Annotated in this window: 56 protein-coding genes and 1 pseudogene; 50 read left to right on the top strand and 7 right to left on the bottom strand. The window is 60.3% G+C overall.

Annotated elements, in window-relative coordinates; genetic code table 11:
- Positions 1-251, bottom strand: a pseudogene (locus PQG80_RS03715) (hypothetical protein); the annotation flags it as partial.
- Positions 252-372: 121 nt separating this feature from the next.
- On the opposite strand from PQG80_RS03715, the gene msrA reads away from it, so the two are divergent.
- From msrA to PQG80_RS03740, 5 genes are all read left to right on the top strand, one after another.
- On the top strand, positions 373-1,344 hold the full coding sequence (gene msrA / locus PQG80_RS03720) for a peptide-methionine (S)-S-oxide reductase MsrA (RefSeq protein WP_271749775.1): 972 nt from the start codon (positions 373-375) through the stop codon (positions 1,342-1,344).
- Positions 1,345-1,436: 92 nt separating this feature from the next.
- Complete coding sequence (locus tag PQG80_RS03725; protein ID WP_271749776.1) at positions 1,437-2,222, top strand: helix-turn-helix domain-containing protein; 786 nt, start codon at positions 1,437-1,439, stop codon at positions 2,220-2,222.
- Positions 2,223-2,442: 220 nt separating this feature from the next.
- Positions 2,443-3,168 carry a glycosyltransferase gene (locus PQG80_RS03730; protein WP_271749777.1) on the top strand — a complete coding sequence of 242 codons (726 nt, stop codon included), beginning with the start codon at positions 2,443-2,445 and terminating at the stop codon, positions 3,166-3,168.
- Complete coding sequence (locus tag PQG80_RS03735; protein ID WP_271749778.1) at positions 3,165-4,409, top strand: glycosyltransferase family 4 protein; 1,245 nt, start codon at positions 3,165-3,167, stop codon at positions 4,407-4,409. Before PQG80_RS03730 ends, PQG80_RS03735 begins: the two co-directional genes overlap by 4 nt.
- Positions 4,406-4,594: a hypothetical protein gene (locus PQG80_RS03740; protein WP_271749779.1), complete on the top strand. Its 189-nt coding sequence runs from the start codon at positions 4,406-4,408 to the stop codon at positions 4,592-4,594. The genes PQG80_RS03735 and PQG80_RS03740 overlap by 4 nt, the downstream gene beginning before the upstream one ends.
- Before the next feature lie 87 nt (positions 4,595-4,681).
- Here the strand turns inward: PQG80_RS03740 and PQG80_RS03745 are convergent, their stop codons facing one another.
- Positions 4,682-5,320, bottom strand: coding sequence for a DUF1796 family putative cysteine peptidase (locus PQG80_RS03745; RefSeq protein WP_271749780.1), 639 nt, complete (start codon positions 5,318-5,320; stop codon positions 4,682-4,684).
- A gap of 178 nt (positions 5,321-5,498) precedes the next feature.
- On the opposite strand from PQG80_RS03745, the gene PQG80_RS03750 reads away from it, so the two are divergent.
- Genes PQG80_RS03750 through PQG80_RS03760 form a run of 3 tightly spaced genes read left to right on the top strand, consistent with a single transcriptional unit; the run spans position 5,499 to position 7,344 of the window.
- A complete protein-coding gene (locus tag PQG80_RS03750) occupies positions 5,499-5,837 on the top strand; it encodes a hypothetical protein (RefSeq protein WP_271749781.1) in 339 nt (112 codons plus the stop codon).
- A gap of 23 nt (positions 5,838-5,860) precedes the next feature.
- Positions 5,861-6,928, top strand: a complete 1,068-nt coding sequence (locus PQG80_RS03755) for a glycosyltransferase family 4 protein (protein ID WP_271749782.1) — start codon at positions 5,861-5,863, stop codon at positions 6,926-6,928.
- 32 nt (positions 6,929-6,960) lie between these two features.
- Positions 6,961-7,344, top strand: a complete 384-nt coding sequence (locus PQG80_RS03760; protein WP_271749783.1) for a hypothetical protein — start codon at positions 6,961-6,963, stop codon at positions 7,342-7,344.
- On the opposite strand, the gene PQG80_RS03765 is transcribed toward PQG80_RS03760, so the two are convergent.
- Complete coding sequence (locus PQG80_RS03765; protein ID WP_271749784.1) at positions 7,311-8,234, bottom strand: NAD-dependent epimerase/dehydratase family protein; 924 nt, start codon at positions 8,232-8,234, stop codon at positions 7,311-7,313. The genes PQG80_RS03760 and PQG80_RS03765 overlap by 34 nt on opposite strands.
- Positions 8,235-8,384: 150 nt before the next feature.
- Between PQG80_RS03765 and PQG80_RS03770 the strand changes: the two genes are divergently transcribed.
- The 11 genes from PQG80_RS03770 (at position 8,385) to PQG80_RS03820 (ending at position 19,034) form a co-directional block, all read left to right on the top strand.
- Positions 8,385-9,080 (top strand): response regulator transcription factor, encoded by a 696-nt coding sequence (locus PQG80_RS03770; protein ID WP_271749785.1) that lies wholly within the window; start codon positions 8,385-8,387, stop codon positions 9,078-9,080.
- Positions 9,081-9,159: 79 nt separating this feature from the next.
- A complete protein-coding gene (locus tag PQG80_RS03775; protein ID WP_271749786.1) occupies positions 9,160-10,083 on the top strand; it encodes an ATP-binding cassette domain-containing protein in 924 nt (307 codons plus the stop codon).
- Complete coding sequence (locus PQG80_RS03780) at positions 10,076-10,843, top strand: ABC transporter permease (protein WP_271749787.1); 768 nt, start codon at positions 10,076-10,078, stop codon at positions 10,841-10,843. The genes PQG80_RS03775 and PQG80_RS03780 overlap by 8 nt, the downstream gene beginning before the upstream one ends.
- Before the next feature lie 16 nt (positions 10,844-10,859).
- Complete coding sequence (locus PQG80_RS03785; protein ID WP_271749788.1) at positions 10,860-11,771, top strand: sensor histidine kinase; 912 nt, start codon at positions 10,860-10,862, stop codon at positions 11,769-11,771.
- 125 nt (positions 11,772-11,896) lie between these two features.
- On the top strand, positions 11,897-13,120 hold the full coding sequence (locus PQG80_RS03790; protein ID WP_271749789.1) for an MFS transporter: 1,224 nt from the start codon (positions 11,897-11,899) through the stop codon (positions 13,118-13,120).
- A 134-nt stretch (positions 13,121-13,254) separates the two neighbouring features.
- The gene (locus PQG80_RS03795; RefSeq protein WP_271749790.1) at positions 13,255-14,835 is read left to right on the top strand and encodes a hypothetical protein; all 1,581 of its coding nucleotides are present in this window, start codon (positions 13,255-13,257) and stop codon (positions 14,833-14,835) included.
- Between the two features lie 159 nt (positions 14,836-14,994).
- On the top strand, positions 14,995-15,714 hold the full coding sequence (locus tag PQG80_RS03800; RefSeq protein ID WP_271749791.1) for a YebC/PmpR family DNA-binding transcriptional regulator: 720 nt from the start codon (positions 14,995-14,997) through the stop codon (positions 15,712-15,714).
- Positions 15,715-15,863: 149 nt separating this feature from the next.
- A complete protein-coding gene (locus PQG80_RS03805) occupies positions 15,864-16,289 on the top strand; it encodes a DMT family transporter (RefSeq protein ID WP_271749792.1) in 426 nt (141 codons plus the stop codon).
- Between the two features lie 38 nt (positions 16,290-16,327).
- Complete coding sequence (locus tag PQG80_RS03810; protein WP_271749793.1) at positions 16,328-16,816, top strand: DMT family transporter; 489 nt, start codon at positions 16,328-16,330, stop codon at positions 16,814-16,816.
- A 95-nt stretch (positions 16,817-16,911) separates the two neighbouring features.
- Positions 16,912-18,363 (top strand): ArnT family glycosyltransferase, encoded by a 1,452-nt coding sequence (locus PQG80_RS03815; RefSeq protein WP_271749794.1) that lies wholly within the window; start codon positions 16,912-16,914, stop codon positions 18,361-18,363.
- A 77-nt stretch (positions 18,364-18,440) separates the two neighbouring features.
- The gene (locus PQG80_RS03820; protein ID WP_271749795.1) at positions 18,441-19,034 is read left to right on the top strand and encodes a cupin domain-containing protein; all 594 of its coding nucleotides are present in this window, start codon (positions 18,441-18,443) and stop codon (positions 19,032-19,034) included.
- Here the strand turns inward: PQG80_RS03820 and PQG80_RS03825 are convergent.
- Positions 19,016-19,654, bottom strand: a complete 639-nt coding sequence (locus tag PQG80_RS03825; RefSeq protein WP_271749796.1) for a DUF1796 family putative cysteine peptidase — start codon at positions 19,652-19,654, stop codon at positions 19,016-19,018. The two genes, PQG80_RS03820 and PQG80_RS03825, sit on opposite strands and share 19 nt — an antisense overlap.
- A 191-nt stretch (positions 19,655-19,845) precedes the next feature.
- Here PQG80_RS03825 and PQG80_RS03830 point away from each other — a divergent pair, with 191 nt between their 5' ends.
- Together PQG80_RS03830 and PQG80_RS03835 are read left to right on the top strand one after the other, a co-directional pair.
- Positions 19,846-20,229, top strand: a complete 384-nt coding sequence (locus PQG80_RS03830; protein WP_271749797.1) for a hypothetical protein — start codon at positions 19,846-19,848, stop codon at positions 20,227-20,229.
- A 230-nt stretch (positions 20,230-20,459) separates the two neighbouring features.
- Positions 20,460-21,083, top strand: coding sequence for an FMN-dependent NADH-azoreductase (locus PQG80_RS03835; RefSeq protein ID WP_271749798.1), 624 nt, complete (start codon positions 20,460-20,462; stop codon positions 21,081-21,083).
- A gap of 118 nt (positions 21,084-21,201) precedes the next feature.
- Here PQG80_RS03835 and PQG80_RS03840 read toward each other — a convergent pair whose 3' ends face one another.
- Complete coding sequence (locus tag PQG80_RS03840; protein ID WP_432432711.1) at positions 21,202-22,653, bottom strand: MFS transporter; 1,452 nt, start codon at positions 22,651-22,653, stop codon at positions 21,202-21,204.
- Between the two features lie 143 nt (positions 22,654-22,796).
- Between PQG80_RS03840 and PQG80_RS03845 the strand changes: the two genes are divergently transcribed.
- From PQG80_RS03845 to PQG80_RS03870, 6 genes are all read left to right on the top strand, one after another.
- Positions 22,797-23,219, top strand: coding sequence for a MarR family winged helix-turn-helix transcriptional regulator (locus tag PQG80_RS03845; RefSeq protein WP_271749800.1), 423 nt, complete (start codon positions 22,797-22,799; stop codon positions 23,217-23,219).
- An 88-nt stretch (positions 23,220-23,307) separates the two neighbouring features.
- Complete coding sequence (gene rnz / locus PQG80_RS03850; RefSeq protein WP_271749801.1) at positions 23,308-24,225, top strand: ribonuclease Z; 918 nt, start codon at positions 23,308-23,310, stop codon at positions 24,223-24,225.
- Positions 24,226-24,301: 76 nt separating this feature from the next.
- The gene (gene selD, locus PQG80_RS03855) at positions 24,302-25,348 is read left to right on the top strand and encodes a selenide, water dikinase SelD (RefSeq protein ID WP_271749802.1); all 1,047 of its coding nucleotides are present in this window, start codon (positions 24,302-24,304) and stop codon (positions 25,346-25,348) included.
- A gap of 16 nt (positions 25,349-25,364) precedes the next feature.
- Entirely contained in the window at positions 25,365-26,411 is a 1,047-nt protein-coding gene (mnmH, locus tag PQG80_RS03860; protein ID WP_271749803.1) for a tRNA 2-selenouridine(34) synthase MnmH, read from the top strand.
- Positions 26,412-26,474: 63 nt separating this feature from the next.
- On the top strand, positions 26,475-27,293 hold the full coding sequence (locus tag PQG80_RS03865) for an AraC family transcriptional regulator (RefSeq protein WP_271749804.1): 819 nt from the start codon (positions 26,475-26,477) through the stop codon (positions 27,291-27,293).
- 72 nt (positions 27,294-27,365) lie between these two features.
- Positions 27,366-28,334, top strand: a complete 969-nt coding sequence (locus PQG80_RS03870) for a proline dehydrogenase family protein (RefSeq protein ID WP_271749805.1) — start codon at positions 27,366-27,368, stop codon at positions 28,332-28,334.
- Positions 28,335-28,431: 97 nt separating this feature from the next.
- Here the strand turns inward: PQG80_RS03870 and PQG80_RS03875 are convergent, their stop codons facing one another.
- Complete coding sequence (locus PQG80_RS03875; protein ID WP_271749806.1) at positions 28,432-29,193, bottom strand: glucose 1-dehydrogenase; 762 nt, start codon at positions 29,191-29,193, stop codon at positions 28,432-28,434.
- Between the two features lie 161 nt (positions 29,194-29,354).
- Between PQG80_RS03875 and PQG80_RS03880 the strand changes: the two genes are divergently transcribed.
- The 16 genes from PQG80_RS03880 to PQG80_RS03955 all read left to right on the top strand — a co-directional run bounded on the left by PQG80_RS03880 (position 29,355) and on the right by PQG80_RS03955 (position 50,859).
- Positions 29,355-29,960: a TetR/AcrR family transcriptional regulator gene (locus PQG80_RS03880; protein WP_271749807.1), complete on the top strand. Its 606-nt coding sequence runs from the start codon at positions 29,355-29,357 to the stop codon at positions 29,958-29,960.
- Between the two features lie 319 nt (positions 29,961-30,279).
- Complete coding sequence (locus PQG80_RS03885) at positions 30,280-34,101, top strand: discoidin domain-containing protein (RefSeq protein ID WP_271749808.1); 3,822 nt, start codon at positions 30,280-30,282, stop codon at positions 34,099-34,101.
- Between the two features lie 142 nt (positions 34,102-34,243).
- Positions 34,244-35,038 carry a Nif3-like dinuclear metal center hexameric protein gene (locus PQG80_RS03890; RefSeq protein WP_271749809.1) on the top strand — a complete coding sequence of 265 codons (795 nt, stop codon included), beginning with the start codon at positions 34,244-34,246 and terminating at the stop codon, positions 35,036-35,038.
- Positions 35,039-35,113: 75 nt separating this feature from the next.
- Positions 35,114-36,664, top strand: coding sequence for a tetratricopeptide repeat protein (locus PQG80_RS03895; protein ID WP_271749811.1), 1,551 nt, complete (start codon positions 35,114-35,116; stop codon positions 36,662-36,664).
- Between the two features lie 116 nt (positions 36,665-36,780).
- Positions 36,781-37,764, top strand: coding sequence for a diaminopimelate dehydrogenase (locus PQG80_RS03900; protein WP_271749812.1), 984 nt, complete (start codon positions 36,781-36,783; stop codon positions 37,762-37,764).
- A gap of 30 nt (positions 37,765-37,794) precedes the next feature.
- The gene (locus PQG80_RS03905; protein WP_271749813.1) at positions 37,795-37,998 is read left to right on the top strand and encodes a hypothetical protein; all 204 of its coding nucleotides are present in this window, start codon (positions 37,795-37,797) and stop codon (positions 37,996-37,998) included.
- A 173-nt stretch (positions 37,999-38,171) separates the two neighbouring features.
- Positions 38,172-39,356: a type III polyketide synthase gene (locus tag PQG80_RS03910; RefSeq protein WP_271749814.1), complete on the top strand. Its 1,185-nt coding sequence runs from the start codon at positions 38,172-38,174 to the stop codon at positions 39,354-39,356.
- Complete coding sequence (locus PQG80_RS03915; RefSeq protein ID WP_334219802.1) at positions 39,328-40,266, top strand: methyltransferase domain-containing protein; 939 nt, start codon at positions 39,328-39,330, stop codon at positions 40,264-40,266. The genes PQG80_RS03910 and PQG80_RS03915 overlap by 29 nt, the downstream gene beginning before the upstream one ends.
- Positions 40,266-41,447 carry an NAD(P)/FAD-dependent oxidoreductase gene (locus PQG80_RS03920; RefSeq protein WP_271749815.1) on the top strand — a complete coding sequence of 394 codons (1,182 nt, stop codon included), beginning with the start codon at positions 40,266-40,268 and terminating at the stop codon, positions 41,445-41,447. Before PQG80_RS03915 ends, PQG80_RS03920 begins: the two co-directional genes overlap by 1 nt.
- 701 nt (positions 41,448-42,148) lie before the next feature.
- A complete protein-coding gene (locus PQG80_RS03925; protein ID WP_271749817.1) occupies positions 42,149-42,715 on the top strand; it encodes a glycerol-3-phosphate responsive antiterminator in 567 nt (188 codons plus the stop codon).
- An 11-nt stretch (positions 42,716-42,726) separates the two neighbouring features.
- Positions 42,727-44,226, top strand: coding sequence for a glycerol kinase GlpK (glpK, locus tag PQG80_RS03930; RefSeq protein ID WP_271749818.1), 1,500 nt, complete (start codon positions 42,727-42,729; stop codon positions 44,224-44,226).
- 146 nt (positions 44,227-44,372) lie between these two features.
- Complete coding sequence (locus tag PQG80_RS03935; protein ID WP_432432712.1) at positions 44,373-46,040, top strand: glycerol-3-phosphate dehydrogenase/oxidase; 1,668 nt, start codon at positions 44,373-44,375, stop codon at positions 46,038-46,040.
- Positions 46,041-46,145: 105 nt separating this feature from the next.
- A complete protein-coding gene (locus PQG80_RS03940) occupies positions 46,146-46,658 on the top strand; it encodes a metallophosphoesterase family protein (RefSeq protein ID WP_271749819.1) in 513 nt (170 codons plus the stop codon).
- A gap of 30 nt (positions 46,659-46,688) precedes the next feature.
- A complete protein-coding gene (locus PQG80_RS03945; RefSeq protein WP_271749820.1) occupies positions 46,689-48,155 on the top strand; it encodes a protein adenylyltransferase SelO in 1,467 nt (488 codons plus the stop codon).
- A 210-nt stretch (positions 48,156-48,365) separates the two neighbouring features.
- On the top strand, positions 48,366-49,397 hold the full coding sequence (locus PQG80_RS03950; protein WP_271749821.1) for a potassium channel family protein: 1,032 nt from the start codon (positions 48,366-48,368) through the stop codon (positions 49,395-49,397).
- Positions 49,398-49,527: 130 nt separating this feature from the next.
- The gene (locus PQG80_RS03955; RefSeq protein WP_271749822.1) at positions 49,528-50,859 is read left to right on the top strand and encodes a glucose-6-phosphate isomerase; all 1,332 of its coding nucleotides are present in this window, start codon (positions 49,528-49,530) and stop codon (positions 50,857-50,859) included.
- Between the two features lie 98 nt (positions 50,860-50,957).
- Here the strand turns inward: PQG80_RS03955 and PQG80_RS03960 are convergent, their stop codons facing one another.
- The gene (locus PQG80_RS03960) at positions 50,958-51,689 is read right to left on the bottom strand and encodes an MBL fold metallo-hydrolase (protein ID WP_271749823.1); all 732 of its coding nucleotides are present in this window, start codon (positions 51,687-51,689) and stop codon (positions 50,958-50,960) included.
- A 246-nt stretch (positions 51,690-51,935) separates the two neighbouring features.
- Here PQG80_RS03960 and PQG80_RS03965 point away from each other — a divergent pair, with 246 nt between their 5' ends.
- From PQG80_RS03965 to PQG80_RS03995, 7 genes are all read left to right on the top strand, one after another.
- A complete protein-coding gene (locus PQG80_RS03965; RefSeq protein WP_271749824.1) occupies positions 51,936-52,970 on the top strand; it encodes a Gfo/Idh/MocA family protein in 1,035 nt (344 codons plus the stop codon).
- Positions 52,971-53,124: 154 nt separating this feature from the next.
- Positions 53,125-53,643 carry a DUF3231 family protein gene (locus tag PQG80_RS03970; RefSeq protein WP_271749825.1) on the top strand — a complete coding sequence of 173 codons (519 nt, stop codon included), beginning with the start codon at positions 53,125-53,127 and terminating at the stop codon, positions 53,641-53,643.
- Between the two features lie 12 nt (positions 53,644-53,655).
- Positions 53,656-53,997, top strand: a complete 342-nt coding sequence (locus PQG80_RS03975) for a DUF2512 family protein (protein WP_271749826.1) — start codon at positions 53,656-53,658, stop codon at positions 53,995-53,997.
- A gap of 33 nt (positions 53,998-54,030) precedes the next feature.
- The gene (locus tag PQG80_RS03980) at positions 54,031-54,342 is read left to right on the top strand and encodes a metal-sulfur cluster assembly factor (protein WP_271749828.1); all 312 of its coding nucleotides are present in this window, start codon (positions 54,031-54,033) and stop codon (positions 54,340-54,342) included.
- Between the two features lie 157 nt (positions 54,343-54,499).
- On the top strand, positions 54,500-55,003 hold the full coding sequence (locus tag PQG80_RS03985; RefSeq protein WP_271749829.1) for a DinB family protein: 504 nt from the start codon (positions 54,500-54,502) through the stop codon (positions 55,001-55,003).
- A 59-nt stretch (positions 55,004-55,062) separates the two neighbouring features.
- On the top strand, positions 55,063-56,064 hold the full coding sequence (locus PQG80_RS03990) for a helix-turn-helix transcriptional regulator (RefSeq protein ID WP_271749830.1): 1,002 nt from the start codon (positions 55,063-55,065) through the stop codon (positions 56,062-56,064).
- Positions 56,061-56,363 (top strand): putative quinol monooxygenase, encoded by a 303-nt coding sequence (locus tag PQG80_RS03995; RefSeq protein ID WP_271749831.1) that lies wholly within the window; start codon positions 56,061-56,063, stop codon positions 56,361-56,363. The genes PQG80_RS03990 and PQG80_RS03995 overlap by 4 nt, the downstream gene beginning before the upstream one ends.
- Positions 56,364-56,449: the final 86 nt, after the last annotated feature.

Consider the following 56,449-nt stretch of genomic DNA (forward strand, 5'->3'; position numbering starts at 1 on the left):
GCCGGCGCCGTCGCGGCGGCTGTCTCCGCCGCGGCGCCGAGGGCGCTGACTTTGGCCTTCTGCCACGACCGCCTGGCGGCATGCGGATTCCACCGCTCCGTTCCCCTCACGCCAGAGAGCAGGAGCTCGCCGCCGCGAACGTCGCCGATGAGGCCGACATAATAGGAGCCGTCCTTGAGCACGACGCAGACGGGCTGGCCCCGGTAGGTCTTGGCGCTTTTGCAAGTCTGCGACTTCGGCCGCGATGCCATTGCCGGTCACCTCCTTTTTTCCGCTTGCTGCAGTTTATGCGTACAATAGAAGATAGCTTGTGCATCCAACCATGCCGAGGCTTATTATGCTGCGCGATGGCGTATAACAGGGGGAGCGTAAATGAACGAGAACGAGTATGTAATCGGGCCGCCGGAACTCGCCACCTTCGCGGGAGGCTGCTTCTGGTGCATGGTCAAGCCGTTCGACGAACTGCCCGGCATCATCTCCGTCATCTCCGGCTATACGGGCGGTCATACCGAAGATCCTACCTATGAATCCGTAGGCAGCGAAACGACCGGGCATGCGGAAGCGGTGCAGATCGAGTATCTGCCCGACCTGTTTCCCTATGAACGGCTGCTCGATATTTACTGGCGGCAGATCGACCCCACGGACCGAGGCGGACAGTTCAGCGATCGGGGAAGCTCGTACCGGACGGCGATTTTCTACCACAACGAGAGGCAGCGCACGCTCGCGGAGGCGTCGCGGCGGGCGCTGGAGGCGAGCGGGAGATTCAAGTCGCGGATCGTGACGGAGATCTCTCCCGCAGGTCCGTTCTACCCCGCCGAGGAGGAGCATCAGGATTATTACAAGACGCACGTGCGGCACTACAAACTCTATGCGGAAGGCTCGGGCCGGACGGAATTCCTGAGCTCCGCGTGGAAGACAAAAAGGGACGAGGCGACGCTTAGGCGCATGCTGACGCCCCTCCAGTACGAGGTGACGCAGCGCGGCGAGACCGAACCCGCATACGACAATGCGTACTGGAACTGGTTCGAGCCGGGCATTTACGTCGACGCGGTCACGGGCGATCCGCTGTTCGGCTCGGAGGATAAGTTCGATTCGGGCACGGGATGGCCCAGCTTCACGAAGCCGATCCACGAGGGGCTCATCCGAAGGGAAGCGGACTATCGCGGTGGCGCAGTGCGCACCGCGATCGCTAGCCGACTGGGGAACACGAGGCTCGGTTATCTATTGTACGACGGACCTGGCGACGATAAGCTTCATTATCGCGTCAATTCGGCGGCTCTCCGGTTCGTGCCGTCGGATGGAAGCGGGAGTCAGGCGGGAATAACGATCAAAAAAACGAATTAAGAACAAATGTTCGATTTTTGTATTGTCAAAGGGTCCGATTGCATATAAAATGGAAAAGCAACCGATTCCATAGAATGGAAAGGGCCGAAGAGATGAACGTCCGATATGCAGAGATCGACGAGGCTATCGCCTATATTCACCGGAATCTGGACGAGCCTCTGCCGTTGTCGCGCCTCGCCCGTCACGTCGCATTCAGCTCTTATCACTTCGCGAGGATCTTCAAGGAAAGGATCGGCCTGCCGCCGCTGTACTATGTCTCCTCGCTCCGCCTCCAGCGGGCCAAGGATCTGCTGCTTAACTCGAATCTGACGGTCCGCCAGATCGGGCTCGAGATCGGGCAGCAGAGCCTAGGCACGTTTACGACCCGGTTCACCGAGCGCGTGGGCATGACGCCGGGCGAGTTCCGCCTGGCCGAGCCGCAGGCCGATCGCTACATACGCGCCCTGCGCGAGCTGTCCGACTGGCGCGAGCAGTCGGCCGCGTCCATCGAGGTCGGCGCGCAGGTATCCGGTACGGTGGTCGCCGACGAGCCGTTCGACGGCTTCATCCTGATCGGCCTGTTCAACAAGCCGATACCGGAGGGCTTGCCGACCTACGGCACGCTGCTGCCTTCGCTCGGGAGATTTTCCTTCCGGGGCGTCGCGCCGGGAATCTATTATCTCATGGTGACGTCTGTCGCCTGGGAGATGCAGGCCAAGGACTTCCTGCTGCCGCAGCGGACGCTGCGGTCGAGAACGAGGGTACCGTTGTTCGTCTCTCCGCACGGAGAGATCGAGCCGCTGCAGGTCAAGCTGCATCCGCCGCGCCCGGACGACCCGCCGATATTGATCTCGCTGCCGGTGCTGATGAATCAGTTCCTCAGCCGGATGGGCAAGTAGCATCGGGAAAAGGGAAGCTGGCTCACGAACGGAAGCAGCACGCTTTACAGGCTCGGGCGTCCGACCGGAAAAGACGAAAAAGCTCCGCAGACCTGCGGTGCTTTTTGTTTTTTAGGCGAATGCGCGGGGGCGACTTATCCATGCGCGGGTCCAAGGGGCGCAATAAGATATACGACAAGCGCTATGTCTGCTGAAGCTTCCCTTGGAGAGGAGAATCGGCTTGCCGCCTAAAGTGACCGTCGTCATTCCATTCTATAACGATCCGTACGTGACCGAGGCGATCGACAGCGTCCTTGGCCAGACCTATCGGGATATCGAGATCGTCGTCATCGACGACGGCTCGACGCAGCATGCTGAACGGATTATGCCTGCCTATGCGGGCAGCGTGCGCTATATAGGCAAGGCGAACGGCGGAACGGCTAGCGCATTGAATGCCGGCATTCGCTTGTCCAATGGGGAATATGTCGCCTGGCTCAGCTCCGACGACCGATTCCGCCCCGACAAGATCGCGCGCCAGCTCGCTTATATGATCGAACGCGACGCGAAGATTTGCTGCACGGACTTCGCGGTCATCGACCGGCTGGGCACCGTTGTCGACAGCCGGTATGGTCCGTCGTACGCCGATGGCTGCGAATTGATGCGGCTGCTCGCCGTGACGAATCCGATCAACGGCTGCACGGTCATGATGCGCAGGGACCTCTTCCCGATCGTGGGCGAATTTAATGAAGCGCTGCGGTTCACGCAGGATTACGATTACTGGTCGAGGACCGTGCTGAGCGGCATTCGCATCGATTATCTGGCGGTTCCGCTGACCGAGTACCGGATGCACGGCGAGATGGGCACCGTACGCGACCGTCCGGGTCTGATGCAAGAATACGACAGCCTGCGCGCGTTTTACGGACATCGTATCGCGGCGTTATTCGCGGAGGGAGGTCGATTCGGTTGAGGATTCTGCTCGCCACCTACTGGCTCATCCCCCATGTCGGCGGGGTATGGGCGTTTATGGACCAGATCCGCAAGGCGTTGGAGCGCAGAGGCCACCAAGTAGACCTGCTCGGCCATAGTCCGGACTATACGAGGTATCACATCTTGAACGACGGGCGGGAGTTCGTGAAGGCGGATGTCATGCCCATGATCGAATCCAAGCTAAGCGCGTCCGGCGGCATGCACTATCTGGACGACCCGGTCATCCGCCAATACGAGACGGACCGTTACTGTCTCGAGCTCGCCGCAGCCTACTTCGGTCTTGGCGGGTATGACATCATCCATACGCAGGACGTTTTTTCCGCGCGGTCCCTGTCCCGGGTCAAGCCGAAGCATACGCCTCTCGTCGCGCATATCCACGGCTCGGTCGCAGTCGAGCTGCGGGCTCACTTCCGCGATCACCCGGAGCTGGGCATCGGCGAGCAATCGCCTGCCTGGCGCTATTGCCATGCGATCGAATACTACGGCGCGAACTCAGCGGACATCGCCGTTACGGCCAATCAATGGATGAAAGGCCTGCTGACCCGGGACTTCGACGTGAACCCTTCGCGAGTCGAGGTATTCCCTTACGGCATCGAGATCGAGACCTTCCGCGCCAGGAGCCTGCCGATGACTCCCGTTTGCAAGCCTGTCGGCAAAAAGGTCATCGCATGCTCGGCGAGACTTACGTTCGTCAAAGGGATCGATCTGCTCATAGCGGCGCTGGCCCAGTTAAAGGCGATACGGCAGGATTGGGTCTGCTGGCTGATCGGCGACGGAGAGCTGAGAGCGGACCTCGAACGGCAGGCGCGCGAGCTGGGCCTTCAAGACGAAATCGTATTCTGGGGCTTCAGGCAGGACGCGCCGGCCTTGCTCGCGATGTCGGATATTTTCGTCCACGCCTGCATTCTCGACAATCAGCCCATCTCCGTCATCGAAGCTCAACTCGCCGGCGCGGCCGTCATCGTCTCGGACGCCGGCGGCCTGCCCGAGATGGTCGAACACGGCCGGACCGGCATCGTATTCCCGAGCCGGAACACGGACATGCTGCGCGCCCATATGAACTACCTCCTGGAGCACGAGGCATACCGTCTGCAGCTGGCGGACAGCGCCAGGCAGTGGGCGGCGAGTCATTGGTCCATGGAAGCGATGATGGGCCGGCTTGACGGCGTCTACGCGACGGCCGGCCGTATCGCCAGCGGCGGAGGGAGGGGAGAGATATGAACATCGGCGACCTATACGTACCTGGGGACTTATTCTCGGACTTGTTCGAACCCGTGGCGTCTGGTCCCTCACTGCCCGTGAATTACGCGGTCTGGCAGAAGATCTGCCAACAGGTGCCCGACGGCTACAAGCTTCCCGATCTGCCGGTCGCGACGCTGACGCTGCCGTCCGGGGACGGACGCTAATAAAAAAGAGCCGCGACCCGGTCGGGTCGCGGCTCTTGCACGGCAAGCTCTGTTTTTCGCCAGTCTCCAATTGACAGCTTTACAGCCTTAGAGCGACTCTTTAACCGCAATTCCCGACAGCATTTGATCCCAGAAGTGGTTGTTGCCTCCCCAGATAACGTCCGGGTGTCCCGGCAGCTCGACCGTGCAGACACGCTGGAGCGGCCCATTCGTTTCCGTCAGCGTCCTGGCGTCGGTATGATTGACGAGCAGGATGCGGAAATCGTGCGTCACGAGGTCGGTCAACACGGCTTCAAGCCCGGCCGCCTCCTCCAGAGAGCCTCCGCAGCGCACGAACAGCAGCCTGCGGGCCGTTTGCGACTTTTCGAGCAAGCGCTCCGCGCGCCGATCGTATTTGGTCTTGACGGCGGGGTGATCCTCCAGCAGGTCGGGATGGTTGCGATGAACGAAAAAGTCGTGATTGGAAAAGGCGTTGTACACGGTCTCTTTCACCAGGAGCAGTTTGTCGCTCGCATGCTGCACGTATTGCAGATGGTCGCGGTCCATGAAGCCCGCGAACCGGTTCGTCAGCAAACGGTTCACGTCGGCGAGCGAGGGCGTGCTCATCCAATCCAGCGGCCCCGCGAACGGACGAAGTCCGCAGCGTTCGAGCTGGATGGACGACAAGCACAGCTCTCCCAGACTGAAGATGCCGTCGTAATCTCCCTTGATGTCCGCCAATCGCATAGGTGTCGCCTCCCGGTTAACAGCATGTTTCATTTATATAAATGAATGGCGAGCCGAAAAGGTATGGACGAACTGCGCGGGGCAATCGCCGAATCTCGTCCGCCATACGGATAGCAGCCCTAGCCGAAAAGCCGAGCCGGAATATGGTATAGCATCAAGCGAACAAGAAGGTGAATCCATGTCCGTCTTCAAGTTGGAAGCCGGCGTCTATATGCCGATCGATTCGCGATATGTCGGCATGCTCGAAGTGGACATCGTGAACCGCGCAGCGAAGGAGTTAAACGTTTGGATCCAAATGAAAGGGCCTGGCGGGATTTTCAGCGAGATGCTCGTCAGCGTGCAGGGCGGGGGATCCAGTAAAAGATTGCAGGATATGCATACGAACGAGCAGCCGTTCACGCTGCTGATGATCGCCAATTCGAAGAGCTACGACGAGATCGGCATCACCGTACGAGCCAAGAGAAACGGAGATCTGGTCGCCATATTCACCCAGGATCACTTCGATCGGATCCACTAACGCCAGGGAGGTGCCGAATTCCGTTGAAGCTATTATTCGCGTATTACGTGCCGAGCGGCGGCGTGGAAACGCTCAACAGACAGCGGTGCCGCGCGCTCCGGCGCCATGGGGCTGAAGGACATTGCCTCTACTTCGAGCGCGGCGCAGGGCTGCAGAATAGTGCCGGTCTCCCTGTGACCGTCACCGCAGACGATATTGAGATCAAGCAGCTGCTGGATGCCGGCGGATACGACGCGATCGTCATTACCTCCGATTATCTGTCGCTCAAGAAGTTCCGGATGCTCGGGTACGCAGGCCCGCTTATTCTGGAGATTCAGGGCTTTGGGCCGAAGTCGGTCGCCAGGCAGGAGCTGATGGCCGCCATCCCTTACGTGCAGCGACACGCTTCCGCCTTGCTAACCCCTTTTACGCCGCATATCGACGCGATACTTGACGAGTTCTATCCCGGCGTCCCCAAGTATCGCCTGCATAACTGCTTCGACGCCGATACCTTTGCCTACGAGAGCTCGGGCGCTTCGCCTCACCCGGTCATCGCATGGGTCGGCCGGATCGAGGACAATAAGAACTGGCTGGAATTCCTGCTCATCGGCGCCCGTCTGATCCGGGATTACGACCGCGACATCCGCATGCGGATGTACGAGGACCCGGCGCTGGCCGTACGGGAAGAGCGGGAGCGGATGGAGCAGTGGATCGATCAGCTGGGACTGCGCGAATATATCACATTCTATCCCAACGTGCCCAACGCGGACATGCGCAGGCATCTGTCTTTCATCGGCGATTCGGGGGGCTTCCTGTGCTCCACCTCGAAGGTCGAAGGCGCGCCGTACGCCATCCTCGAGGCCATGAGCTGCCGCTGCCCGGTGCTGACGACAGATTCGGACGGCGTGTCTTCCTCGGTCTATCACGATCGTACGGGCAAATATTACGCGCTGGGCAATATATCGCACGCTTTTGCGGAGGCCATCCAGCTCATGGGCGACCCCGTTCTGCGGGAGTCGATCCGCGCCGCCGCGGCTGCGCACGTCCGAGAGCGATTCGCGCCGGGACGGTATATCGAGGGCTTTCTACAGATGATCCGCGAGTTGAGGTAGCAAGCAGCTCTTAGGGGAAAGGATGAACGCTTATGATCAAATACCAGCACAGCACGGGCGCGGAGCAGGGGAGCTTCCCGCCGTTTCCCGTCGGCGACGAGCTCGTGCTCACGTCCGTCAGCTTGCACGGGATCGGTCCCGACGACATCGTCGTCTTGCGCATCGAGATCGGCTGGGCCAACCCGGGCACCTTCGACATGGGAGAGCTCGAGGTTCTGCTCCGCCGGGACGCGCCGGATGGCGAGGCTGTCGAGTGGTATCTGGAGTCCTGCTTCCTGAGCGCCGTCACCCGCATCGAATACCGCACGACCGGAGGGCTGCCCGATCAGGTCTATTATCTGTGCGTCCGGTCGACGGATCAGCTCGCCGTCATGAATGGGCCTTACCGGCTCGAAGGCAGGGTGGAAGCCCGATAAGTCTCGGCCAGCCCGGAGGCAGCGTCGTAAGCGGGACGCCAGCGGAGCAGCCGGCGAGCCCTGCGGGAGTCGAGGCGGCTGTGACGGATGTCGCCGGCTCTCGCTCCGACGTGCCTGCGCGCGATCGGTTCGCCGCGGCAAGCTTCGAGGAGCCGGAGCAGCTCGTTGACGGAAGTCGCGGCGCCCGTACTCACATTGAACGTATCGTTATCGCCATGGCTTAGGGCGGCAAGGTTGGCGGCGACGATGTCTTTGACATAGACGAAGTCCCGCGTCTGCTCGCCGTCGCCGTGAACGGTGAGCGGTTCGCCCCGCCGGAGGCGGTCCATGAATACGGCCACGACGCCGCCCTCGCCCTTGGGGGTCTGCCTCGGGCCGTACACATTGCCGTACCGGAGAATCGTATAGCCGATGCCGTGCAGCTGGCCATAGATGCGGATGTACTGCTCCGCCGCGTGCTTGGACATGCCGTAAAAGGAGATAGGCGCCGCCGGACACCGCTCGGCAATAATCTCCTTCCCCGGATTGCCGTAGACGGCGGACGTCGATGCGAACACGATCTTCCGCGTGCCGGCCGCCCGGCACGCTTCGAGCATGCTAAGCGTGCCTTCGATGTTGACGCTAGCGTCTTCGCGGGGATCGGCGATCGAGCGCTGAACGTCGGCTTGGGCGGCCAGATGAAAAAGGGCGTCCGGCCTCAGTTCCGCAAGGACGGTCCGCGCGCGCACGGATCGGATATCGGCCTCGTGCAGGATGGCGCCGGGCGGCACGTTGGCGCGATAACCCGACGACAGGTCGTCGACGATATGCACCTCCGCGCCGGACGCGAGCAGCGCCTCGGATAGATGGGAGCCGATGAATCCTGCGCCACCGGTTACGGCTACAATCATGGATGGATGTCCTCCCGCTGATCTCTGGAATAATCCAATGTATGTAGAAGAAAGGGCGGGAGTCACTTCCCGACCCGGGTCCCGTTCTGCGGCTGATCGTCGCGTGCTATAATGGCGATAGTTTGGCTTTGCGGACAGGAGGACCGGCGCATGACGGATCGGCTGCATATTCTGGTCGTCGAGGACGACGACGACATCAACCGCCTGCTCTGCAGCGTGCTTCGCGCGGGGGGCTACGAGCCTCAGCCCGCATTTTCCGGCACGGAGGCGCAGCTCTATCTCGGCCAGCGGGACTGGGCGATGGTGCTCCTGGATCTGATGCTGCCCGGCATGCGGGGGGAAGCGCTGCTCGAGGAGATCGAGACGCGGCATGGCTGCCCCGTCATCGTGATCTCCGCGCAAGGCGAGCGGCAGACCAAGATCTCGGCGCTCAAGACCGGCGCGGACGACTATATCACCAAGCCGTTCGATCTTGAAGAGGTATCCGCACGCATCGACTCGGTGCTGCGCCGGTATCGCCGGCTGCCTCAGCCGCAGGGCCCTAGGCTGCTGCGCCACAAGGACCTGGCGCTCGATCCCGAAGCGAAGACGGCGGCCGTGGGGGAGGTCGCGCTGTCGCTCACCGCTCGCGAATACGATATTCTGGCGCTGCTGCTGGCGTCCCCCAAGAAGCTGTTCTCCAAGGCGAACCTGTTCGAGAGCGTGTGGGGCGAAGAGTATCTCGGCGGCGGGGAGAACGTCGTCAACGTACATATGAGCAATCTGCGCAACAAGCTGGCGAAGGCGAATCCGGACGAAGAATATATCGAGACGATCTGGGGGATGGGCTACCGGATCAAATTTTAAGCTTTTCTTATGAATCGGCTTAATGGCCTCTTATGAATCAGCCTCTACACTGAAGAACAGAAAGAGGAGGCTGAAGGACATGAACGAATACGTGCTGCGAACGCAACAACTGACCAAGCAGTACAAAGGCCAGACCGCGCTCGACCGCGTGGATATGACGATCCGCAAGGGCACGATTTACGGCTTTATCGGACAGAACGGAGCGGGGAAGTCGACGCTGATGAAGCTGGTGACCGGACTCGCGTTCCCCACGGCCGGCTCGATCGAGCTGTTCGGGGCATCCGGCGGCGCCGAGCTCACCCTCGCGCGCAAGCGCATGGGCGTATCCATCGAGAGTCCGGCACTGTATCCGCAGCTTACGGCCGCCGAGAACCTGGAGGCGCACCGTCTGCAGCAGGGCATCCCGGGCAAAGACAGCCTGAAGCGCACGCTGGAGCTGATCGGTCTATCGGGTACAGGCCGGAAAAAGGCGAAAAATTTTTCCCTTGGCATGAAGCAGCGATTGGCGCTTGGCGTGGCGCTCCTCGGATCGCCTGAATTTCTCATTCTGGATGAGCCGACGAACGGCCTCGATCCGATGGGCGTCGTGGAGATGCGGGAGCTGTTGACGCGACTCAACCGGGAGCAGGGGATTACCATCCTGATCTCCAGCCACATCTTAAGCGAGCTCCATCTGCTCGCCACGCATTACGGCATCATTCACCGGGGCAAGCTGCTGGAGCAGCTGACGAGCAGGGAGCTTCAGGAGAAATGCAGGCAGTTCATCCATATCAAGGTCGACCAGCCGGAGCGCGCGGCGGCCGTCCTCGAGCGGGAGCTCGCGACGACGGAGTTCGAGGTGACGGCGGACGGCGCGATCCGCTTGTACGCGCACCTGGACCGTCCGGCCGCCGTCTCCTCGGCGCTGGTGTCTGGCGGGCTGGCGCTGGAGCAGTTCATGCCGATGGGCGAGGACCTCGAGAGCTACTTCGCTTCGCGAATCGGAGGCGGCGCCCATGCTTAATCTATTGCGCTCCGAATGGTACAAGCTGCTCCGTAACCGCTCCTTTTGGCTGCTGCTGTCCCTCTTGTTCGTATCCGCCGCGGCTTACGTGCTGCTGAATTACTTCGACGACCCGGGCGACGGCGGCGCGCTCGACGTTACGACCGGCATCGACCTGTTGACGGCGGCCATGGGCGGCAACAATTATATTATCAAGATCGGGCTAAGCGTTCTCGGCGGGTTTTACATTTCGAGCGAATACGCCACCGGCACGATCAAGCGGGCGGTCGCTTCCGGCTATGGGCGCAGTAAATATATGACGGCCAAGCTGCTCGTGTTTATTGCCGGCTCCATGCTGGCGGCGCTCGTTTTTCCGGTCGTCAACCTGACGCTGGGCTCGGCGCTGTTCGGCCTGGGCGATCTGGCCGGCATATCGGAATCGGCATATATTCTAAAATCGATCGCCATGACGCTGACGCTCTCCGCTGCGTTTGCCGCCGTGACCGGCGCGACCGCGACGCTGCTTACGGACAGCGGCAAGACGATCGGCTTCGCGTTCGTGTTCTACTTTTTCGCGGACGGTCTATACGCGATGGCCGGCAAGTTCCTGCCCTTTGCGGACACCTTATATGCGTATTCTATATTTAATCTGATTAATCATTATAGCGATCCCAGCATGAGCAGCGCGGCCTTCGCGCAGTCCGTCTATATTCCGCTGCTGGTCGCAGCCGCCTTCGTGGCGATCGGGATCGCGATCTTCAGGCGCAAAGAAATCAAGTAGAAGAGGAGGAGCGAATATGCAGATCGCCGTCGCGATCGCCGCCGCTGCCGCCGTCGCGGCGGCGTTCTGCTTGTTTAGGCTCGCGCTCGCGAAGCGCGAGATCCGCAGCTTCGCCCGTCAGCTTCGCCGGTACAACGACGGCGAAGCGTCCGGCCGGGTCGCGATCGGCTTGCCAGATCGCGACCTCGAGGCGCTGGCGGCCGAGATCAACCGGCACACCGGCCTGATCGTGACCGCGAACGCGGAGCGGAGGCGCACGGAGGAGGAGCTGCGCCAGGCGGTCGCCAATATCTCGCACGATCTGCGTACGCCGCTGACGTCCATTTTCGGCTATATTCAAATGCTCGATTCGCAAGGGCTGTCCGAGGACGAGCGCCGGGAAGCCATCGCGGTCATTCGCAAGCGGACGCTGCGCCTTCAATCGTTGCTCAACGACTTTTACGAGCTGGCCATGATCGATTCGCCGGATTATGCCCTGAAGCCAACGAAGCTGAGGCTCGACAAGCTGCTGCCGGAGATACTGATGGGCTTCTACGATCAAATGAAGGACAACGGATTGGAGCCTTCGTTCGCGCTGGACGAGGATCGCGCGGAGATCTGGGCCGACGAATCGGCCGTCCGCAGAGTCGTCGAGAATCTCGTCGTCAACGCGCTGCGTCATGCCCGCGGCAAGCTCGTCGTCCGGCTGGCCGTTGACCGGGAATCGGCGGCTTTTTCGCTCGCGAATGAAGCTTCTCATCTGCGAGGCACCGATCCGGAGCTTTTGTTCAACCGTTTCTATATGGCCGACGTATCCCGATCCGGATTGAGCTCCGGCCTGGGATTGTCGATCTCGCGGGGGCTGATGACGAAGATGGGCGGCAGTCTGAAGGCCGAGATGAGGGAAGACGCATTGTGGCTGATTTGCGTATGGAATCGGCATGCTTAATTGAAATCATTGGCGTCCTTCGATCCGGTATGGATTGTCCGCTTGTTGCAAACAGTATTCGAGGACAACAACCTTGAGTGCGGTTAAGGACGAGACAATCGACGATGAGGAGAAGGGTGCCGAACATGAAGCAAGGGAAAAGCAAAAAACAGACGGCGGCACTCCTGGCGCTTTCTTCAATCCCGCTTATCATGACATTGGGCAATTCGATGCTCATCCCCGTACTCCCCGAGATCGAGCGGGCGCTGAGCATCACCTCGCTTAAGTCGAGTTTAATCATTACCGTATATTCGGTTATGGCGATAATCCTGATCCCCGTGGCCGGATATTTATCGGATCGAATCGGCCGAAAAGCGGTTATTATACCCAGCTTGATTCTGGCGGCCGCGGGAGGCGTGATCTGCGTATGGGCGGCGAGCCAGAACAGCTACGGACTGCTGTTGACGGGACGGGCGGTTCAAGGGGTCGGCGCGGCCGGCGCGATGCCGATCGTGATCCCGCTCGTCGGCGACATGTTCAAAAGCGAGAAGGAGGTCAGTTCCGGACTCGGTCTGATCGAAACCTTCAACACGTTCGGCAAAGTGCTTAGCCCTATACTGGGTTCCGCGCTGGCGTTGATCGCTTGGCAAACGCCATTCTGGGCGATCCCGGTATTGTGCGGGATATCCATCGTACTCGTACTGTGGCTCGTCAGATCCCCGCGCAAAAAGAAGGATGAAAAGCCGCCGTCGCCAAAAGCATTCCTGCAAAGCGTCTGGAAGCTTTACAAGCAAAAAGCGCGATGGCTGACCGCGTTGTTTATCGTGATCTGCTTCACCATGTTCATCCTTTTCGGATTGCTGTTCTATCTGTCCGAGACGCTCGAGAAGCAGCACCACATGAAAGGCATTATCAAAGGCTTGGTGCTTGCCATCCCGCTTGCCGTGCTCTGCGCCGCTTCTTTTGCGGCCGGGAAATGGCTCGGCGGACGCAAAAAAGTGATGAAATGGGCGGTTACGATCGGATTTTTCGTGACGGCGGCCGCAGTCGCTTGTTGTCTTTTTTGGGATCATACGCCTGGCCGCATTTTCCTATTTAGCGTAGCGGGTCTTGGCATCGGAGCTGCTTTGCCGTGTCTGGACGACTTCATTACAGAAGGCATCGAGATGGAGGAGCGCGGATCGATCTGCTCGTTTTACAGCAGCATGCGATTCGTCGGCGTAGCCGCGGGACCGCCTGCGGCCTCCTTGCTCATGGGGCATTCCACCTCCCTGTTTTTCTGGGTGATGCTGGTATGTTCCGCTGCTGCGTCTCTGCTTACCTTGTTCTTGATCCGGCCCGACGAATCGAAAACGGCGAAACCGGCTTGAACGCACGACCGCGGTGGCAAGGACACACGAACATCGGAGGCCGCATGGCCTCTGGTTTGCGTTTGCGGAGGCTCGAAAGCGGGTAAAGGATGTCCTGCTTTATCGAACGGCATGCCGGAAGGAGAACTGGAACGATGTCGCATTCGCCTTTTGACGGCCGCGCCACTCTCGAACCGGAAGAGTGGGATTGGCGCACGCTTACGAGCGACAGTGAACTTCAGCCCGCCGTCGCGCGAACGCTCCGGCAGATCGCATCCGACGATCGCAGAGCGGACGCCGGAGAGCTGCGGTGGCTGCTGAACGGCATACGTCGTGAGCTGGATTTTTACCGGAAGATTTATCCCGATGCGCCTTTCGAGCAGGAACTCGCTGCAGCGTTCTCTCGTCAGCTGGAATCGCTCGATCTACGCGCATCCGCTTTCGTCGACGACCCGGGCGCATGTGCCTGGGACGCTTATTTGACGCTCAAATACGAAGTCCGGAAGCTGTATAAACAGCTGGGAGGCATCGTATCGGGCAGCGACTGGCAAACGCCCGCCAAACAATTGCATGCGGGCGAGCAAGTCACTGCGGACGAGTCGGGCTATGCGCAGGAGGAAGAAGGCACCTACCAGCGCTGCTATGGGAGCGAAGCGGTCAAACGGTACGAAGACGAGGCTATGGATGCGTTCTACGCGATGCCTGCGCATATTCGTGAACGCAGCGCGATCTATTTGACCGGCTCGGGCATGAAGGCGCTGGAGCTCGCGCTCGCGGCATACAAAACGTTTGCGGGAGAGGACTTGCCTTGTTACGTTCAGGCAGGGTTTTATGGCGAGGGCGAGAGTCTCTCCAAGACGTTGCTAAGTAACGTAAAGCGGGCGAGCCCGGATGAAATGTACAAGCTGCTGAGGGAAGGGCAACCGGTCGGGTGCCTGATCGTCGATCCGGGACAGTGCTGGCCGATCCGGCAGCCGGTGGATCTTGGCGCCTTGTTTGAAGCGCTGAAGCTGCACGAGCAACGGCAGCCTTTGTACGTTATCGTGGATAGAACGTTGACAAGCGTCGCTAATCCGATATTCGAGCGTTATGCGGATAGACTCCCGGCGCATGTCGTTCTCGTCTGCGTGGAAAGCGGGATCAAATACCTGCAGTACGGCTTTGACCTTGTAAACGTCGGTTACCTGGTGGCCTGCGGGCATGCGTTGGCGGAAGAGACGCACAGGGAGCGCTGGGTGGAGCTGCTGTCGATTCTGGACGCCGGGGCGAGTCCGCTGGACGTGCGGCAGCTGCCGGAACCCGACCGTTCGACGATCATAACGAGGCTGTCCCGCCTGAACCGGAACGCGCATTGGATGGACGCCTATCTCCAATATTTGAGGAGACAGGGGGACATCTTAGGGTACGACCGGTCGGTAGATCCGTCGGATGCCTACATACTCGAGGGGCGTACTTGGATCGGCAGCGTTTTCTACGTCCGGCTGCATGGCGACTTGTCCGAGCAGGAATACCAGGAACGTATCGATGCATGCGTGAGCGCCTCGCCGCCCGAGATGCATTTGATCTCCGGGGGCAGCTTCGGCTTCGATTCGCTTCGGCTCAACGCGGTCCATGGAGAAGCGCCGGAAGAGAACGCGTTGCGTCTCTCGGTAGGCAGGGCGCCGTTGGACCAGTTGCTCGCGACGTTCCAAGTGCTTGCCCGGCTTCTTCTGCACCGTTCGTCGAGCCGCGAATAAAAGTTGAACCAGAGCGGACAATAATAAAATCGGCTTCTGACCGTATGCATCGTTCCTTGGCGACTCGCCGCACGGGATGTCCGTGCTTGACAATCGGATACCGTCCTATCAGAATATTGCCTATCAGGCTTTTAATTCGATATAAGGCAGGTACGAAGCATGGGACGCAAATGGAACAATATTAAGGAAAAGAAAGCCTCCAAGGATGCGAATACAAGTCGCGTGTACGCCAAGTTCGGGGTCGAGATCTACGTAGCCGCCAAAAAAGGCGAGCCCGATCCGGAAGCGAACCGCGCGCTGAAGGTCGTATTGGAACGGGCCAAGACATACAACGTACCGCGCGCGATCATCGACAGAGCGCTCGACAAGGCGAAGGGATCTTCCGAAGAGAGCTATTCCGAGCTGCGTTACGAAGGCTTCGGACCGAGCGGCTCGATGGTGATCGTCGACGCGCTCACCAACAACGTCAACCGCACCGCATCGGCCGTCCGCGCGGCATTCAGCAAGAATGGCGGCAACATGGGGGTCAACGGTTCCGTCGCCTACATGTTCGACGCTTCGGCCGTCATCGGCGTTAACGGACAGACCGCCGACGAGGTCATCGACCTCATGCTCGAAGCGGACGTCGACGTCCGCGATGTCGTCGAGGAAGAAGACACGGTCATCGTCTACGCCGATCCCGAGCAGTTCCATGCGGTGCAGGAGGCCTTCAAGCAAGCGGGCATCTCCGAGTTCGCGGTGGCGGAACTCTCGATGATTCCTCAGAACTACGTCTCGCTGACCGAGGATGCCCAAGCCCAATTCGAGAAAATGCTCGACGCGATCGAAGACCTCGAAGACGTACAGCAGGTCTATCACAACGTCGATTCCGAAGAATAATACCGTTCTCCGCCCAACAGCCCGCGATAGCGGGCTTTTTTGTTGGAAATCATACGAAGCGAAGGACATATGTCCTACCCGACATGAGCGATTTTCGATTTTAATAGAAAAGGAATCGCGGTAAAAAATATTCATAAAGGTGGAAGACGATGAAAGGCATCATGTTCGCTCTGACGGCGGGGGCCGGGATTGCGCTGCAAGGAATCGCGAATGCACGGATCGGGCAGGGGATCGGTACATGGCAGGCTGCATCGATGACGCAGTTGACCGGATTCGTGACGTCCCTAGCCATATTGTTGATCTTAGGCCGCGGGGGATGGCGGAGATTGGGGGAAGTCAAGCCGGTCTATCGGGCGGGCGGCGCTTTGGCTGCATTGATTATATCGGCTAACATGGCGGCGATCGGGGCGATCGGCGCGACGGTGACCGTAGCGGTCGTATTGATCGCCCAATTGATGTTTACGTTTGCCGTCGATTTATTCGGATGGTTTAGCGTCGCAGGTACGCGGATCGGTTGGACGCAGATCGCCGGCATCGGCGTTATGGTAGCGGGCATTCTGATCCTCAGCCTCTAGAGCGCGCATTGCAAGAATAGGTATGGGGGGACGATTAGATGTTAATGGGGATCACGCTCGCTTTTTTATCGGGCGTACTTGTGGGCTTGCAGAACATTTTCAATAGCAAGCTCGGAGAGCGGACGAATATTTGGATCACGACGACGCTAGTGCTGGGCATGGGCTTTGCGGCTTCGTTTACCATCGGGCTAGTCGTTGAAGGCGGCGATCTGTTTGTGCTCAAAGGAATGCAAACCTGGTATGGGTTCAGCGGCATCATCGGCGTCGTCGTCGTGGTCAGTATGGTACAGGGCATTCAACGGCTCGGCCCGACGTTTGCCGTGTCCGTCATGATGGTGTCTCAACTTGGCTTTGCGCTGCTGTTCGATACGCTGGGGTGGCTGGGTCTGGCGCAAATTCCGATATCGCCGTCCCGCGTCGTAGGATTGCTGGTGGTCGCCGCAGGCATTGCGATATTTAAAACGGACCCTGGCAGGCTGCGCGGTCTGAAGCTGCGAGGCGCTAAACAGGGAATCACTAACAAATAACGGCAACGATTTCTAAACCTTGGCCGATTGTGATAGACTCCTATAGAGGATAGGCGCGGCGTCCATCGGACATCGCGTCATTAGGAGTGTCTAGCATGTACGGAGCCCGTTTGTTTCTGACGATCGGCTGCTTGTTTATGGCCACCGCATTCATATCGGCGATCGCGTATACGGCGGAAGCGTACGGATCGCTCGCGCAAGCGCTGGCCTCTACCTTATCGTGCGCGCTCGTTGCCTTGCTGATCGCGCACTTGCTGAATCGTCGTCCGGGAAGGACGGCGTTTCTGGTCTTGTTGTGTTTGTTCGGCTTGTCGGCGCGCATCGTTTGGATATTATGGAACGATGCGCCCCCGAGTTCGGACTTTTTGTTTATATACCATGCGGCGCGGGAAGCCGCCTCCGGTCGTTTTGAATTTACGGACTCGGCCTATTTTGCGGATTTTCCCTATCGGATCGGATTTGCGATGTACGAAGCCGGCATCATTCGCCTGTTCGGCGGCGACTCGTTGCTAGCGTTAAAAATCCTGGGCGCCCTGTTCGGCATGGGGACTACGGTGATCTTGTATTTTACGGGCGCGAGATTGTTCAACGAAACGTGCGGGAGAATCGCTTCTTGCTTTTACGCATTTTATTTGCCGAATATCGTGATGAGCTCGGTGCTGACCAATCAGCACTTATCGATATTTTTATTTTTCCTAGGGGTTTCGCTGTTATTGAAGCGCAGGGGATCGCTCCTGCCTTGGCTGCTGGCCGGCCTCGCGATCGGATGCGGTCAGTTGATCCGTCCGATCGGCGCGATCTATCTGGCGGCCGTCGTGCTGTTCGCTTCGCTGGAGGTGTGGAAAAAGCTGCGCGAAGGAAGGCGCCGCAAAGCCTGGAGGCAGGCGGGCATGCTGCTGGCCATGATCGGCGTGTATGCCTGCGTCCAGTGGGCGGCGAACGTATCGTTGCTGAACGCTGGCGTGACGCAGCATGCGATGACGGGCGGCGACAAGTATTGGAAGTTCATGGTCGGCTTGAATGCGGAGACGGACGGCCAGTGGAACCAAGCGGACGCACAATATGCAAGCGGGTATGCACGCGGAGCGGAGCGGCAAAACGCGGAGCTTGATCTGATCAAGGAGCGGCTGGCGGATACATCCGAAGTCGCGGCGTTGATGGGAAGGAAGCTGACGATGATGTGGGGCAGCGGGGACGCTGCCGCTTACTGGAGCCTCGAGCGTTCCGGCCGATGGCAAGTTGAACATACCCTTAGCATGGCCGAACGGCCGCAGTACGCGATCCTTTGCGGTTTTGCCCTTTTTGCGATGATCGCATTGTGGAGAGCCGGCATGTACCGTGGGCCGCTGCTCTATATTTTGCTCTTGCTGCTCTACGCCGGGGCGTATCTGGCCATCGAGAACCAGACGCGGTATCGTCTGGACCTGCTGCCGTCCGTCGTGCTGCTCATGAGCTACGGCTTGTGGCAGACATACGTCGCTATACAGAAGGCCGCCGCCTCGTTCGACCAAAAATCCGATCAATCGGCCGGCGGGTTGGGCGTTTGACGCATATCCGGGATTTTCGACTCATATCGTGAGAAGCAGAGAACTTTCACGCCTTCAGCGAAGACAGGAGGAAACCCATGGCCGTTTCTTATATGGATTTTACTTCCCCCAACGTACAGTTCGCTTACGATCTGAGCAACAACCGTACCTTCACGAAGGACAGCGCCAACTTTATCAATGCGCTTGGCATTCAGCAATTGAATACCCTTGGCAATGCTTCGCTGCTGGATATCTATCTGTCGGCGGGCAACGTGGTTGAACCGCACATCCACCAGAATGCATCCGAGCTCGTCTACCTGATCTCGGGCGCGGCCGTCGTCTCGCTTCTTAACCCGTTCACCAAGGAAGTGCGCAGCTTCGCCCTTAAGCCAGGCCAGGTCGCCCTTGTGCCGCAGGGCTGGTTTCATTGGGAGATCGCGACGGAAAACCATACGCATATTCTCGCGGTCTTCGACGCTCCGATCCCCGAGTTCATCGCCGTATCGGACTTTTTGCGGCTTGCTCCCCGGAACATACTCGCCCATACGTATTGTCTCGACGAAGCCAAGATCGCCGAAGCGCTGGCCCCCATCGCGCAGACGACGACCATCGGGCCGCCCGTCCATTGCGGCAAGCCGGCCGCCCCCCAGGGACAGCCGCGCATTCAATCCTATTACTCCGGCTCCATATAATTAATCCCGTTAAGCATATATTGCCAATACGCGTGATTGCCGATCCACACGGCGTCATGGTCGCCCGGCAATTCTACCGAGCATACGCGCGCGAGCGGCCATTCCGTTTCCCTGAGCATAGGGGTGTCCGTCTCGCTAACGTGCAACAGATTGTAATCGCGAGTCACGAAACCGTTCAGCGCATCCCGCAGTTCCCGCACTTCTTCGAACGTGCCGCCGCAGCGGACGAAGAGCAGGCGCTTGCCGTTTGCCGCGCGCTCGAGCAGTCTGTACCGCTGCTTGTCGTACTTCGTCTTCACGTAAGGGTACGTCTCGAGAAGGTACGGATCGCATTGGCTCGCGAAGAAGTCGTGATTCAAGATGAAATTGTACGCAGACTCCCTGACGAGATGGTGCGTGCCCGCGAAGGTGCACTCGTATTGCAGATGGCCGCGTTCCATGAATCCGGCGCACCGGTTGCGAATGAATCGGCTGACGTCGGGGAGCGTGTATGATGCCATCCAATCGATCGGCCCCGCGAAGGGACGAAGGCCGTTCCGTTCGAGCTGAATGGCGGTTAAGCATAGGTGGCCCAGACTAAAAATGCCGTCGTAATTCCCTTTGATATCGGCCAAACGCATGCCCGCTCCTCCTTTGCCCGGTTCCTGTCCCTATATTGAATGTGAATCAAGCGTTAAATGCATGGATGAATAGAGGAGGCAGATCGCCGCTATCTACCGGTACCGCCGTCTGGCCAAGCCGCCCTGTCCGATGGCGATACCGCCACATATCGTGTAAGGCGGCGGCAATGCGCGCAGGAGGGGGAGGCATAATGAAGTACGCGCAGGAGACGGGGACGGCAAAGGGGAGCTTTGAACGCTTTGCGGTGCAGGACGAGATCGTGCTGACCGCGCTTCAGCTCGGCGGCATCGGACCGGCCGACGAGGTCCGGATCGCGATCGAGGTCGGTTGGGACAACTCGGGAGCATGGGACATGGGCGAGCTGGAGATTATGCTCCGCAAGGATAGTCCGGCGGGAGAGATCGTCGAGTGGTCGCTGGAATCCTGCTTTGCGAGCGCGTTGACCAAGCTGCAATACAAAACGGTCGGCGGCCACCGCACGCAGATCTATTATCTGACGGTGAGATCGCCGCAAGGCAGGGCGGTCATTTGCGGGCCGTACTGGCTAAGAGGGGGCGTGCGCAGAACATCGTGAACGCATGGACGGCATCTGCACGTCGGATGCTGTTTCTTTTTTATGGAGATTGCGAGAAAGGTCTTGATCAATCAGATCACTATACTATATAATGTGACTATATTAGACACAGTTAATTTGGAATGTGAAGTTATCGGCGGCGAGCTGCGACGGACAAGCTTTCGATTTGCTTTAACTGTGCTAATGAAAAACATAGATAAAATATAAAGTGTCAAGGAGATGGAAGAATCATGGCAAAAGTTCTATTTGTCAAAGCAAACGACCGGGCTTCCGAGCAGGCGGTCAGCGTACAAATGTACGATACTTTTCTAAAGGCTTACCGCGAAGCGCACCCCGCAGACGAGATCGCGGAGCTCGACCTTTACAAGGAAAACATCCCTTACTTCGGGAGCAACACGATTACCGGCAACTATAAAGCCGCCCAAGGCTACGATCTGACCGAGGAAGAGCAAAAGGCGGTCGCAGTCGCCTCCAAATACCTGGATCAATTTCTCGCTTCCGACAAAGTCGTCATCGCGTTCCCGCTGTGGAACTACGTCGCGCCCGCGCCTTTGATCAGCTACGTCTCCTACCTGTCGCAAGCGGGCAAAACGTTTAAGTATACGTCCGAAGGTCCGGTCGGCCTGGCTGGGGACAAGAAGGTCGTGCTCTTGAACGCGCGCGGCGGCGTATACTCGGAAGGACCGATGGCCGCCGTCGAATCCGCCATTCGTCCGCTCAAGGCAACGTTCGGCCTGTTCGGGATCAACGCTTCGGAGGTCGTCGTCGAAGGGCACAATCAGTTCTCGGATCGCTCCTCCGAGATTATCGCGGAAGGTTTGCGAGAGACGGCGCGGTTCGCGGCTGCGTTTTAATCCGCGCGCAGCTCGTCCTGCTTTCTTATCATGTAAATAAAATAGCCTTGAACCGGCCGCCGGTTCAAGGCTATTTTATATTTTAAGCCGGTCCGCGCCGATCCGCCGCGACTCTCCATCATGAAGAGCGCAGCTTCCCCGACCGATTCGCCCGCTTGGCCGACCACAGCCGCCATCCGGTCAACGCTGCGCCGGCGAGGCATATGGCAGCAGCCGTCGTGAACACGACGTGCATGCCGGCTAGAAACAAGTCCGGCCGCGCGAGGTCGAAGTCCTTGACCCTAAAGCCCGCCTTAACGCTCATCACGCCGAAGAGCGTCGTCGTAGCGAGCGTAATGCCGACGACCATGCCGACGTTGCGGATCAGCCCGTTGATGCTGCCCGCAGTCCCTAGCTGCGTTTTCGGCACCTTGGACATAATCAGCGAATTGTTCGGAGACTGGAACAAGCCGCTGCCGAGCCCGAGCAGGGCCATCCACGCGCCGGCCAGCGCCACGGGACTGTCCTGGTGCAGCCGAGCCAGGCCGAGCTGCGCGACGACGAGCACGAGGAGCCCGGCGAACGTCAACAGCTCGGAGCCGATCCGGTCGGAGAGGGCGCCGCTCAGGGGCGCGACAACGACCATGATCATCGGGAACAGCATCATCAGCAGACCGGCCTGGGACGGAGACAGTCCGAGGATGTCCTGCACGTAGAACGGCGCAATGATGTTGAAGCAAGAATTGGATACGAATACGAGGAAACCGCAAATGATGCTGAGCGAGAACATCGGATGGCGAAATAAAGAAAGCTGGAGAAGAGGCGCCTCGATGCGCCGCTCGTAGCGGATGAACCAGACGAAAAGCAGCAGCGCGCCGACGAGAGAAGCGACGATCGGCCACTCGGCATACCCGTACTGCTGTCCGAGCAGGAGCCCAGCGAACAACAGGAGGATAAAGGCCGAGAACGCCGCGCTGCCTGCCGCGTCGATCTTGACCCTCAGCTTGGTCAGATCGGAGGGCAGGATCCGCCAACCGATGGCGAGCGCCGCCAGTCCCACGGGGATGTTGACCCAGAATATATATTCCCAGCCCAGGCCGGAGAGGATCAGTCCCCCCAGACTCGGTCCGGCGATGATGCCGAGCGATACGAACGTGCCGCTGAGTCCCAGCGCTCTGCCGCGTTCGCTTGCGGGAAATACGTCCGTAACGATGCCCTGATTGTTCGCCATCGTCATGGAGGCGCCCAGCGCCTGGACGAGACGGGAGAAAATGAGGGCGGACAGACTGTCGCTCAAGCCGCACAGGAGCGATCCGAAGGTAAAGATCACCATGCCGATGCGGAATACCTTGATCTTGCCAACGATATCGCCTAGCTTGCCGAACAGCAGGATGGCGGCGCAGATGGTCATCAGATAAGCCGTCACGATCCATTCGGTCTGCGCGACGGGCAGGCGCAGCTCCCGGGAGATCGACGGCAGCGCGATGTTCACGATACTGCCGTCCAGGGTAGCCATGAACGTAAACAGGTTGATGATTACAAGAATAAGCCAGCGGTTTTTCTGCGTCCTCGGGTCGTCCTGGTAGGTCAAGAGGCAAAACCGTCCTTTCGCCCGCATGTGGTTGCGGATGCAACTAATCCATAAGGCCAGTGTAACGCGTATTAGTTGCGGTCGCAACCTATTTGCGCTACGCTGGAGTATATCGATCGAATCGCATGAAGGGAGGCCCCGCTATGAGACCTTATACCGTGGGCAAGCTCATGTCACTTATCAACCGAATCGGGCAGCGGGAGCTCGCCGAGGCGCTTAAGCCGCACGGAATCGGAGGCGGCGGTCAGCACAGCTATCTGAAGGCGATCTTGGCTAATCCCGGGATGAATCAGGACAAGCTGACGGGCGAGGTCAAGCTCGATAAGGCGACCACCACCCGTTGCATCCAGCAGCTGGAGGATGCCGGCTACGTCATGCGGACGGTCGATACAGAAGACAGACGATCGTATCGCCTGTATCCGACCGAGCGCGCGATCGCCTTCGAGCCGGTCTTGCAATCGATCCTCGACGCTTACAATCGGAGGTTGACGTCGAACCTATCGTCGAGAGAGGTCGAGGCGCTGCATGCCCTGCTTCACAAGGTATATGCCGGCTTGGACGCCTGACCAGGCGCGGATTGGATTTTAGCCTTGGGCGTTTGGCATAATAGAGCTATCCCTGCCTACCGTTGGCGAACATCACGAGGTGCGGTTTATGAAGCTATTATTTCTAGGCACAAGCGCGGGACGTCCGACTGCCGTCCGCAACGTCACGTCGATCGCGCTCGTATTTCCGGAGGACCAGAACCGCTTCTGGCTGTTCGACGCAGGCGAGGGGACTCAGCAACAGCTGCTCCGCTCGCGGCTGAAGCTCGGCAGGCTGAGCCGGATTTTCATCACCCATATGCACGGCGACCATCTGTATGGGTTGCCGGGCATATTGAGCAGCCGCACTTATTTTGAAGGCGCATCCAAGCTGGAGCTGTACGGACCGCCCGGCATCCGCGCCTATGTCGATAGCGTCCTGCACTATAGCGGCGCCCATCTGAATTATGAGCTCGAGGTCCATGAGATCCAGGAAGACGGCAGGGTGCTCGACGACGGAAAATTCAAGATCGAAGCCGGAGAGCTCATTCATCGCGTGCGAAGCTTTGGCTACCGGATCGAGGAGCATCCGCGCCCGGGGCCGCTGAATCTGGCGTATCTCGCGGAGAGGGGCGCGGCGCCGGGTCCGATGTACGGCAAGCTCAAGCGCGGCGAGGATATCGTGCTGCCCGACGGCACCGTCATCCGTGCGGCGGACGCCGTCGGTCCTCGCGCAGACGGACGGATTCTGGCGATCATGGGCGACACGGTCCAGTGCGACAAGGCGGCCGAGTTGGCCAAGGACGCGGACCTGCTCGTTCACGAAGCGACCTTCGGCATCGGACTCGAGGAGAAGGCGGCTTTGTACGGCCACTCGACGTTCCTTCAAGCCGCCGAGACGGCCGCGCGGGCGCACGCGAAGCGTCTCGTCGTGAGCCATATCAGCGCCCGTTACGGGGACGAAGAAGTCGCATCGCTGATCGAACAGGTTCGTTCCGTGTTCCCGGATACCGAAGCGGCTTTCGATTTCAAGGAAGTGTGCATCTGATTCCCTGCTAGCTTGATCATTACGGTATAATCACAATCATGGGTTGATTGAACAGAACGAGGAGGAAGCGAGCGCGATGAACGCAAACGAGAAAATCAAATTGACTTCGTTGTCCAGCAAAGGCGGCTGCGGCTGCAAGATCGGACCCGGCGATCTATCCGAGGTCGTCAAGGGCCTTCGCGGCTCGGCGGACCCGAACCTGCTCGTCGGCATCGATACGAGCGACGACGCCGGCGTATACAGGCTTAGCGATGAGCTCGCTCTCGTGCAGACGGTCGACTTTTTCACGCCAATCGTGGACGACCCGTACGCATTCGGCCAGATCGCGGCAGCCAACGCCATCAGCGATATATATGCGATGGGCGGCAGGCCGTTAACGGCATTAAATATCGTAGCCTTCCCGATCGATACGCTGGACAAGCAGATTCTCGCGGACATTCTCCGCGGGGCCGCGGACAAGGTCGGCGAAGCGGGGGCGACGCTGGTCGGCGGTCACTCCATCGACGACAAAGAGCCGAAGTTCGGCCTAGCGGTCACCGGCTTGATCCATCCCGACCGCATCAAGACGAATGCGGGCGCGCGGCCGGGCAACAAGCTGATTCTGACCAAACCGATCGGCGTCGGCATCATGACGACGTCGATCAAAAAGGACCAGCTGAGCGAGAGCGAGATCGAGCGGGTAACGCGCGTCATGTCCACGCTGAACAAGACTGCGGCGGAGACGATGCAGCATTACGAGGTCGACGCCTGCACCGACGTCACGGGCTTCGGGCTGATGGGCCATGCGCTCGAGATGGCGAAGGGCAGCGGCGTAGGCATCCGGATCCGCGAGGCGGACGTACCGGTGCTGCCGCGGGTGCGGGAGCTCGCGGAGAGCGGCTACGTGCCGGGCGGGACAAAGAAAAATTACCAGCATGTGCAGCCGCATGTATCGTTCCCGGAGACGATGTCCCAAGTCGACCGATGGGTACTGTGCGATGCCGTGACCTCGGGCGGACTCCTGATCGCCGTATCCGGCGAACAAGCCGAATCGCTGCTGGACGCCTTGCTGACGGCAGGCGTAGAGGCCAGCCTGATCGGCGAGACCGTCGCGGACCATCCCGGACAGATCGTCGTCGCGTAACGAAGGAGATAAGCAAATGTTCAAGGATATCGCATGGCCGGCGTTGTCCGACAAGCGACTCGCCAAGCCGGTGACGCTCATCGACGTCCGGTCGCCCGGCGAATACGCCAACGCGACGATACCGGGCAGCATCAACATCCCGCTGTTCACGGACGAGGAACGGGCGGAGATCGGCACGCTGTACACCCAAGTCAATACGGAGGCCGCAAAGGAGCGGGGGCTGGAGATCGTCTCCGCGAAGCTGCCTGCGTTTATCAAGCAATTCTCGCAAATCCCGGACGAAAAGGTCGTATTCTGCTGGCGGGGAGGCATGCGCAGCAAAACGACGGCGACATTGCTGTCGCTCATGGGCATCTACAGCCAGCGGCTGGCCGGCGGCTACCGCGCCTATCGTCAGTGGGTGATCGAACAGCTGGATACGCTCGCGTTCGGGCCGACTCCGATCGTGCTGCAAGGCTCCACGGGCTCCGGAAAGACGGACATGCTGCATCGGCTCAAGGAAGAGGGCTTAGCGGTGATCGATCTGGAAGGCATGGCCGGCCACCGCGGGTCGATCTTCGGCGGCATCGGTCTCCAGGCGCGCAACCAAAAGATGTTCGATGCCTTGCTCGTACAGGATCTGATCGCCTACAAAGACGAGCCGTTCGTCCTGTTCGAAGCCGAGAGCAAGCGGATCGGCAAAATCGCCGTACCCGACGTGCTGTACGCGAAGCGAGCCCATGGCCACCAGATCACGATCGAGCTTCCGGTCGAGGCCCGCGCCAGGCAGATTCTGCAGGACTACGAGCCGTGGAACCACGAACAGGCGTGCATCGCGGCGTTCTCGCGCATTCGCGAACGCATCCATACTCCGATCGCCGCCGAGATCGACGGCTGCTTGAGAGCGGGTCGCTATGCGCCTGCCGTCGAGATGCTACTCGTCTTTTATTACGACCCGTTGTACGCGCATTCCGCGGCGGCCGCGCTGGATGACGGCGTGCGCAACGTCACGGTCAAGGCCGATACCCTGGAAGAGGCCTATACCCAGGTGAAGCAGGCGATCGGCGAGATCATGGGGCATTAATTTCAATTATCGGTCGGATCGGACCGCATTCAATTACTTTTTTATCCGAACGGGAGTGCAGCTATGGAAGTGATCTCCTTTTTCCGCGACCCCGACTTGCCTTTTTTTGAGGCCAAGTCCTGCGACGGCGCGCTTAGCGTCTGCTATCGCAAGCATTTCCACGAGGAATGGTCCATCGGCATCGTCGACGCCGGACGCACCCGCATGTGGTGCGACGGGGAGGACCTGCTGGCCGAGGAAGGATCCATGGTCGTGATTCCGCCGTACGTGCCTCATGCTTGCAGCCCCGAAGACGCTCGGGCCTGGCGGTACAGAATGCTGTTCGTCCGATCCGAATGGATAGACGCGGCGACCGGCATTAGAGGCGTCTCCAGACCGCCCGTCGTTCAACGGAACGAATGGGCCGTGAGCCTGTTGAACCGTTTATACGAGGGATTGGCCCGGGGCTGCGGTTCGCTGGAGACGGAGACGAACCTCGTGTTGCTCACGGCTAGCGTTGCGCGAGCCGGCTCGCCCGGGACAAAGGAAGCGTCTGCGGAAGACGCCGTGACTGCCGCGTCGGCAACGCCTGCCATACGGATGGTCCGGGACTATATTCAGGCCTGCTTTGCGGACAATATTACCCTCGACCGCCTTGAGGGGATCTCGGGGATCGGCAAGTATGCCTTGATCCGCCGATTCAACCAAGCGTACAAATTGCCGCCTCACGCCTACCAGAACTTGTGCCGGATCAACCATGCCAAGCGAGAGCTCGCCAAGCGCCGCCCGATCGCCGAGATCGCGCTGGAGGCCGGATTTTACGACCAGAGCCATTTTACGAAAATGTTCAAGCAGTGCGTCGGCGTCACGCCCCAGCGGTATCCTTCGCGAGGCGCGCGTTAAGCGCAATTTCGTACAATCCTTTACGGGTTTCTTCCGATATGCTGTCGGAAGGAACACAAGGAGGAGATACGAGTGTCGCAACAAACGCCATCAGAGAAGGCGCTGACCCAGGCGCTGAAGTCGATCGCGCGGGATGCCCGCGTCAAGGAACGCATTCGCCGTTCGCCCGAAGGCTATGCGCTCTTTATGAGAGCCGCCAAGAAATACGTGACCGGCGAGCGCAGAGAGGACGGCATAGAGGCAGGCGTTCGGCTCGCAAGCAAGGGATATAAGGTGTCGCTCGAGTATATCGGCGAGAATACGTCCGTCGAGGCGGAGTGCGAGGCTGCCGCGGGCGAATTCTCGGCGCTCATCCGGGACTGCGGCCGGCTCGGGCTTAGCGCCCGGATCTCGCTGGATCTGTCCCACATCGGCTTGGCCGTCTCCCCGGCGCTCGCGCGGGACCATCTGTCCGACCTTGCCCGAGAGGCGCAGTCCTTCGGGCTGGAGCTGGTCGTAAGCATGGAGGAATCGGAGAAAACGAATGCGATCCTGGACGTTTATAAGCAGGTATCGCCTCATTTCTCCAACGTCGGCATCACCCTCCAGGCGCAGCTAAACCGGACGCCTGCCGACGTAAAGGAAGTTTTGGGCTGCCCCGGCACGATCCGCATCGTGAAGGGCGCATATCAGGAACCCCCCGGCATCTGCCTACCGCGCTCCGACGCGCTGAATGAACGCTACTTGGCTCTACTCGACACATGCATGGCGGCCGGTCAAGCCGTCTCGGTCGCTACGCAGGACGAAGCGCTTATAGAAAGGGTGTTGGAGAACAGCGCGTTACAGAAGGCCAAAGCCGAGTTCGAGATGCTGTACGGCATCCGGCCCGATCTGGCCGGGCGACTGCGGTCGGAAGGTCATCCCGTGCGCCTGTACCTTACTTACGGGACGGAATGGTACCTGTACCTGTGCCACCGGATCGCAGAGCACCCGCCCAATCTGTACGACGCCGTCGTCGACATGATCAACGGCGCGCCCGACCGGACGGACGACTATCGATAACGCGCGGCACGCCAAAACAAGACGCCTCCGCTCCGCTGATATGCGGAGCAGGAGGCGTCTTGTTTTGGCGCGGGGAAACGCGAATGTCTGCGGACGATCAGTAAGCGGTCCAGCCGCCGTCGGCCGTGACGACCGTGCCGTTGACGAACGCCGAGTCGTCCGAAGCGAGGAAGAGCGCGACCGAAGCGATATACTTGGGGTCGCCGACGTCCATGCGCTGCAGCGCCATGCCCGTCATCGCTTGCTGGATGCCGTACTCGTCAGGTTGGGAGCCGCCGACCCCGATGTTGGTGGCAACCGCGCCCGGCGCGATCGCGTTGCAGCGGATGCCGAGCTTGCCGTACTGGAAGCCGACGTTCTTGGTCAAGCCGATGACCGCATGCTTGGAGGCCGTATAAGCGGCGCCGGCGCGGGAACCGAACAGCCCGCCTACCGAGGCGGTATTGACGATGACGCCGCCGCCTTGCGCCTTCATGATAGGGAGTGCCTTGCGGATCGCCCGCATCGGGCCGGTCACGTTAATCTCCATGACTTTGTTCCACATGTCGTCGGTGACCGACTCGGCCGTCATCATCGCGTCCATGATGCCCGCGTTGTTCACCAGCACGTCCAGCTTGCCGAAGCGCTGCACGGCCGTATCGATCATGCGGGCGACGTCTTCTTCCTTGGCGACGTTGGCGACGGCGCCGACGGCCGTGCCGCCCGCCGTGGCGATCTCTTCTACGACGGCTTGGATGGCCGCCTCGTTGATGTCGGCTACGACGACCTTTGCGCCTTCCTCGGCGAACAGCAGCGCCATGGCTTTGCCCATGCCGGATGCGGCGCCCGTGATGACGACGGACTTGTCCTGCAATTTCATGCGAATCATCCTCCGATCAAGTATTCGTTGATTGTTTGGCGACATCGTGTCGCCTATAATGGTAGCATCAGCCGAACGCGGCACGCAGACACATTTACCGATTGTGTAGTCTTTCCACAAAATTTATGCGGGCGATTACGGATGAGAGGAGAGCGATGCCGATGAAGAGCGGTCATGATACGGACACGCGGGTCGTTCGTTCCCGCAAGGCGCTGAAGGCCGCGCTGCTCCAACTGCTCGCCGAGAAGACGTTCAGCCTGATCAAGACGAACGAGATCGCCAAGCTGGCGCAGATTAACCGCGTCACCTTTTACGACCACTACGCTTCCAAGGAAGAGCTGCTGGAGGAGATCATCGACGACGTGCTCACCGAGTACGCGGGCATCATCGAGAGCGTGCCCGGCCGCTTAGCCGCGCATGCTGAGCCGGATTACTTGTACAAGACGATCCGCAGCTCGGTGCGTCACGTCAAGAAGCATGCGGACTTCTACCGCATCATGCTGCTCACCAACGGCGTGCCCGACCTGTCCAACAAGCTGCACGAGCAGATGCGCGCGTCGCTCCGCAAGTCGTTCGAGCGGGCGGGAAGCGGGCATGCGGAGGTCGAGTTCGAGCTGTTCATCGACTGGATCATCGGCGGGGCGATCGGGATCTACAAGCATTGGCTGCAGAACGGACTCCGGCAGACCGAAGAAGAGATCGCCAGGCAGATGCTGATCATCACGACCGCATCCGGGCAAGTATTCAATACCAAGCGGTTGTTGTAATTATGAATGAACATATGCCCTCTGCTTGCTCTGGAAAACGGCCGATTCGTCGGCCGTTTTTTTGTCGCGTCCCGACAAATGCGAAGTGCTTGGAATTGACTACCATCTTCGTAAAAACGCCCCTTATAGCCGGTCGGCATGCCTCACTATAATAAAGCTGTACGTTCGAAGGAAGGAGGTACGGCGCAGCTGAACACGAAGGGAGGGAGGGAGGAAATCGATCGTTCGAAAAGGGAGATCCGCCTTGCTTTGTAACCGCTATCAATCCGATTGAGGTCCTGCATAGTAAGCCATTTTAATTACTTGGAGGAGGACTATAATGCGCCACAAGCATGCAGCATGGACGCTTGCTCTTGTATTGTTAATCACCGGTTGGGTCTCGGCGGCGGGTTATGCCGCGCCTGCGTTGGCGGCAGGCGGAACGAACCTGTCGATCGGCAAAACGATCACGGCCAGCGGCCAATCCCAGACCTATGCGCCGGACAACGTGAAGGACGGCAATGCCGCAACTTATTGGGAAAGTACGAACAATGCCTTTCCGCAGTGGATCCAGGTCGACCTCGGCGCGAGCGTAGGCGTGGATCAGATCGTGCTGAAGCTGCCGCCTTCCTGGGAGTCGCGGACGCAGACGCTGGCCGTCCAGGTCAGCGCGAACGGCACTTCGTTCGCCAATATCGTGGCGTCCGCGAACTATACGTTCAATCCGGCGGTGTCCGGCAATTCGGTCACGATCAACTTCGCGGCGGCCAGCGCCAGGTACGTCCGTCTTAGCTTCACGGGAAATACGGGCTGGCCGGCCGCGCAGCTGTCCGAGTTCGAGATCTACGGCGCGGCGGGGCCAACGCCGACCCCAACGCCGACGCCGCCTCCGGGCACGTACCAGGCTGAATCCGCCGCGCTCACGGGAGGCGCTAAGGTGAATGCCGATCACGCGGGATACGCGGGCACCGGCTTCGTCGACGGCTACTGGACGCAAGGCGCGACGGCAACGTTCACGGTCGACGCTGCGGCGGCCGGCAACCGGAACGTTACGCTGAAGTATGCCAACGCCAACGGCGCCGCTAGAACGGTATCCGTCTACGTCAACGGCGCCAAGATCCGCCAGACCACGCTCGCGAATCTGGCGAACTGGGATACGTGGGGGACAAAAACGGAAACGCTGAACTTGAACGCGGGCAGCAATACGATCGCGTACAAGTACGACGCGGGCGACAGCGGCAACGTGAATCTGGATCAAATCGCGGTGGATCCCGGCACGGCGCCTACCAGCACGCCGACCGCCACTCCAACGGCGACCCCGACGGCTACGCCGACCGCGACGCCGCCGCCCGGAGGCAACATCGCGATCGGCAAAGCGATCTCCGCCTCCTCGAGCACCCAGTCCTTCGCGGCCGCCAACGCGAACGACAACAATACCGCCACGTATTGGGAGGGCGGCGGGAATCCGAGCACGCTCACGCTCGATATGGGCGCGAACCAGAATATCACGTCCATCGTGCTCAAGCTGAATCCGGCGACGGAGTGGGGGACGCGCACGCAGACGATCCAGGTGCTCGGCCACGATCAGTCGACGACGACGTTCTCGAGCCTGGTCTCCGCTCAGGAGTATACGTTCAATCCGGCTACCGGCAATACGGTGACTATCCCGCTCGCGGCGACCGCGAAGCGACTGCAGCTCAATATTACCGCGAACACAGGCGCTCCCGCGGGACAGATCGCCGAATTCCAGGTGTTCGGCACGCCGGCAGCCAATCCGGACCTGACGATCGCCGGCATGTCTTGGTCGCCGGCCTCGCCCGTCGAGACGGACGCGATCACGCTGAACGCGACGGTCAAAAATAACGGAAGCGCCGCCTCGACGGCTACAACGGTTAACTTCTACCTGAATGGCACGGCGGCGGGCACGGCGCAGGTCGGCGCGCTGGCCGCCGGCGCATCCGCGAACGTATCGGTCAATGCCGGTGCCAAAACCGCGTCAACCTATTCGGTATCCGCCAAGGTCGACGAGAACAACGGGGTCATCGAGCAGAACGAGGCCAACAACGCCTATGCGCACCCGACGCCGCTCGCGGTAGCGCCCGTCGCGAGCTCCGATCTCGTCGGCACGGTGTCCTGGACGCCGGGCACGCCGGTCGCGAACCAAGCAGTGAGCTTCACGGTCAACCTGAAGAATCAAGGCACGATCGCTTCCGCGGGCGGCGCGCATGCCGTAACGGTCGCGATCAAAAACGGAGCGGGGACGACCGTCCAGACGCTGAACGGTTCGTATAGCGGCGTACTGGCCGCCGGTGCGTCCGTCAATGTCGCGATGTCGGGCGCATGGACCGCGGCGAACGGCAGCTACGCGGTGACGGCGACCGTTGCCGCAGATGCCAACGAGGTCCAGATCAAGCAAGCGAACAATGTGAGCACGGCGAACCTGACCGTCTACGCCGCGCGCGGCGCCAGCTTGCCGTACTATAGGTACGACACGGAGGACGCGACGAGAGGCGGCGGCGCTACGCTGCAGGCCGCGCCGAACTTCGACCAGGCGCTGATCGCCTCCGAGGCGTCCGGCCAGAAGTATACGGCGCTGCCGTCCAGCGGATCGTACGCGCAGTGGACGATTCGACCGGGACAGGGCGGGGCGGGCGTCACGATGCGCTTCACGATGCCGGATTCGGCGGACGGCATGGGCCTCGCAGGCTCGCTCGACGTTTACGTCAACGGGGCCAAGGTCAAGACGGTCGCGCTCTCTTCGTATTACAACTGGCAGTACTTCTCCGGCGATATGCCGGCGGATGCGCCAGGCGGCGGACGGCCGCTTTTCCGGTTCGACGAGGCGCACTGGAAGATGGATACGCCGCTGCAGCCGGGCGATACGATCCGGATCCAGAAGAGCGGCGCAGACAGCCTCGAGTACGGCGTCGATTTCCTCGAGATCGAACCCGTGCCTGCCGCGATCCAGCGTCCGTCCAATTCGGTCTCGGTGACCGACTACGGCGCGACGGCGAATGACGGGCAGGACGATCTCGCCGCCTTCAAGTCCGCGGTCTCGGCCGCCGTCGCGGGCGGCAAGACGCTCTACATCCCCGAGGGCACGTTCCACCTGAGCGGGATGTGGGAGATCGGGTCGGCGAGCAGCATGATCGACAATCTGACGATCACGGGCGCCGGTATATGGCATACGAATATTCAGTTCACCAATCCGAACGCGGCAGGCGGCGGCATCTCGCTCCGCATCTCCGGCAAGCTCGATTTCAGCAACGTCTATATGAACTCCAAGCTGCGGTCGCGCTACGGCCAGAATGCGATCTATAAAGGCTTCATGGACAACTTCGGCAGCAATTCGATCATTCACGAGGTGTGGGTAGAGCACTTCGAATGCGGCTTCTGGGTCGGAGACTACGCCCACACGCCCGCGATCTACGCGAACGGGCTGACGATCGAGAACAGCCGCATCCGCAACAATCTGGCCGACGGCGTCAACTTCGCCCAAGGCACGAGCAACTCGATCGTCCGCAACAGCAATCTGCGCAACAACGGGGACGATGCATTGGCCGTCTGGACCAGCAACACGAACGGCGCGCCTGCCGGCGTGAACAACACGTTCTCCTACAACACGATCGAGAACAATTGGCGGGCGGGCGGCATCGCCTTCTTCGGCGGCGGCGGACATAAAGCGGATCACAACATGATCGTCGACACGGTGGGCGGCTCCGGGATCCGCATGAATACCGTGTTCCCTGGTTACCACTTCCAGAACAACGCGGGCATCGTGTTCTCCGATACGACCATCATCAACAGCGGCACGAGCAAGGACCTCTACAACGGCGAGCGCGGCGCGATCGATCTCGAAGCGTCCAACGACGCGATCCGCAACGTCACGTTCACGAACATCGACATCCTGAATTCGCAGCGAGACGCGGTCCAGTTCGGTTACGGCGGCGGCTTCGAGAATATCGTGTTCAACAACATCAACATCAACGGCACGGGTCTCGACGGCGTGACGACCTCGCGGTTCTCCGGCCCGCACCAAGGGGCGGCCGTCTACGCGTATACCGGCAACGGCGCCGCGACCTTCAACGGGTTGACGACGAGCAATATCGCTTATCCGAGCCTATACTATCTGCAGCCCGGCTTTAACCTGACCATTCACTAAATCGAGAAAGAGGCGTTCCTCGGAGCGCCTCTGTTTTCGCTTTCGGCAGAGGTCTCGGGTTTGGCGGCCGCGCGGCCCATGTGGTACGATGCGTTAGACGAGGTTGGATGAACCGATCCGAGTAAAAGGAGGGGGTATCCCGATGAGCATTACCGTGCAGCAAGTAATCGACGCCCTGATCGCTCCTGTCGGCAAGCTGTCCGATACGGTGGACACGATCAAGAGCGGCAGGCCGGACGATACGGCGCGGCGCGTAGCCGTCGTGTTCACGGCCACGTACGCTGCGATCGAGCAAGCGGCGGCGACCGGCGCCAATCTGATCGTCGCCCATGAACCTACATTTTACAATCACCTGGACGAGAGCGAGTGGCTGGCCGGCGATCCGGTGTACGAGCGCAAACGGTCGTTGATCGAAAAGTCGGGCATTACGATCTTTCGCCTTCACGATTACGTGCATCAATACAAGCCGGACGGCATCGTAGCGGGCATGCTGAGCAAGCTGGGTTGGGAGGCTTATGCGGATCCGGACGAGCCCACGCTGCTGACGCCCCCGCCGGGCGAAGCGCGTACGGTGCGTACCATCGCGGAGGAGCTCAAGCGCAAGCTGGATATCGACAGCGTGCAGGTCGCGGGGGATCCGGATCTCCAGGTGAAGCGCTTCGGTCTGGCTGTCGGCGCGCCCGGCGGTCGCGCTCAGATGATGTATCTTAGAGAACGGGATATCGAGCTGCTCATCGTCGGCGAGACCAACGAGTGGGAGACGAACGAATACGCGCGCGACGCGGCGGACATGGGATTCGCCAAGGCGATCATCGTGCTCGGCCATCAGAAGAGCGAAGAGGCGGGCATGTCGACGGTCGCATCGCTGCTGCGAGAGAAGTTTCCGGAGCTGCCCGTGGACCTGATCGAGAGCCCGCCGGCGCTGACCCGAATATAAGGTACTGGAGTCGACTAGTCGAACGGCTTGAGAAGACTGACATCAAATATATCAACGGAAGCAGGTTGTCGCGGAATGTCGGGAACGGAACGCAAAAAATATAAATACAGCGAGGCGCCCCTATGGGAGCTGCAGCGGGCCTATTATGAACAGCAAGGCTTGAGAGCCTGGAATAACGACCAGGTCCCACAATTCATCACCAGCAATCCGATGATCGGCGCTTCCTATGCGGAGCTCATTTTCGGCTTGCTCCAGGATCGGGCCGGGCAAGGCGAGACGACGGATACCGTTACGATCGTGGAGCTTGGCGCCGGCGCAGGGCGTCTGGCCTATCACGTCATTCAACAGCTGGAGGAGCTGCGGGCTTACGCTGGCGCAGAGCTCCCGCCTTACCGGTACGTCATGACCGACCTCGCGCTCAAAAACGTAGAGGGTTGGCTGCGGCATCCGGCGCTGATCCCCTTTATCGAGCGAGGGCTGCTCGACGCCGCGACGTTCGACGCGCAGTACGATACGGAGATCAAGCTGCTCTCGTCCGGGGAGACGATCTCGGCGGGCAGCCTCGCGCAGCCGCTCGTCATCGTCGCCAACTACTTTTTTGACGGCATCCCGCAGGAACTGCTCTATATCGGCGAAGGGAATATATACGAATGCGACGTCGTCGTCGAGATGCCGGAAAAAGCCGAAACGCTGCTGCCCTCGGAGGCTATCGAGCGCATGAAACTGTCTTACGAGCACCGCAGAGCGCCTGCTTACGAGGATGAGCGTTATCCGTACCATGACACGATCGCGCTGTACAGGGAAGAGCTCGAAGATTCGCATATCCTGTTCCCCGAGGTGGGGCTGCGCTGCCTGGAGCGGCTGGAGCGGCTTTCCCGGTCCGGCTACCTTCTCGTTACGGCCGACAAAGGCGATCATGAGCTGGACAATTGGCGCTTCGCCGAGCCCCCGCAGCTGATCTTTCACGGCAGCTTCTCGCTGACGGCCAATTTCCATGCATTCCAACATGTATTGGAGCAGCGGGGCGCGGAGTCGTTCTTCCCGGCGCATCATTATAAAAATATCAACGTGGCCTGTTTCCTCATGCTGGAATCGCCCGTCCGGTACGTCAATACGCGGCTCGCTTACCGCAGAGGCGTCGGCCGGTTCGGACCAGACGACTTCTTCAGTCTCAAGCTGTGGGCGGACCGCGAGATAGAAGCGATGCACCTGCAGCAGATCCTCGCGTTCTGGCGGCTCGGCGGCTACGACGCCGAATGGTTCATCCAATGCGCCAAGCGCATATCTACGCTGCTGCCGGACGCGACGGACGAGGAGAAGCTCGATATCCGCAGCGGGATTATGACGATGTGGAACTCCTTTTACATCATGCCGCAGCGTTATGACCTCGCGCTCGACGCAGGCCTCATCTTGTTTGAAATGGACCTGTATGCCGAAGCCAAGTCGATGCTCGAAACGTCCGTGCGCACGGACGATGACCAGCCGGTCTCGACCGTATACTTTTGCCTGGCCATCTGCTGTCTGGAGCTTGGCGTCGAGGACGAGGCGAGGCATTATCTGCAGGAGGCGCTGGCCCAAGAGCCGGATCACGAGGAAGCGCTGGCGCTGCTGCAGGCATTGGAGTGAGGATCGCCGCGGGGATGAAAGGGGCATGTAAGATCGAAGTGCCTCTAAATCAACCTTTGCAAGTCACATCCCATGTGAGTTATACTTTGTAGAATTCTAGATGGGGGGTACTTGCATTGTCATCCAATATCCGAATCGGGATCGTCGGTTACGGCAATCTGGGTCGCGGCGTACATAAAGCAATCGGCCAAAACAAAGACTTGGAGCTGGTCGCCATTTTCACGCGGCGAGACGTCAACGAAGCTAAGGGAGAGACGGATGCGCGTTTCGAGCCCTTATCCGCGCTTGAACGCTTTAAGGGAGAGATCGACGTCATGATCCTCTGCGGGGGCTCCGCGACGGATCTGCCGGAGCAGACGCCGATGGTGGCGGCCATGTTCAATACCGTCGACAGCTTTGACACGCACGCCAAGATTCCGGCGTTTTATCAAACGGTTGACGAGGCGGCCAGAAAGGCCGGGACCGTAAGCGTCATCTCGACGGGCTGGGATCCGGGGCTCTTTTCGATGAACAGGCTGCTCGCGGAAGCGATACTTCCTCAAGGCAAGGAATACACGTTCTGGGGAAGAGGCGTCAGCCAGGGTCATTCGGATGCGATCAGACGCGTTCCCGGCGTCAGAGCCGGCGTGCAGTACACGATTCCCGTCGAGGAAGCGATCGCGAGCGTACGCAGCGGAGTTAATCCGAACCTGACCACGCGGGACAAGCATGAGCGTTTGTGCTATGTGGTGCCGGAGCATGGGGCGGACACCTCCGCCATCGAGCGCGAGATTAAGAATATGCCTAACTACTTTGCGGAATACGACACGACGGTCGTCTTTATTACGGAGGAGCAGCTGCGGACGGAGCATGCCGGGATGCCGCACGGCGGATTCGTCCTGCGCAGCGGAACGACGGGAGACGGCACCAATCAGCTCATCGAGTTCGGTCTGAAGCTGGGCAGCAACCCGGAATTTACGGCCAGCGTACTGGTCGCTTACGCACGTGCGGCCGCGCGTCTGTCCCGACAAGGCGCGGCGGGCGCGAAGACCGTCTTCGACATTCCGCTCGGCTATTTGTCGCCTTACGACGCGGCGTCGCTGCGCGAACGATTATTGTAGAATTCGCCTACGACGAATGGAGTGCGGACGATGACCTTGCCGATTATACTGGTCGTTATCGTGATGGTCGCCGGCTTTGCGGCGACGATCGCAGTCGGCCGTTCGAAGAGCAATAAAGAAGGAAATCCCGGCTATTTTCATCAGACGGGCAAGAAGTGGGCGAATCTAAGCTGGATCTACGTCGTCTGCACGGTCGTGATCGTAGCGGTGCTGATATACGCTTTGAATCAATAGGGTAAGAGGCACGCCGCGCATCGCGTTTTTCGAATGCTCGGGCCAACCAGTCTTTCTGGTTGGCTTTTTTTGCGTGGCGGCAGCCCGGTCACATAATCGGTGACGGCTTGGAATACAGTGAAGAATAACAGCTTGTCTCCCGTTAAGCGACCAAAAAAGGGGTTGATCCGTACATGCGTACCACAGAACCTTCAATATCGATGCTTGGCATCGGCACTGCCGTGCCCCCGCACATGCTGGACCAGGCAGATACGGCGCAGCGGCTGTCCGAAGCTCTCCGAGACACGCCGGACGCGGCTCGCTGGGCGAGGCGCCTGTTCAAGCAGTGCGGCGTACAGACCCGTTATACCTGCGAACCGGCGCTGCTCGAGCCTGCCGCGAGCAACAGGTACTTCGCGCAGTTGTCGGGACTGCCTGTCCCATCGACCTCCGAGCGGATGGCGAGCTACAAGGACGCTTCGGTGCCTCTCGCGTACGAAGCCGCGTCCCGGGCGCTAGCAGACGCCGGCGTCTCGGCGTCGGACCTGACGCATCTGCTCACGGTCAGCTGTACCGGGCAATTCCTGCCCGGTCTCGACGCCGTCCTGGCCAAGCGGCTGGGGCTCAGAGAGACGGCGAACCGCATCCCGCTGACATTCCTCGGGTGCGCCGCAGGGCTTAAGGCGATCGGCCTCGCGCGCGATATCGTCAGCGGCCGGCCGGACGCGTCCGTGCTCGTGGTCTGCGTCGAGCTGTGCACGCTGCATATTCAGCCGTCGGCCGGAAAGGAAGCGCTGTTCGGCGCTTCTTTTTTCGGAGACGGAGCTTCCGCTTGCGTGATCGCAGGTTCCGGCGCAGACGGCGGCGACCGCTTCGAGCTGGGCAGGCCGGTCAGCGCGCTGCTGCCGGAGGGGGAGGGCGAGATGGTATGGGAGGTGGGCGACCACGGCTTCGATCTCTACCTCTCCTCGCGCATTCCCCAGCTCATCGGCCGACACGTGCCGGAGCGCTTGGCGTCCGTCTTGGGCGAGCGGGCACCGAAGCCCGGCCTCTGGGCCATTCATCCCGGCGGAAAAGGGATCATCGACGCGCTGGAGGCCGAGTTGGGACTCGATGAACTGCATACGCGCCACAGCCGGCGAGTGCTGCGCGAATTCGGCAATATGTCGTCCGCGACGCTGCTTTTCGTGCTGGACGCGATCCGTACGGCTTATCGCGAGGAGGGTGCGCCGCGTACGGAAGGCGTCTGCCTTGCGTTCGGGCCTGGGCTATCCTGCGAGCTTCTGCCGATCGAATATCGGCCAGGCGACCGGTTAATACCGGAGGTAAACGTCGAGAGCGGGCTGGAAGATGACGCAGCCCAGGTCGCGCATGCTTAGAAGGCTGGGCGCGCGCGCGACGGCTCCCGAGCTGATGGACGACCTGGCGCAGGGCGGCGCCGAATTGCGCGAAGCGCATAGGCATCTGCGCAGGCTGAATCTTTTATTCGCCGCATCGGGGCGCACGCTGTACGGGGTCGTACGGCTGTGGGCGCTGGCGGGACGGCCCCGGCGGCTGACGGTGCTGGACATCGGTGCAGGCTCCGGAGACGTCAATGCGGCGCTGCTCCGGTGGGCGGACGCGCGCGGCGTGGCGATCCACATCACGCTCGCCGACCGTTCGGAGGAGGCCTGCGCCGAAGCGGCCGCATTATACGCGGGAGAACCGCGCGTTACCGTCGTCCGCCGCGACTTGTTCGCCCTAGGCGAAGCCGCGGCGGATATCGTGACGGCCTCGCAGTTCGTTCACCACTTCCATGACGACGCGCTGCCCGAGGTCGTGCGGGCGATGCTGCGCGCATCTAGGAGAGGCATCGTCATTCAAGACATCCACCGCCACTGGCTGGCTTGGTCTGCCGTGTGGCTCGCAGCGAGGCTTATTTCGGGCAACCGCTTTGTCGTGAACGACGGCCCGCTGTCGGTGGCCAAGGGCTTCCGCGCCGCGGATTGGGAGCGGCTGCGCCTGCATCTGGACGAACGGGGGCTGGCGTACAGCTGGCGGCCTCTGTTCAGGTACGTCGTGACGGTGCCGAAGACTTCCGGCTCAGATTCCGGCTCAGTCTCAGCAACGGATGCAGGAAATGGTGCAGGAATAAGTGGAGGAGCGGGTGGAGGAACGGGTGAAGGAATAGGTGAAGGAACGGCTTCAAGGACGGGTGCAGGAATAGGTGCGGGTGCGGGGGCGGGTGCAGGATCAGGTGCAGGGACGAGTGGAGGAAATGGTTCAACTGAAAGGGAGGCGCCGACTTGATGGTCGAGATGCTAACGGATGCTTCGCCATCCTTTGTCGTGGACGTTGCGATCATCGGTGCCGGCATTGCGGGGAGCAGTCTCGCCAAGGCGCTGGCGAGTCGAGGGCGACGGGTGCTGCTGATCGACCGACGCTCCTTTCCCAGGCACAAGGTATGCGGCGAGTTTCTGTCGCCGGAATCGGCCCGGATGCTGTCGGAGCTCGGCGTCGAGCCGGCGATCAGGGCACTTGGACCGGCCGATATCCGCGCGGCTGTGATCCAGGCCTACGGCGGAGCGTCGCTGCGCGTCCCGCTTCCGGCCGCAGCGTGGGGGATCAGCCGATATGCGCTGGACGAAGCGCTGCACCGGGAGGCGCTGCTCGCGGGAGTCGAGCTCGCGACAGGGACCAGCGTGACGACCATGCGGCGAGACGCAGACGGGTTCTTGCTGGACATGACGCAAGGCGGCAACGCGCGTACCGTGCGAGCGCGCGTCGTCGTCGGCGCATGGGGCGTCAACGGGCGTATCCCCGGTTGGACGGGGGAACGACCTGTGAAGAGACTCGCCGCTTCGCCGTTCATGGGCGTCAAAGCGCATTACGTCGGCATCCAAGCCGCGGACGAAGTCGAGCTGTACTTTTTTGAAGGCGGCTACCTGGGTTTGTCTCCGGCGGGCGACGGCGTCGTGAACGCAGCCGCGCTGCTCGACAGGAGCGCCATACGGGAGGCGCCGGCCGACGTTCATGGTTGGTTTGGCATCGCGCGGGCCAGATGTCCGGCGCTCGACCGGCGGTTGGCCGGCGCGGTGCCTTTGGCGGGCACGCAAGCCGCAGTCGCGCCGGTAAGGTTGTATGCGAAGCCGGTCCCTTGGGACGGCATCCCGCTTATCGGCGACGCCTGCGCGACGATCCCGCCGCTGTGCGGCGACGGCATGGCGATGGCGCTGCGTGCCGCGCAGCTGTGCGCGGCCTCTACGGAGCGCTATCTCCAGGGCGAATTGTCGCTGAGCACATGGGAAGAAGAGTATGTGAGCTCGATTTTCCGAGAGTTCAGCGGTCCTTTGAGGTGGGGTAACCTGCTTCAGCGCGCTTCCGGACGCCCGCTTCTGGCACGGCTGGCGATGACCGCAGCGCGCTCCATGCCTGCGCTTGGCCGCCAGCTCTTCCTCGCGACACGGCTTGCCCCGACCTCGCAGTCCTGATCGCGGTAAGACTCGCCTTGCAGCAATCGAGTTGAGATGAGGGGGACCCTGTGAGTAATGCCCAAATGCACTTAACTCCACCCGCCGAGTGCTCCACCTGGCCGAGTTAGTCCCCAAATGCAATTAACTCCAGCCGCTGCTCGTCCACCTTGCCTAGCTAGTGCCCAAATGCACTTAACTCATGCTACTGTCGACCCATCTAGTCGAGTTAATGCCCTCATGCGCTTAACTCCAGCCACCGCTCGCTCCACCTGGCCGAGTTAGTGCCCTCATGCACTTAACACAGCCACCGCTCGCTCCACCTGCCCGAGTTAATGCCCAAATGCACTTATCTCCAGCCGCCGCTCACTCCACCTGCCCGAGTTAATGCCCAAATGCACTTAACTCCAGCCGCCGCTCACTTCACCTGGCCGAGTTAATGCCCTCATGCACTTATCTCCACCCGCTGCTCACTCCACCTGGCCAAGTTAGTGCCCAAATGCGCTTAACTCCACCCGCTGCCCGCTCCATCTAACTCGGCAGCGCCGCGGCCGCTGGAAGCGCCAAACATCAGAGTAGACGGCAAACCCTTCCTGTAATATAATCTTGTCAAGTTCATATGCGCGGCGGAGAAAAGGAGAGCACGCGACTCAGGTCCCTTAGGGGATGAGTTCGTGATATCCTTTTTTCTTTTTTTATTCAGATTGGACGGAGGACGCCCCATGCCATTCAGCCGACAGCGGATTCTACCGGCGGCGCGCAAGGTTAAGGATCTAGAGAAGCTGCTCGAACTGCCGTACGAATATATCGTGCTGCTCGACATGCACGTCGGACAGCTGCAGCCGATCGTGCAGCTCGCGAAGGCGAACGGCAAGAAGCCGATCGTGCACGCGGACCTCATCGAAGGCTTAAAGAACGACGAATACGCGGCCGAGTTCATCTGCCAGGTCGCGCGGCCGGCGGGCATCGTCTCGACACGGGCGAGCGTGATCGCCAAGACCAAGCAGAACAAGCTGCTTGCCATACAGCGGCTGTTCCTGCTGGACACCAACGCGCTGGAAAAGAGCTATACGATGTTCGAGCGGACGAAGCCCGACTATATCGAGGTGCTGCCCGGCGTTATTCCGCATATGATCGCCGAGGTGCACGAACGAACGGGCATTCCGGTCTTCGCGGGCGGCTTGATCCGTACGGCGAGCGACGTCGAACAGGCGCTTGCCGCGGGCGCTTCGGCGGTCACCACGTCCAACGTGGAGCTGTGGAAACACTACGAGAGCGGCATGCGATAGGGGGAGCGGTCATGGAAAAGCAAAACCGTTATATACTGGCGCTCGATCAGGGGACGACGAGTTCGCGCGCGATCTTGTTCGATAAAGGGGGCCATGCCGTCGCGGTCTCGCAGCTGGAGATCAAGCAGCACTTTCCGAAGCCCGGCTGGGTCGAGCACGACGCCAACGAGATCTGGCTGTCCGTGCTGGGCGTGATCGCCCGCGTGCTGACTGAAGCCGATATTCTGCCGGAGCAGATCGAAGCGATCGGCATCACCAACCAGCGCGAGACGACGGTCGTCTGGGACCGGCATACGGGTCGCCCGATCCATCGCGCGATCGTTTGGCAGTCCAGGCAGACCAACGATATCTGCGAAGCGTTGAAGCGCGAAGGGCTGGAGGAGCTGTTCAGACGGAGAACGGGGCTGCTCGTCGATGCGTATTTTTCCGGAACGAAGGTGAAGTGGCTGCTCGATCATGTCGAGGGCGCCCGGGAGATGGCGGAGCGGGGCGATCTGCTGTTCGGCACGATCGATACCTGGCTGGTATGGAAAATGAGTGGCGGCGCCGCGCACGTAACCGACTACTCCAATGCGTCCCGTACGCTGATGTACGACATCCATAAGCTCGATTGGGACGAGGAACTGCTGGGTATCCTGAACGTACCGCGCGCCATGCTGCCCGAGGTTAGATCGTCCTCGGAGATATACGCGCATACGGTCGACCACCATTTCTTCGGCCGCAACATTCCGATCGCGGGAATCGCCGGCGACCAGCAGTCGGCCTTGTTCGGGCAGGCCTGCTTCGAGAAGGGCATGGTCAAAAATACGTACGGCACCGGCTGCTTCATGCTGATGAACACGGGAGAGGAAGCCGTCGCATCGAAGCATGGGCTGCTGACCACGATCGCATGGGGGCTTGCGGGCAAGGTAGAGTATGCGCTCGAAGGGAGCGTATTCGTCGCGGGATCGGCGCTTCAGTGGCTTCGCGACGGACTGCGGATGCTGAAAAAGTCGTCGGACAGCGAAGCCTACGCAACCCGCGTCACGTCATCCGAGGGCGTATACGTCGTGCCGGCATTCGTAGGGATGGGGACGCCGTATTGGGACAGCGACATGAGGGGAGCCATCTTCGGCCTCACCCGAGGGACGACCAAGGAGCACTTTATCCGCGCGACGCTGGAGTCGCTGGCCTATCAGAGCAAGGACGTGCTGGACGCGATGGTCGCCGACTCCGGTCTCTCGCTCCGGAAGCTGCGGGTGGACGGCGGGGCCGTCGCCAATCAATTTCTGATGCAATTCCAGAGCGATCTGCTTGGCGCCGAGGTCGAGCGCCCCTCCGTCGGCGAGACGACGGCGCTCGGCGCCGCTTATCTGGCGGGCTTGGCCGTAGGCTACTGGCAGAGCAAGCAGGATATCGCGGACAGCTGGAGACTCGACCGTTCGTTTAAGCCTGCGATGCCCGAAGAGGAGCGGGACAGTCTATACGCGGGCTGGCAGAAAGCGGTTCGGGCCGCAATGGCTTTTAAGTAATAGCGCTTATCCGTTCTCGTGTACGATTACAAGTTCATAACCGGTCGGAGATCAGGAGAAACCACGATATCGGCCGCGCCATCATGGCGCGGTCTGCATCATCGTGGTTTTATTGCATTCGATACGACAGAAAGAAGGGCACAGACATGACTAGCGACTTTGCCGGGACGGTTCGAATAGCCAAGCTGAGGGAGATGGAAAACGAAATCTATGACGTATTGGTCATAGGCGGCGGCATCACAGGCGCGGGCATCGCGCTGGACGCGCAGCGAAGAGGGATGAAAACCGCGCTGATAGAGATGCAGGACTTCGCGGCCGGCACGTCCAGCCGGTCGACGAAACTGGTGCACGGCGGTCTGCGGTACCTCAAGCAGCTGGAGGTCAAGATGGTGGCCGAGGTGGGCAAGGAGCGGGCGATCGTATACGAGAACGGGCCGCATGTCACGACGCCGGAACGCATGCTCCTGCCTCTATATAAGGGCGGCACGTTCGGCAGGCTGAGCACCTCCTTCGGTCTGCGCTTCTACGACTTTCTGGCCGGCGTGAAGCGCGAGGAACGGCGCCGAATGCTGAGCGCTGCCGATACGGCGGCAATAGAGCCGCTGCTGAAGAAGGAGGGCATGCTCGGAGGCGGTTCGTACGTGGAATATCGGACGGACGATGCGCGCCTCACGATCGAGGTACTCAAAAAAGCGGCGGAGTCTGGCGCGACGGCCGTCAATTATGCGATGGCGGAGCGGTTCTTATACGACGACGAAGGCAAAACGACGGGCGTCCTGGCTCGCGAGCTGACCGGCGGGGGAGAACATCGAATACGGGCGCGCCGGATCGTCAACGCCACGGGACCTTGGGTTGACGAGCTTCGGGAGCTGGACCGGTCCAAGCACGGCAAGACGCTGCGGCTCACCAAGGGCGTCCACCTGGTATTCGACGGCGGCCGCTTCCCTCTCCGTCAGGCGATCTACTTCGACACGCCGGACGGCCGGATGGTGTTCGCGATCCCGCGCGACGGCAAGACGTACGTCGGCACGACCGACACCGATTATGCCGGAGATACGGCGCATCCCCGGGCGACGGCCGAGGACCGCGATTATCTATTGGCGGCGTGCAACGGCATGTTTCCCGGTGTGGGGCTCGACGGCCAGGACGTCGAGTCGAGCTGGGCCGGACTTCGGCCGCTCATCTACGAGGAGGGCAAGTCGCCCTCCGAAGTATCGCGGCGGGACGAGATCTTCGTATCGCCGTCCGGCCTGATCACGATCGCCGGCGGCAAGCTCACCGGTTACCGCAAGATGGCCGAGACGGTCGTCGACCGGCTGGCCGCCTCGCTCCGTGCCGAGGGACGCGGGCCCTATAGCCCCTGCACGACGAGAGAGCTGCCGATATCGGGCGGCGACGTCGGAGGCTCCGCGCGATATCCGCAGTACGTGCGCGCGGTCGCTGACGCAGGCGAGGTAATCGGGCTGCCTGCCGATGCGGCGCTGCGGATAGCAGGCCGGTACGGCTCCAACGCGCGCGCGGTATTCGAGCGCATCGCGCGGCGCGAGGAAGGCGAGGGGGGCGGACTGTCCGACGAAACCTACGGCATGCTAACGTACGCGATCGAAGCGGAGATGGCGGTCAAGCCCGCCGATTTTCTGATCCGGCGCACAGGCGCGTTATACTTCGACTTCGCCGGCACGCTGCGGAACCGGGATGCCGTCATCGACTACATGGCGATGAGCCTCGGTTATTCCGCCGGACAGCGGGAGGCGTACGCGGCGGAGCTGGAACGGGAGATGTCTGCTTCGCAAATCTTAGATTCGAACCGTTAAAAGTCTTCATGAACAGCCGCGTCTGGGGTAAGATAATATGAATCACAATAGCGCGAATCGCGAGGAACCGGCTAGGCGAGGAACGGTAAAGCGAGGAATCAGCACATGAAAATCTTGGTCGTGGCGGATACCCATATGCCGAGAATGAGCAAGCGGCTTCCGTCGGCGCTGCTTCGCGAGCTGACAGACGCGGCAGCCATTATCCATGCGGGCGATTGGACCCGGATGTCCGTATACGAGGCGCTCGCCGCTTATGCGCCGGTCTACGGCGTCGTCGGCAACAACGACGGGCCCGAGATCGCTGCCAGGTTCGGCATGCGCGAGCTGCTGACGCTGGACGGATGCCGTATCGGCGTCGTGCACGGCCACGGCGCTCCGCTGCGGACGAAGACGGAGGCGTACGCGCTGTCGGCGTTCAAGTCCGAAAAGCTCGACGCGATCGTCTACGGTCATTCACATGTGCCCATACTTCGCCGCGAACCTGCCGGCGGCATGCTGATTTTTAACCCGGGCTCGCCGACGGATAAGCGGAGGCAACCCCGGTATTCGTTCGGCATTATGGAAACGAAGGATGGGAAATTAAGCGCAAGGCACGTGTATTACACCGACAAGAGTTAGGCTGAAAATACGAACCAGAGAGGAGACGCTATGACCCATCCCATCTCGAAGACGGGCGCCGGCTGGCGATTCGACAACAGCTATGCGCGCCTGCCGAACTTCTTCTACACGAAAATCCCGCTGAATCCGGTCCAAGCGCCCCGGCTCGCGGTGCTGAACGTCCGACTGGCCGAGGCGCTCGGCCTTGATGAAGCGGCGCTCCGAAGCGACTCCGGCATTGCCGCATTCGCCGGCAACGCCGCGCCCGACGGCGCCGAGCCCCTGGCGCAGGCCTATGCCGGGCATCAATTCGGTCATCTGACGATGCTGGGCGACGGCCGCGCGCTGCTGCTGGGCGAGCAGCTCTCGCCTGACGGGTGGAGATACGACGTGCAGCTCAAGGGCTCCGGCCGTACGCCCTATTCGCGCGGCGGCGACGGGCGGGCGGCGCTCGGTCCGATGTTGCGCGAGTACATCGTCAGCGAGGCGATGCATGGGCTGCGCATACCGACGACGCGCGCTTTGGCGGTCGTGGAGACCGGTGAGCCCGTCTTCCGCGAGGACGAGCTGCCCGGCGCCGTATTGACCCGCATCGCCGCGAGCCATCTGCGCGTCGGCACGTTCCAATACGCCGCAGGCGCGGGAGGCGCGGATCAAGTCCGCTTGTTGGCCGACTACGCGTTGCAGAGGCATTTTCCCGAAGTCGCAGAAGGAGATTATCGGTCGCTGCTCGGCGCGGTCGTACGGCGTCAAGCTTCGCTGATCGCCCGGTGGCAGCTCGCCGGGTTCGTGCACGGCGTGATGAACACCGACAACATGGCGATCAGCGGCGAGACGATCGATTACGGCCCCTGCGCGTTCCTCGACGTCTACGATCCGTCTACGGTGTTCAGCTCGATCGATGCTCACGGGCGTTATGCCTACGAGAATCAACCGAAGATCGCAGGCTGGAACCTCGCGCGCTTCGCCGAGACCCTGCTTCCGCTGCTCCATGACGACGAAGAACGCGCGGTCGGCGTGGCAGAGGAGGAGATCGCGGCTTTCCCCGATCTCTATGCCGCGGATTGGCTGTCCGGCATGCGGGCCAAGCTCGGGCTTCCGGGCGAAGCGCCGGCAGACGAATCCCTCGCGCGGGACCTGCTCGAAGCGATGGCGGCGTACAAAGCCGACTACACGAATACTTTCGCGGCGCTCACGACCGGAGCGACGAGACAGACGCCCTTATTCGGATCGGATCCCTTCGCGCGCTGGCAGGACCGATGGAAGGACAGGGTCGGCGGTACCGACGAAGCAGCAGCGGCCGCGCGCCGCCGAATGCGGGACAGCAACCCGGCGGCGATCGCCCGCAATCACCGCGTGGAGGAAGCCCTTGAAGCCGCCGTAAGCGGCGACTACGCTGTCATGGACCGTCTGGTCGACGCGCTCCGCAATCCTTTCGAATATACGCCGGAGCAGGCCGAATACGCGGCGCTGCCCGATGCCTCCTCCGGCCCATACAGAACCTTTTGCGGCACCTAAGACATGTGTCTTGTCTATAGCCGCGGCGTTAAGCGCGGCCTCGTATAGCCCTTCCCGGAGACGGGAGGGGCTATTTTAGTTTTCCTTCACTCCAGCGGGTAAGGCTGCGATTGACATCCGAATCTAACTCTTATACTGTAAAACTTGGAAATCGCGCCTGAATCGGGAAGCTCTCCGTTCGCGGACCCGGTGGAAACGGAGGATACCCGCATGCATTTTATTTTAAGAGTGCTCATCAAGACGATGCATTTCAAGAATGCCTCGATCTTGATCGTCGCGCTCGCGTTTATTCTGTTTGCCGCGTCTTTGGCTTTGGTTTTGGAGCCCGACACCTACCACAATTGGTTTAACGCCTTCTATTGGGTGCTGACGACGATGTCGACCGTCGGCTACGGCGATTATTACGCGAAGACGGCGGCGGGCAAGGCGCTCACGATTTTTCTTTATATTTTCGGAATCGGGCTGCTCAGCTTGTTGATCGGCAAGGTCATCGATTCGATCGCATCCATTCAGAGGCAAAGGGAGGCCGGGCTGTTGAGCTACCAGGGCAAAGACCACTTCATCATCGTCAATTGGAGCAAAAAAGCGTTGTATGCCGTCGACGAGATCCTGGCCAGTCTGCCCGGGGCGGACATCGTCATCGTCGACGAATCCGACCGCCATCCGCTTCAGCGTCGCAGCAACGTACACTTCATCAGCGGCGATCCCTCGGCCGAGGAGACGCTGGGGCAGGCCAATCTGCGCGCCGCGCGTTCGGCGATTATTTTCGCGGATGCCCGTATCGACGAGGCTGCGCTCGCGGACGGCAAGTCGCTGTTGGTCGCCTCCAGCATCGAGCGGCTTGCGCCGGACGTGCATACGACGGTCGAGATCGTCCAGGAGAAGAACATTCAGAATTTTCGTTATATCAATGTCAACGAATTCGTGCTGTCCTATGACGCGATCTCGCGTCTGGCGGTTCGAGCCGCGCTGCAGGAAGGCAACGCGGAGATCTTCAGTCAACTGCTGAGCCGCGAGCATGGGGACGAGATCTACGAGATTTCCGTCGACAGAGGCTGGCGTACATATGGCGACGCATTCCATGCGCTGCTGAAGCGGGGCGCCACGCTGATCTCGGACCGCGGCGATCTGGGCGTGAATCGCAAGCTGGACCTGCCGATTCCCGCGGAGGCCAGACTCTATATCCTTGCGGATGAAGCGACGTATCGCGAGATCAAAAGCGCAGGTTACGGCGTTCGTTAAATGAAATCAAACGAATCAAAGAAGATCCATAGACGCGATCTATGGCTCTTCTTTGATCTATTAATTACCTTTATAGATAAGATTTGAATTATAGTGAGACGAGAGCGATAGACCAGAGGAGGAGAAACAATTGACCATCCGTTTTGATTACACCCACGCCCTTCAGTTCATGCAGCAGCACGAGGTGGATTACGCAAGCGAGTTCGTATCGGCGGCGCATCGCATGCTCCACGAGAAGAAAGGTCCCGGCGCGGATTATCTCGGGTGGGTGGATCTCCCCAGCCAGTACGACAAGGACGAATTCGCGCGCATCAAGGAAGCGGCTGCCGCCATTCGCGCCAACTCGGACGCACTGATCGTCATCGGCATCGGCGGGTCTTACCTCGGCGCCAGATCCGCGATCGAAGCGCTCTCCCATACGTTCCATAACCAGATGGAGGGCCGCACGCAGGTGTATTTTGCCGGCCAGAACATCAGCTCGACGTACCTGTCGCATCTGCTGGAGCTCCTTGAGGGCAAGGAGATCTCGCTTAACGTGATCTCCAAGTCTGGCACGACGACCGAGCCTGCGATCGCGTTCCGCGTATTGCGAGACTATATGGAGAAAAAGTACGGAAAAGAGGGAGCCCGCAAACGCATCTATGCGACGACGGACGCCGAGAAAGGCGCTCTGAAGAAGCTTGCGGACGAGGAGGGCTACGAAACCTTCGTCATTCCGGACGATGTCGGCGGACGCTACTCGGTGCTGACCGCGGTCGGCTTGCTGCCCATCGCGACGGCGGGACTGGACATCGATCGGATGATGGCGGGCGCCGCGGCGGCCGCGGATCGGTACAACGATCCGGACCTGTCGTCCAACGAAAGCTACCAGTACGCGGCGGTGCGCAACGCGCTCTATCGCAAGGGGAAGACGATCGAGCTGCTGGCGAATTTCGAGCCGTCCTTGCATTACGTGGCGGAATGGTGGAAGCAGCTGTTCGGGGAGAGCGAAGGAAAGGACCAGAAGGGGCTGTACCCGGCATCGGTCGACTTCTCGACGGATCTGCATTCGATGGGACAATACGTTCAGGAAGGGCGCAGGGACCTGATCGAGACCGTGCTGTCCGTTAAAAAAGCGCGCGTCGAATGGACGATCGAGGCGGACGGCGGCAATCTCGACGGTCTGAACTTCCTCGCGGGCATGACGATGGACGAAGTCAACCGGAAGGCCGCTGAAGGGACAAGGATCGCTCACGTGGACGGCGGCGTGCCCAACCTGATCGTCGAGCTGAATGAGCTGAACGAGTATACGTACGGGGAGATGGTGTATTTCTTCGAGAAGGCTTGCGGGATCAGCGGCCTGCTGCTGGGCGTGAATCCGTTCGATCAGCCGGGGGTGGAAGCTTACAAGGTCAATATGTTCGCGCTGCTGGGCAAGCCCGGCTATGAGGACAAAAAAGCTGAATTGCTAAAGCGCTTGTGAGAAGCATCGGCCGGCTGCAAGAATAAATAATAAACGAGAGGCCGCGGGTCGGCAGGACATTCCGTCATGGAATGCTCTGCCGTCCCGCGGCCTCTTGATTATGACTTGCCTTCGGAGAGCGCAGCGAATCTCGCATTGACGCCGCCTTGAACCCATCCGCCGTGATAACAGATGACGCCCTCGATGTCATACTGGCCGAGCTTGCCAAGCGAAGCCAGCGCCATGTCCATATCCGGCGTCACCCGCGCGTTCGGGCCGGACAACACGCCGTCCCGGGCGACCGTGGCATCTCCGGCGATCAGGGTCTTGGACGCGCGATGGTAGAGAGAGACATGTCCGGGCGTATGGCCCGGCGTGTGAATGACCGTCAGGCCGCCGCCGAACGGCAGCGTATCGCCGTCCTTGTACATCATGTCCACATTGGGGCGGACCGGGTGGAGGAAGGTCCGCTCGAACTGCGAGCGCACGTCCTCAGGCCATTCTTGCAAAAAGCCGTCCAGACGCTCCTGCGACAACTTCGCGAGCCGCTCCGTCCCGTTGATCGCGCCGGCGTCGTCCGGATGCGCGTATACGACGGCGCTGCCGTCCGTCTCTTCCAGGATGCCCGGCAGGCCGCCGATGTGATCCAAGTCTTGATGCGTGAGCAGAATGGCCCGCAACGGCCTATCCCCGACGCCCGCCTGCTTGGCAAGCGCCAACAGGGCGGCTGCCGATCCCGGCAAGCCCGTGTCGATCAGCGTCCACGAATCTTCATCGACCAGAACGGTCGGATGAATCGTCATCGATCCCAGATCCAACTCCAGCATAACGATACCTTCAGCGATTTGCATGCACGCGCCGGCTCCATACTCGACCGAATGTAGACGTCGGATTCCGGCTCCCTCCCTTTTCCTTGCATGATGAACTAATGAGTACAATATAAAACCCGCGCGGATCAAAGTCAAAATGGCCCGAAATGATAGAATACCGTATAAAATAAACCGAATCAGCAATCGAAACGCGCGGCGGAGCGGTCTACAATAAAGACGCATATCGCTTTTACATAAAAAATAGCGCATAAAGGGGAATAATGAATCATGTTAAAGGTTGGCGTAATCGGAACGGGCGGCATCTTCAAGTTCGCGCATCTGCCCGGATGGTTGTCCCACAAGGAAGTCGAGCTCGTCGCGTTCTGCGACGCTCACCGCGCTTCCGCGGAATCCGCGGCGCTCGCGTTCTCCGGAGCGAAGGTGTATGAGGATTATCGCGAGCTGATCGCCGATCCTTCGATCGATATCGTCGGCATCAGCACGCCGAACCTGTACCACTCCGAGATCGCCATCGCCGCGCTCCGCAGCGGCAAGCACGTGTTCTGCGAAAAGCCGGATGCCGTCAACGCCGACGAAGCGCAGAAAATGGCAGATGCGGCGCGAGAATCCGGCAGACTGCTGATGACGATGCGCAACAACCGCTTCAGCGAGGAAGCGAAGTTCATCAAGCGGCTCATCACCCAAGGCGCGCTCGGGGAAATGTACATGGGACGGTGCGGCTGGATCCGCCGGCGCGGCATTCCCGGACGCGGCGGTTGGTTCACGACGAAGGGACTGTCGGGCGGCGGTCCGCTCATCGACCTGGGCGTCCATATGATCGACATGGCCATGTGGACCGCAGGCAATCCGAAGCCCGTCACGGTATCCGGCTCGACGTACCGCAAGTTCGCGGACCGTCCGGATGCCTCCGGCAAGGTGCCGGAAGGTACGTTCGACGTCGAGGACCTGGCTGCGGGCTTCATCCGCTTCGACAGCGGCGCCTCGCTCCAGATCGAATTCAGCTGGGCTTCGAATATCGAGGAGGAGCAGAAATTCCTGGAGTGGCGCGGCACGGAAGGCGGTTTCAGCCTGATCAACGACAAGCTGAAGCTGTACACCGAAAAGGACGGCGTCCTGATCGACGAGCAGCCGCGCTTCCCGGATTCCCCCGTTCCTCAGCACACGGCGAATATCCGCCATTTCGTCGAGTGCGTACTCGGACGCGAGACGCCGATCTTCCTGCCCGAGCACGGCGTCGATATGATCAAGATCCTGTCCGCGATCTACGAATCCGCCGAACGCGGGCAAGAAATCCGTCTGTAATTGGATGAGGGAATGAAGTCGCTATAAAATCATAAGCCTCCGACCTTTGCCGTATGGCGAGGACGGGGGCCATTTTTTTAACAGGATGTCGGAAGGACTCTCCGGGCAAATTAACCTGGGTCCAAAAAACAATCGCCGGGAGTGAAACGTTGAAATGGGAATCCTTAGCGGAAATCCGAAGGACGAGCCGTTGCATTACGGCGAAGTGTACGACATCTGGCAAGCTTCTATGATGGCTAAAGGCTGCGTTTCCGGCTATCGCGCGCTGAAGCAGCATACGGGCGATCGGGAGCTTAAGAAAATCATCGACAAATGCATCGATCAAGCCGAGCTTGAAGGCAGCGAATGCGACAAGCTCCTGAAAAGCAACGGCATCGTGCCTCCGCCGGAGCTGCCGCAGCGCCCTGAAGCGAAGTTAGAAGAGATCCCGCTGGGCGCCCGGTTCTCCGACATGGAGATCGGGGCCATGATATCGGCCGACGTGGCGGTAGGGCTGGTCGCCTGCAGCCAGACGATGGGCAAGACGATCCGCGAGGACGTCCTCGCGCTGTTCGCCAAGTACCACGCCACCAAAGCCGCGATCGGCTTAAGCATGCTTCACCTCAGCAAAGAAAAGGGATGGCTCGTTCCGCCGCCGCTGCTCATCCAGCGTCCGGAAGCGGTCCACGCCTAAGGAGGCAGCCGCATGAAATTCGTGTTGAAATGGCTGGTGAACGGCGTGGTCGTAACGACCTTGCTGATGTACTATTCCAATGCGTCGTTCTGGGGCGCGGCGACGACGGCCACCATACTCACGATCATTGCCTACGTGCTCGGCGACCAGATCATTCTGCGTTCGACCAACAATCTCATTGCCACGATATCCGACGGCATCCTGGCTTACGTCGTGCTGTGGATTGCGGCATCCACGATGAACTGGACGATCAATCCGGGAGAAATTCTGGTTATCGCGCTGATTACCGCCGTGGCCGAATTTTTCATTCACCGGTACGTGTTCCAGACGAGGCTGTCTTACCAACGCGCGTAAACCAAGTTTGCCTTAGATCGCGAGGTGTCACGCATGAAGCCGAACGAAGCGGTGTGGGACGCGCTGGAAGACGTGATCGATCCCGAGCTTGGAACGAATATCGTGGATCTCGGTCTCGTGTACGGCGTGTCGGTCGACGAGGCCGGCAAGGCGACGATCGAGATGACGTTGACCGTACCCGAATGCCCGATGGCCGACGAGATCGTCAGCAGGACCAGGTCCGCCGCCGGAGCCGTTGCGGGCGTAAGCGACGTCGAGGTCGATCTCGTGTGGGAACCGAAATGGACGCCCGCCAGCATGAATGACCGCGCGCGCGAAGAAATCAGGGCCCATCATATGTCTTGACCGCAACTGTCGCCAGTCCTATCCCATATCTGCCTGCCTGAAATCCGCGCTTCGGCGCGGATTTTTATTTTGCGCTTCGCTATCGCTGACCGTTTCTGTCAGGGGTCTGCGCGTATACTCATGATCGTGAAGTAAATACGATGATGGGGGAATGGGGATGTTCACGACGATCGCCAGCTTTGCGCAAGAATGGAAAAGGGAGGCGGATATGACGTCAGGATTGCTCGATGCCTTGACGGACGGGTCGTTGGACCGGCAAGTGGCCGAAGGACGTCGCACGCTTGGCGGGTTGGCCTGGCACCTGGTGACTTCCATTCAGTTCATGGGTTCTCTCGGACTCTCCATCGACGGCCTCGGCGACGGCGAAGGCGGAAGTGGAAAATATTCCGCCGTGGAGCTCGCTGCGGCCTATCGAACGATCAGCGACTCCTTCTTGGCGGCGATTCAGGCGCAATGGACGGACGACGATCTGTCCGTCACGGTGCCGATCGCGGGGGAAGCATGGGAAAACGGCGCTTCGCTCCGATTCGCCCTGATGCATCAGGCGCATCACCGCGGGCAGATGACCGTCCTGATGCGCCAAGCCGGATTGCGTCCGCCCGGGCTGTACGGACCGACCTACGAGACCTGGATCGAGCAGGGCATGGCGCCTCGGGAGTGATTGTCTTACAATAGATTCGATCGAATAGCGCGACTGCAGATCGGGAGCGGGTTAACTCTATGACAAAAGCGGACAATATGCTGTCGATTCTGTGGATGCTCCGATCCGGCCGGCGCAAGACGGCGAAGCAGCTGGCGGAATCGCTCGACGTTCACGTGCGGACCGTCTACCGTTGCATCGATTCGTTATGCGCCAGCGGCGTGCCGGTCGTCGCCGATTCGGGTCCGAACGGCGGCTATACGCTCCTGAGCCGGTTCGCCGATTCGCCGCTCGTGTTCGACCCCGACGAGCAGAAGGGGCTTATCCACGCCGCTATCTTTGCCAGGGAAGCGGGTTATCCGCATTCGGATGCGCTGGAGCGAGCGACGGACAAGCTGAAGCGATACGCGAACGACAAGCAGCTGGACGCGCTAGAACGCCACGGCGCCGGGCTCTCGGTCATCTATCCGCCGATCGACGGCATCTATCAAGCCTATTTGCAGCTGCTGGAAGAGGCGGCGGGACAAGGCCGCACGCTGGAGATGGAATATGACAAAGGCAAAGGCGAGCCATCGCCTTCGCGCCTGTTCGATCCGTACGGCATCGTGTACTGGAAGGGAAATTGGTACGCCGTCGGGCGCTGCGGTTACCGCGAGGACGTCAGGAGCTTTCGGGTGGACCGCATACGCGGGCTGCGCGCGACCGATGCGCGTTTCGAACGCCCCGCCTCCTTTTCGGCCAAGGATCATCTGCTCTCGCAACTGCTTAACGGCGACGCGGGACCGGACGCCTTCGAGACGGTCCGGATTCGCGCGCAGGAGCAAGTGCTCAGCGAGCTATGCCGGCATTGGCTATTCGGGCATGCCTTGACGGAACGTTTGCCCGAGTCGGCCACGTTTCGCCTGGAACGCTCGACGCTATACACCTATGTTCCCTATTTCCTCATGCCGTACGGAACCGCGCTGCATATCGAGTCGGAGCTGTTGGTCGGGCGAATGAGGCAAGCATGCGCTAAACTGCTTGCGCATTACGACGCCACGAAGCATATTCATTCAAACGATAGAGAGGAAGATAAACGATGAGCAAATTCGCCATGTTCGGCAAACTGACGGCCTATCCAGGCAAAAGGGAGGAGCTCGCCCGCATGATGCTGGAATCGGACGAGACGCTGACCGGGATGGAAGGCTGCATCTCCTATATCATCCATGCATCGGAGGAAAACGAGGACGATCTTTGGATTACGGAACTCTGGGTAGACAAAGAGGCGCATGCCGCTTCGCTGCAGAATGAGGCGGTGCGCGCGCTCATCGGACGATGCCGGCCGTTAATCGCGGATTTCGGCGGCATCAAGGTAAGACCGCTCGGCGGGAAAGGATTTTGAAGGATTTGATGATGCGCGTTTAGCGAAGTCCTGGATGGATCCCCGTATGAACCGTCTATCATTTTTCTTCTATTGAACGGGAAGAG

Origin of the sequence: Cohnella rhizoplanae, from assembly GCF_948329515.1 — a bacterium.
In the GTDB taxonomy this organism is placed as follows: Bacteria; Bacillota; Bacilli; order Paenibacillales; family Paenibacillaceae; genus Cohnella; species Cohnella rhizoplanae.

What these genes read in the sequence shown, in the direction of transcription:
- PQG80_RS03990 (WP_271749830.1), top strand. Translation starts at nt 55,063, where the DNA reads ATGACAAAAGCGGACAATATGCTGTCGATTCTGTGGATGCTCCGATCC.
- PQG80_RS03940 (WP_271749819.1), top strand. Translation starts at nt 46,146, where the DNA reads ATGAAAATCTTGGTCGTGGCGGATACCCATATGCCGAGAATGAGCAAG.
- PQG80_RS03785 (WP_271749788.1), top strand. Translation starts at nt 10,860, where the DNA reads ATGCAGATCGCCGTCGCGATCGCCGCCGCTGCCGCCGTCGCGGCGGCG.
- PQG80_RS03750 (WP_271749781.1), top strand. Translation starts at nt 5,499, where the DNA reads ATGTCCGTCTTCAAGTTGGAAGCCGGCGTCTATATGCCGATCGATTCG.
- PQG80_RS03820 (WP_271749795.1), top strand. Translation starts at nt 18,441, where the DNA reads ATGGCCGTTTCTTATATGGATTTTACTTCCCCCAACGTACAGTTCGCT.
- PQG80_RS03885 (WP_271749808.1), top strand. Translation starts at nt 30,280, where the DNA reads ATGCGCCACAAGCATGCAGCATGGACGCTTGCTCTTGTATTGTTAATC.
- PQG80_RS03795 (WP_271749790.1), top strand. Translation starts at nt 13,255, where the DNA reads ATGTCGCATTCGCCTTTTGACGGCCGCGCCACTCTCGAACCGGAAGAG.
- PQG80_RS03745 (WP_271749780.1), bottom strand. Translation starts at nt 5,320, where the DNA reads ATGCGATTGGCGGACATCAAGGGAGATTACGACGGCATCTTCAGTCTG.
- PQG80_RS03895 (WP_271749811.1), top strand. Translation starts at nt 35,114, where the DNA reads ATGTCGGGAACGGAACGCAAAAAATATAAATACAGCGAGGCGCCCCTA.
- PQG80_RS03960 (WP_271749823.1), bottom strand. Translation starts at nt 51,689, where the DNA reads ATGCAAATCGCTGAAGGTATCGTTATGCTGGAGTTGGATCTGGGATCG.
- PQG80_RS03970 (WP_271749825.1), top strand. Translation starts at nt 53,125, where the DNA reads ATGGGAATCCTTAGCGGAAATCCGAAGGACGAGCCGTTGCATTACGGC.
- glpK (WP_271749818.1), top strand. Translation starts at nt 42,727, where the DNA reads ATGGAAAAGCAAAACCGTTATATACTGGCGCTCGATCAGGGGACGACG.
- PQG80_RS03915 (WP_334219802.1), top strand. Translation starts at nt 39,328, where the DNA reads ATGACGCAGCCCAGGTCGCGCATGCTTAGAAGGCTGGGCGCGCGCGCG.
- PQG80_RS03925 (WP_271749817.1), top strand. Translation starts at nt 42,149, where the DNA reads ATGCCATTCAGCCGACAGCGGATTCTACCGGCGGCGCGCAAGGTTAAG.
- PQG80_RS03760 (WP_271749783.1), top strand. Translation starts at nt 6,961, where the DNA reads ATGATCAAATACCAGCACAGCACGGGCGCGGAGCAGGGGAGCTTCCCG.
- PQG80_RS03835 (WP_271749798.1), top strand. Translation starts at nt 20,460, where the DNA reads ATGGCAAAAGTTCTATTTGTCAAAGCAAACGACCGGGCTTCCGAGCAG.
- PQG80_RS03890 (WP_271749809.1), top strand. Translation starts at nt 34,244, where the DNA reads ATGAGCATTACCGTGCAGCAAGTAATCGACGCCCTGATCGCTCCTGTC.
- PQG80_RS03905 (WP_271749813.1), top strand. Translation starts at nt 37,795, where the DNA reads ATGACCTTGCCGATTATACTGGTCGTTATCGTGATGGTCGCCGGCTTT.
- PQG80_RS03780 (WP_271749787.1), top strand. Translation starts at nt 10,076, where the DNA reads ATGCTTAATCTATTGCGCTCCGAATGGTACAAGCTGCTCCGTAACCGC.
- PQG80_RS03980 (WP_271749828.1), top strand. Translation starts at nt 54,031, where the DNA reads ATGAAGCCGAACGAAGCGGTGTGGGACGCGCTGGAAGACGTGATCGAT.
- PQG80_RS03910 (WP_271749814.1), top strand. Translation starts at nt 38,172, where the DNA reads ATGCGTACCACAGAACCTTCAATATCGATGCTTGGCATCGGCACTGCC.
- PQG80_RS03765 (WP_271749784.1), bottom strand. Translation starts at nt 8,234, where the DNA reads ATGATTGTAGCCGTAACCGGTGGCGCAGGATTCATCGGCTCCCATCTA.
- PQG80_RS03825 (WP_271749796.1), bottom strand. Translation starts at nt 19,654, where the DNA reads ATGCGTTTGGCCGATATCAAAGGGAATTACGACGGCATTTTTAGTCTG.
- PQG80_RS03805 (WP_271749792.1), top strand. Translation starts at nt 15,864, where the DNA reads ATGAAAGGCATCATGTTCGCTCTGACGGCGGGGGCCGGGATTGCGCTG.
- PQG80_RS03770 (WP_271749785.1), top strand. Translation starts at nt 8,385, where the DNA reads ATGACGGATCGGCTGCATATTCTGGTCGTCGAGGACGACGACGACATC.
- PQG80_RS03810 (WP_271749793.1), top strand. Translation starts at nt 16,328, where the DNA reads ATGTTAATGGGGATCACGCTCGCTTTTTTATCGGGCGTACTTGTGGGC.
- PQG80_RS03845 (WP_271749800.1), top strand. Translation starts at nt 22,797, where the DNA reads ATGAGACCTTATACCGTGGGCAAGCTCATGTCACTTATCAACCGAATC.
- msrA (WP_271749775.1), top strand. Translation starts at nt 373, where the DNA reads ATGAACGAGAACGAGTATGTAATCGGGCCGCCGGAACTCGCCACCTTC.
- PQG80_RS03725 (WP_271749776.1), top strand. Translation starts at nt 1,437, where the DNA reads ATGAACGTCCGATATGCAGAGATCGACGAGGCTATCGCCTATATTCAC.
- rnz (WP_271749801.1), top strand. Translation starts at nt 23,308, where the DNA reads ATGAAGCTATTATTTCTAGGCACAAGCGCGGGACGTCCGACTGCCGTC.
- PQG80_RS03865 (WP_271749804.1), top strand. Translation starts at nt 26,475, where the DNA reads ATGGAAGTGATCTCCTTTTTCCGCGACCCCGACTTGCCTTTTTTTGAG.
- PQG80_RS03880 (WP_271749807.1), top strand. Translation starts at nt 29,355, where the DNA reads ATGAAGAGCGGTCATGATACGGACACGCGGGTCGTTCGTTCCCGCAAG.
- PQG80_RS03800 (WP_271749791.1), top strand. Translation starts at nt 14,995, where the DNA reads ATGGGACGCAAATGGAACAATATTAAGGAAAAGAAAGCCTCCAAGGAT.
- mnmH (WP_271749803.1), top strand. Translation starts at nt 25,365, where the DNA reads ATGTTCAAGGATATCGCATGGCCGGCGTTGTCCGACAAGCGACTCGCC.
- PQG80_RS03875 (WP_271749806.1), bottom strand. Translation starts at nt 29,193, where the DNA reads ATGAAATTGCAGGACAAGTCCGTCGTCATCACGGGCGCCGCATCCGGC.
- PQG80_RS03935 (WP_432432712.1), top strand. Translation starts at nt 44,373, where the DNA reads ATGACTAGCGACTTTGCCGGGACGGTTCGAATAGCCAAGCTGAGGGAG.
- PQG80_RS03995 (WP_271749831.1), top strand. Translation starts at nt 56,061, where the DNA reads ATGAGCAAATTCGCCATGTTCGGCAAACTGACGGCCTATCCAGGCAAA.
- PQG80_RS03975 (WP_271749826.1), top strand. Translation starts at nt 53,656, where the DNA reads ATGAAATTCGTGTTGAAATGGCTGGTGAACGGCGTGGTCGTAACGACC.
- PQG80_RS03815 (WP_271749794.1), top strand. Translation starts at nt 16,912, where the DNA reads ATGTACGGAGCCCGTTTGTTTCTGACGATCGGCTGCTTGTTTATGGCC.
- PQG80_RS03790 (WP_271749789.1), top strand. Translation starts at nt 11,897, where the DNA reads ATGAAGCAAGGGAAAAGCAAAAAACAGACGGCGGCACTCCTGGCGCTT.
- PQG80_RS03830 (WP_271749797.1), top strand. Translation starts at nt 19,846, where the DNA reads ATGAAGTACGCGCAGGAGACGGGGACGGCAAAGGGGAGCTTTGAACGC.
- PQG80_RS03965 (WP_271749824.1), top strand. Translation starts at nt 51,936, where the DNA reads ATGTTAAAGGTTGGCGTAATCGGAACGGGCGGCATCTTCAAGTTCGCG.
- PQG80_RS03950 (WP_271749821.1), top strand. Translation starts at nt 48,366, where the DNA reads ATGCATTTTATTTTAAGAGTGCTCATCAAGACGATGCATTTCAAGAAT.
- PQG80_RS03945 (WP_271749820.1), top strand. Translation starts at nt 46,689, where the DNA reads ATGACCCATCCCATCTCGAAGACGGGCGCCGGCTGGCGATTCGACAAC.
- PQG80_RS03740 (WP_271749779.1), top strand. Translation starts at nt 4,406, where the DNA reads ATGAACATCGGCGACCTATACGTACCTGGGGACTTATTCTCGGACTTG.
- PQG80_RS03985 (WP_271749829.1), top strand. Translation starts at nt 54,500, where the DNA reads ATGTTCACGACGATCGCCAGCTTTGCGCAAGAATGGAAAAGGGAGGCG.
- PQG80_RS03920 (WP_271749815.1), top strand. Translation starts at nt 40,266, where the DNA reads ATGGTCGAGATGCTAACGGATGCTTCGCCATCCTTTGTCGTGGACGTT.
- PQG80_RS03775 (WP_271749786.1), top strand. Translation starts at nt 9,160, where the DNA reads ATGAACGAATACGTGCTGCGAACGCAACAACTGACCAAGCAGTACAAA.
- selD (WP_271749802.1), top strand. Translation starts at nt 24,302, where the DNA reads ATGAACGCAAACGAGAAAATCAAATTGACTTCGTTGTCCAGCAAAGGC.